The 57671-nt window shown below is 38.6% G+C and carries 47 protein-coding genes; 27 read left to right on the top strand and 20 right to left on the bottom strand.

Annotation, left to right across the window (positions count from 1 at the left end):
* Positions 1-100 precede the first annotated feature (100 nt).
* Positions 101-439: a bacillithiol system redox-active protein YtxJ gene (ytxJ, locus tag ACEW8U_RS07625; protein ID WP_373521441.1), complete on the top strand. Its 339-nt coding sequence runs from the start codon at positions 101-103 to the stop codon at positions 437-439.
* 206 nt (positions 440-645) lie between these two features.
* Here ytxJ and ACEW8U_RS07620 read toward each other — a convergent pair whose 3' ends face one another.
* From ACEW8U_RS07620 to ACEW8U_RS07595, 6 genes are all read right to left on the bottom strand, one after another.
* The gene (locus tag ACEW8U_RS07620) at positions 646-2052 is read right to left on the bottom strand and encodes a peptidylprolyl isomerase (protein WP_373521440.1); all 1407 of its coding nucleotides are present in this window, start codon (positions 2050-2052) and stop codon (positions 646-648) included.
* A complete protein-coding gene (locus ACEW8U_RS07615; RefSeq protein WP_373521439.1) occupies positions 2027-2905 on the bottom strand; it encodes a peptidyl-prolyl cis-trans isomerase in 879 nt (292 codons plus the stop codon). The genes ACEW8U_RS07620 and ACEW8U_RS07615 overlap by 26 nt, the downstream gene beginning before the upstream one ends.
* Entirely contained in the window at positions 2886-4895 is a 2010-nt protein-coding gene (locus ACEW8U_RS07610; RefSeq protein WP_373521438.1) for a peptidylprolyl isomerase, read from the bottom strand. The genes ACEW8U_RS07615 and ACEW8U_RS07610 overlap by 20 nt, the downstream gene beginning before the upstream one ends.
* Positions 4896-4983: 88 nt before the next feature.
* Positions 4984-5400 carry an ATP-binding protein gene (locus tag ACEW8U_RS07605; RefSeq protein WP_373521437.1) on the bottom strand — a complete coding sequence of 139 codons (417 nt, stop codon included), beginning with the start codon at positions 5398-5400 and terminating at the stop codon, positions 4984-4986.
* Positions 5397-5735 (bottom strand): STAS domain-containing protein, encoded by a 339-nt coding sequence (locus tag ACEW8U_RS07600; RefSeq protein WP_373521455.1) that lies wholly within the window; start codon positions 5733-5735, stop codon positions 5397-5399. Before ACEW8U_RS07600 ends, ACEW8U_RS07605 begins: the two co-directional genes overlap by 4 nt.
* 30 nt (positions 5736-5765) lie before the next feature.
* Positions 5766-7829: a SpoIIE family protein phosphatase gene (locus ACEW8U_RS07595; protein WP_373521436.1), complete on the bottom strand. Its 2064-nt coding sequence runs from the start codon at positions 7827-7829 to the stop codon at positions 5766-5768.
* A gap of 93 nt (positions 7830-7922) precedes the next feature.
* Between ACEW8U_RS07595 and ACEW8U_RS07590 the strand changes: the two genes are divergently transcribed.
* On the top strand, positions 7923-8636 hold the full coding sequence (locus tag ACEW8U_RS07590; protein WP_373521435.1) for a DUF4197 domain-containing protein: 714 nt from the start codon (positions 7923-7925) through the stop codon (positions 8634-8636).
* A gap of 2 nt (positions 8637-8638) precedes the next feature.
* On the opposite strand, the gene ACEW8U_RS07585 is transcribed toward ACEW8U_RS07590, so the two are convergent.
* Together ACEW8U_RS07585 and hemW are read right to left on the bottom strand one after the other, a co-directional pair.
* Positions 8639-8953 carry a DUF721 domain-containing protein gene (locus ACEW8U_RS07585; protein ID WP_373521434.1) on the bottom strand — a complete coding sequence of 105 codons (315 nt, stop codon included), beginning with the start codon at positions 8951-8953 and terminating at the stop codon, positions 8639-8641.
* Between the two features lie 21 nt (positions 8954-8974).
* On the bottom strand, positions 8975-10102 hold the full coding sequence (hemW, locus tag ACEW8U_RS07580) for a radical SAM family heme chaperone HemW (protein WP_373521433.1): 1128 nt from the start codon (positions 10100-10102) through the stop codon (positions 8975-8977).
* A gap of 131 nt (positions 10103-10233) precedes the next feature.
* Here hemW and ACEW8U_RS07575 point away from each other — a divergent pair, with 131 nt between their 5' ends.
* From ACEW8U_RS07575 to gldN, 8 genes are all read left to right on the top strand, one after another.
* Positions 10234-11874: a POTRA domain-containing protein gene (locus tag ACEW8U_RS07575; protein ID WP_373521432.1), complete on the top strand. Its 1641-nt coding sequence runs from the start codon at positions 10234-10236 to the stop codon at positions 11872-11874.
* A 3-nt stretch (positions 11875-11877) separates the two neighbouring features.
* Entirely contained in the window at positions 11878-12996 is a 1119-nt protein-coding gene (locus ACEW8U_RS07570; protein WP_373521431.1) for a DUF4271 domain-containing protein, read from the top strand.
* A gap of 40 nt (positions 12997-13036) precedes the next feature.
* A complete protein-coding gene (locus ACEW8U_RS07565; RefSeq protein ID WP_373521430.1) occupies positions 13037-13810 on the top strand; it encodes a uroporphyrinogen-III synthase in 774 nt (257 codons plus the stop codon).
* Positions 13811-13884: 74 nt separating this feature from the next.
* A complete protein-coding gene (locus ACEW8U_RS07560; protein ID WP_373521429.1) occupies positions 13885-14856 on the top strand; it encodes a type IX secretion system membrane protein PorP/SprF in 972 nt (323 codons plus the stop codon).
* A 119-nt stretch (positions 14857-14975) separates the two neighbouring features.
* Positions 14976-16070 carry a gliding motility lipoprotein GldK gene (gene gldK, locus ACEW8U_RS07555; protein WP_373521428.1) on the top strand — a complete coding sequence of 365 codons (1095 nt, stop codon included), beginning with the start codon at positions 14976-14978 and terminating at the stop codon, positions 16068-16070.
* Between the two features lie 50 nt (positions 16071-16120).
* Entirely contained in the window at positions 16121-16921 is an 801-nt protein-coding gene (gene gldL, locus ACEW8U_RS07550) for a gliding motility protein GldL (protein ID WP_373521427.1), read from the top strand.
* A 39-nt stretch (positions 16922-16960) separates the two neighbouring features.
* Complete coding sequence (gene gldM, locus ACEW8U_RS07545; RefSeq protein WP_373521426.1) at positions 16961-18568, top strand: gliding motility protein GldM; 1608 nt, start codon at positions 16961-16963, stop codon at positions 18566-18568.
* A gap of 41 nt (positions 18569-18609) precedes the next feature.
* Complete coding sequence (gldN, locus tag ACEW8U_RS07540; RefSeq protein ID WP_373521425.1) at positions 18610-19422, top strand: gliding motility protein GldN; 813 nt, start codon at positions 18610-18612, stop codon at positions 19420-19422.
* Positions 19423-19439: 17 nt separating this feature from the next.
* On the opposite strand, the gene uvrC is transcribed toward gldN, so the two are convergent.
* The 3 genes from uvrC to ACEW8U_RS07525 all read right to left on the bottom strand — a co-directional run bounded on the left by uvrC (position 19440) and on the right by ACEW8U_RS07525 (position 26320).
* Entirely contained in the window at positions 19440-21245 is a 1806-nt protein-coding gene (gene uvrC, locus ACEW8U_RS07535) for an excinuclease ABC subunit UvrC (protein WP_373521454.1), read from the bottom strand.
* A gap of 125 nt (positions 21246-21370) precedes the next feature.
* Positions 21371-23647 carry a penicillin-binding protein 1A gene (locus ACEW8U_RS07530; RefSeq protein ID WP_373521424.1) on the bottom strand — a complete coding sequence of 759 codons (2277 nt, stop codon included), beginning with the start codon at positions 23645-23647 and terminating at the stop codon, positions 21371-21373.
* Between the two features lie 30 nt (positions 23648-23677).
* The gene (locus ACEW8U_RS07525; RefSeq protein ID WP_373521423.1) at positions 23678-26320 is read right to left on the bottom strand and encodes a gliding motility protein; all 2643 of its coding nucleotides are present in this window, start codon (positions 26318-26320) and stop codon (positions 23678-23680) included.
* Positions 26321-26427: 107 nt separating this feature from the next.
* Between ACEW8U_RS07525 and ACEW8U_RS07520 the strand changes: the two genes are divergently transcribed.
* The 10 genes from ACEW8U_RS07520 (at position 26428) to atpG (ending at position 33389) form a co-directional block, all read left to right on the top strand.
* Entirely contained in the window at positions 26428-27291 is an 864-nt protein-coding gene (locus tag ACEW8U_RS07520; protein WP_373521422.1) for a M23 family metallopeptidase, read from the top strand.
* 2 nt (positions 27292-27293) lie between these two features.
* Complete coding sequence (locus ACEW8U_RS07515) at positions 27294-27728, top strand: polymer-forming cytoskeletal protein (RefSeq protein ID WP_373521421.1); 435 nt, start codon at positions 27294-27296, stop codon at positions 27726-27728.
* A complete protein-coding gene (locus ACEW8U_RS07510; RefSeq protein ID WP_373521420.1) occupies positions 27691-27942 on the top strand; it encodes an AtpZ/AtpI family protein in 252 nt (83 codons plus the stop codon). The genes ACEW8U_RS07515 and ACEW8U_RS07510 overlap by 38 nt, the downstream gene beginning before the upstream one ends.
* 24 nt (positions 27943-27966) lie before the next feature.
* The gene (locus tag ACEW8U_RS07505; protein WP_373521419.1) at positions 27967-28353 is read left to right on the top strand and encodes a hypothetical protein; all 387 of its coding nucleotides are present in this window, start codon (positions 27967-27969) and stop codon (positions 28351-28353) included.
* 18 nt (positions 28354-28371) lie between these two features.
* On the top strand, positions 28372-29397 hold the full coding sequence (gene atpB / locus ACEW8U_RS07500) for a F0F1 ATP synthase subunit A (RefSeq protein ID WP_373521418.1): 1026 nt from the start codon (positions 28372-28374) through the stop codon (positions 29395-29397).
* 39 nt (positions 29398-29436) lie between these two features.
* On the top strand, positions 29437-29691 hold the full coding sequence (atpE, locus tag ACEW8U_RS07495) for an ATP synthase F0 subunit C (RefSeq protein ID WP_373521417.1): 255 nt from the start codon (positions 29437-29439) through the stop codon (positions 29689-29691).
* 75 nt (positions 29692-29766) lie between these two features.
* A complete protein-coding gene (atpF, locus tag ACEW8U_RS07490; protein WP_373521416.1) occupies positions 29767-30261 on the top strand; it encodes a F0F1 ATP synthase subunit B in 495 nt (164 codons plus the stop codon).
* Positions 30262-30263: 2 nt separating this feature from the next.
* Positions 30264-30824 carry an ATP synthase F1 subunit delta gene (gene atpH / locus ACEW8U_RS07485; protein WP_373521415.1) on the top strand — a complete coding sequence of 187 codons (561 nt, stop codon included), beginning with the start codon at positions 30264-30266 and terminating at the stop codon, positions 30822-30824.
* Positions 30825-30855: 31 nt separating this feature from the next.
* On the top strand, positions 30856-32436 hold the full coding sequence (gene atpA, locus ACEW8U_RS07480) for a F0F1 ATP synthase subunit alpha (protein ID WP_373521414.1): 1581 nt from the start codon (positions 30856-30858) through the stop codon (positions 32434-32436).
* An 80-nt stretch (positions 32437-32516) separates the two neighbouring features.
* Positions 32517-33389, top strand: coding sequence for an ATP synthase F1 subunit gamma (gene atpG / locus ACEW8U_RS07475; RefSeq protein ID WP_373521413.1), 873 nt, complete (start codon positions 32517-32519; stop codon positions 33387-33389).
* 48 nt (positions 33390-33437) lie between these two features.
* Here the strand turns inward: atpG and ACEW8U_RS07470 are convergent, their stop codons facing one another.
* Positions 33438-34073, bottom strand: a complete 636-nt coding sequence (locus tag ACEW8U_RS07470) for a GDSL-type esterase/lipase family protein (protein WP_373521412.1) — start codon at positions 34071-34073, stop codon at positions 33438-33440.
* 91 nt (positions 34074-34164) lie between these two features.
* Here ACEW8U_RS07470 and ACEW8U_RS07465 point away from each other — a divergent pair, with 91 nt between their 5' ends.
* Positions 34165-35004, top strand: coding sequence for a hypothetical protein (locus ACEW8U_RS07465; protein ID WP_373521411.1), 840 nt, complete (start codon positions 34165-34167; stop codon positions 35002-35004).
* Positions 35005-35015: 11 nt separating this feature from the next.
* Here the strand turns inward: ACEW8U_RS07465 and ACEW8U_RS07460 are convergent, their stop codons facing one another.
* From ACEW8U_RS07460 to ACEW8U_RS07450, 3 genes are all read right to left on the bottom strand, one after another.
* Positions 35016-36359: an alkaline ceramidase gene (locus tag ACEW8U_RS07460; RefSeq protein WP_373521410.1), complete on the bottom strand. Its 1344-nt coding sequence runs from the start codon at positions 36357-36359 to the stop codon at positions 35016-35018.
* A gap of 136 nt (positions 36360-36495) precedes the next feature.
* Positions 36496-37665, bottom strand: a complete 1170-nt coding sequence (locus ACEW8U_RS07455) for an AIR synthase related protein (RefSeq protein ID WP_373521409.1) — start codon at positions 37663-37665, stop codon at positions 36496-36498.
* A 41-nt stretch (positions 37666-37706) separates the two neighbouring features.
* On the bottom strand, positions 37707-39155 hold the full coding sequence (locus ACEW8U_RS07450; protein ID WP_373521408.1) for a TlpA family protein disulfide reductase: 1449 nt from the start codon (positions 39153-39155) through the stop codon (positions 37707-37709).
* Between the two features lie 152 nt (positions 39156-39307).
* On the opposite strand from ACEW8U_RS07450, the gene metK reads away from it, so the two are divergent.
* Entirely contained in the window at positions 39308-40561 is a 1254-nt protein-coding gene (gene metK, locus ACEW8U_RS07445; RefSeq protein ID WP_373521407.1) for a methionine adenosyltransferase, read from the top strand.
* Between the two features lie 203 nt (positions 40562-40764).
* On the opposite strand, the gene ACEW8U_RS07440 is transcribed toward metK, so the two are convergent.
* Both ACEW8U_RS07440 and ACEW8U_RS07435 read right to left on the bottom strand, forming a co-directional pair.
* Positions 40765-45129 carry a hypothetical protein gene (locus ACEW8U_RS07440; RefSeq protein ID WP_373521406.1) on the bottom strand — a complete coding sequence of 1455 codons (4365 nt, stop codon included), beginning with the start codon at positions 45127-45129 and terminating at the stop codon, positions 40765-40767.
* A 967-nt stretch (positions 45130-46096) separates the two neighbouring features.
* Positions 46097-47140 carry an RluA family pseudouridine synthase gene (locus ACEW8U_RS07435; protein ID WP_373521405.1) on the bottom strand — a complete coding sequence of 348 codons (1044 nt, stop codon included), beginning with the start codon at positions 47138-47140 and terminating at the stop codon, positions 46097-46099.
* Between the two features lie 38 nt (positions 47141-47178).
* Here ACEW8U_RS07435 and ACEW8U_RS07430 point away from each other — a divergent pair, with 38 nt between their 5' ends.
* On the top strand, positions 47179-48117 hold the full coding sequence (locus tag ACEW8U_RS07430) for a 1-aminocyclopropane-1-carboxylate deaminase/D-cysteine desulfhydrase (protein WP_373521404.1): 939 nt from the start codon (positions 47179-47181) through the stop codon (positions 48115-48117).
* On the opposite strand, the gene ACEW8U_RS07425 is transcribed toward ACEW8U_RS07430, so the two are convergent.
* The 3 genes from ACEW8U_RS07425 to ACEW8U_RS07415 form a co-directional block, all read right to left on the bottom strand.
* Entirely contained in the window at positions 48112-48750 is a 639-nt protein-coding gene (locus tag ACEW8U_RS07425; protein ID WP_373521403.1) for a helix-turn-helix domain-containing protein, read from the bottom strand. The genes ACEW8U_RS07430 and ACEW8U_RS07425 overlap by 6 nt on opposite strands.
* A gap of 532 nt (positions 48751-49282) precedes the next feature.
* The gene (gene uvrB, locus ACEW8U_RS07420) at positions 49283-51319 is read right to left on the bottom strand and encodes an excinuclease ABC subunit UvrB (RefSeq protein ID WP_373521402.1); all 2037 of its coding nucleotides are present in this window, start codon (positions 51317-51319) and stop codon (positions 49283-49285) included.
* 64 nt (positions 51320-51383) lie between these two features.
* The gene (locus tag ACEW8U_RS07415; protein WP_373521401.1) at positions 51384-52574 is read right to left on the bottom strand and encodes a DUF4105 domain-containing protein; all 1191 of its coding nucleotides are present in this window, start codon (positions 52572-52574) and stop codon (positions 51384-51386) included.
* A 38-nt stretch (positions 52575-52612) separates the two neighbouring features.
* Here ACEW8U_RS07415 and ACEW8U_RS07410 point away from each other — a divergent pair, with 38 nt between their 5' ends.
* The 4 genes from ACEW8U_RS07410 to ACEW8U_RS07395 all read left to right on the top strand — a co-directional run bounded on the left by ACEW8U_RS07410 (position 52613) and on the right by ACEW8U_RS07395 (position 57608).
* On the top strand, positions 52613-54952 hold the full coding sequence (locus ACEW8U_RS07410) for a T9SS type A sorting domain-containing protein (protein ID WP_373521400.1): 2340 nt from the start codon (positions 52613-52615) through the stop codon (positions 54950-54952).
* 19 nt (positions 54953-54971) lie between these two features.
* On the top strand, positions 54972-55283 hold the full coding sequence (locus ACEW8U_RS07405; protein ID WP_373521399.1) for a hypothetical protein: 312 nt from the start codon (positions 54972-54974) through the stop codon (positions 55281-55283).
* 147 nt (positions 55284-55430) lie between these two features.
* Complete coding sequence (locus ACEW8U_RS07400; RefSeq protein ID WP_373521398.1) at positions 55431-56744, top strand: gluconate:H+ symporter; 1314 nt, start codon at positions 55431-55433, stop codon at positions 56742-56744.
* A gap of 399 nt (positions 56745-57143) precedes the next feature.
* Entirely contained in the window at positions 57144-57608 is a 465-nt protein-coding gene (locus ACEW8U_RS07395) for a RidA family protein (RefSeq protein ID WP_373521397.1), read from the top strand.
* The last annotated feature ends 63 nt before the right edge of the window (positions 57609-57671 follow it).

Genomic DNA, 57671 nt, shown 5'->3' with positions numbered 1-57671 from the left:
AAAAGGAACGTCGTATTTCAAACAGCAAAATTACATGAAAGGAACTATTTTTGATTCAAAATTATTGAATGACTGATCTAGATTAAGAAAATTTAAGAATATGAATTGGCAAAGAATAGAAAATGTAGGACAACTAGAAGCTCTAAAGAAGCAAAGTCAAGAGAAGCCTGTGCTGATTTTTAAACATTCAAGTAGGTGTTCCATCAGCAGTATGGCATTTGACAGACTGAACAGAAATTGGAAGGATACGGATTTCGAAAAGGTTTCTCCTTATTTTTTAGATCTGATCAGTTATCGGGATATTTCCAATAAAATTGCCCAGGAATTCGGCGTATACCATCAATCCCCGCAAGTTATTCTGATTAAAAATGGAATTGCCGTCTATGACAACAGCCATATGGGGATCACCTATGGAGAGATTATGAGCAAGGTCGGTTGAGATCATGCGAAGTAATGAGCATTATCTGATATTATTTGGGATATTTCCCAAGCCCTCGAAAAAGTTGTCGCGGTGGAAAAAGAAGCAATAGTAGCGTAAGCAAATCTTCAATAAACTGAATCAATGAAAAAGTCGGAAGGCCAATTGCCAACATTTGATTAGTTGGCTTTCTTAGTCTTCCGACTTTCTTTTTTTACTTCCCAAAATTATTTACCCTTCAATACTTCACATCTATCATAGGAAGGATCAATATCTATGAAGACATCCTCCTTGGCCAAAACGAACCATCGGCCCAAAATCCCCTCTTCTTTTTTTCTCCGGGTTGCCGCTTTTAATTTTTCATAATCATCATCCAAATTGGCGCGATGTGCCGGGAATTTTTCTCTGTAATAAAGAATCCTTACCTGTGGTCCATTTCGTTCATCTTCATATCGCAATGGCTTGGTGACTGTACCCACCTGCATACTATCCAATGTGAAATAGAGAATGGGATCTTCTAGGGTCCTTAAAGTCAACCTGTTTGATTGTGTATTGGGGTCCGTGAAAAAACCGCCGTTGTCAGAAGTATTTCTGTCATCCGAATTATCCTTAGCTGCCTTTGCAAATTCTATTTTTTTATCGACAATCAGATTTCTTAAACTATCCAAAAAACGTTCTGCCTTTTGGATGTCGATTTCGGAAGGTTCAGGCCTGAGTAGAATATGACGGGTATTGAATGTATTTCCCCTCCTTTCCAATAGCTGAATCATGTGAAATCCAAACATGGTTTCTACAGGATCACTGATTTCCCCAGGTCTTAGTCCTAAGGCAGTAGCTTCATATTCAGGGGCCAATTCACCCCTTCTGAAAAATCCCAGTTCACCTCCCTGAACAGCGGATCCAGGATCTTGTGAATATTGGGTTGCTAGGGTTTTAAAATCAGAGGTGCCTTCATTGATCATTTCTTTGAAGATGCTGAGTTGGTTTGCCACACTGTCTTTAGTGGCGCGGTTGACTTCAGGGCGTTTGACGATCTGACCAACAATTACCTCAGCGGAGAAAAAGGGGAGCGAATCTCTGGGAATGGCTGTATAAAATTTTCTTACTTCAGCAGGTGAGATGGTAAGGCCTTCCGTAATTTTTCCCTGCATTTTCTGGACTATCATCTGTTCCTTGAGCAAGTCTTCAATCTCAGCCTTCAACTGGTCGGATGTTTTACCATAAACTTCAATAAACATCTCTTCATCTCCACCAAACTGTGCCATCACCATACTGAATCTTTGGTCAGCTTGAAACATGACCTCTGCATCGGATACCATGACAGAATCGAGCTCTGCTTTGGCCACCATCAGTTTGTTGATCATAAGGGATTCAAAAACTTCACACCTACTTGGGGCTTCAAATCCCTGCTGGGATTGAGAAATAGCTTCCATATATGCCTTCTGCACTTCAGATTCCAACAGGATATAATTATTGACTTTTGCCACAATTTTGTCCAAAACCTGACCGGTTGGTCTAGCTGCCTCTTGGGCAGTTTCGGTTTGGGAAAATCCCACAGTAACCAATAGTTGAACAAGGGAAATGACAATTAAATACTTCAAACTAAACCTATTCATATATTGTAAACGCTTCATTTTCTAATGCTCTGTTGTAAATTTCTTTTTGCAGTTGTTCCACCAAGACAATTCTTTTTCTATTGGTCAGAATCTTGGTGATTTCATCCCTGACAAATTCGAGCGGGGGAAACTGGTCCTGCAATTTGTATTCCAGTATTTTGAAATAGTACCGGTACCTTTCATCATCGGTAATGATCAGTTTATTATTTCTGAGAAGTTCCACTTTATTGGCATGGTTGGCCAATGGCGTATTGATGATTATATCCTCAAATCTGACCCAAGTAGAATCTTCAAGAAAGTAATTACTGGCCTGTTTGGAAGCCAAATCCCTTAAGGCACTTCCATCTGCTGGATTGTTTGACCTCAGGAGTTTTTCCAAGTTTCGGTTCTGAGCAGTGGCAGCGATATCAGTTTTCAGAAAATTGGTCCGGACAATGATTTCCTTGAGGCTGAAATTGGCCTGATTGGCCTGATAATAATCTTCAATCTCTTTTTGAGTAATTTCTCGGGAAAGATTATCCTCTACATATTTCTTTTCAAACTCATATACCATCAGGGCATATTTGTAGTCTAAGAGTTTTCTGTTGATCTCGGCTTCATCAAATGACATTGATTTGCCGGCTTCTATGATCATTAATTGCTTTCTTATCCAAGATTGAACATATCGCCCTGCAATATTTGTACTGTCTTCAGCTGTATTGGTTTCACCTTTGATGAAGGCAAGTTCTGATTTCCTTAAGTTATGGTTGCCAACACTGGCGATGATGGGGTCTTCCTCAGCATCTTCCAAGGATTTGAACTTAAATAAATCACAAGATGAAATGCTTATCATCAATGCTAGAAACAAATATTTATTTGTTGACTGTAGCATCGAATATTTTTTGTTTCTCATCCTCATCAACTTGAATGATGTAATTTTCTTTCAAAGTGGCAATGAGTTTTTTATCGAGATATTCCTGATAATCCTGAATGACTTTTCCCCTTGTTTCTTCATATTTTTTCGGTCCAGGACCGGGTTTTTCTCCAACGACAACAAAATGCGTTTTGTTGTCGACTTTGATCTCTTGGAAGGTTTTGTTAATATCTGCCCGCATCAATACAGGATGAGATTCTATTTCGAATATGCCATCTGTAAAGGTAAAGGCGAGCGGATTGTTCAAAAGAAATGTGTTCTCAAGACGGTCACCTAGGTTTGACATGTATTTTTTGTCGGAAAGGAACCTACGAACAGCAGGGGTACTTTCCTCTTTCCCCATTGTGATTATAAGGGCCTCAACCCTGTTCTTCCATTGGTACCGATCCAAATTTTCTTCATAGAATTTCACTTGACCTAAACTGTCCTCAATTGCTTTTTGCCACACCTGATCATTCATTAGCGAAAACAGCAGGATACCGTCACGGTATTCTTGTATCAGTAACCTGTATTCATGATTATTTTCAGAAAGGTCTCGTATCTCTGCTTCGTATAAATTGACTTCTATAAATTTCTCATACCAATTGGAAAAGTAATTCTGGGGATTGGTACGAATCACCTGTTTTTCTGAATTCATAAAATCCAAAAGATCACCAACAGTTTTGGAATGATCAGGAATGCTAAATAGCACTGAGTCAATTAGGTTTCTTTCCAGCAGGATATCAGGCACATCCTTTCTTTGATTTTGAGTAAAGGTCTCTTCAAGGAGGGCAGCCAGTTTTTCATTTTCTTCAAAACCATACCTTGATTTTTGAATAGCTACAACCTGGGACTGTATCAGGGACGACCTGCTGTCCCTTAATATCCTGGATTTGATCATCTCCTCCAACTCTTCATACGAATCGAGGGGTTTCTTTTCTTCCAACCTGATAATGTGGTATCCGTAGGGTGTTTTGACCGGTGGGGATATTTCCCCTTCTTCCGAAAGAGCAAACGCAACCCTTTCAAATTCGGGAATCACTGAACCAAAACCTATCCAAGGCAATGCCCCCCCGGTATTTTTGGTGCCGGGATCCTCAGAATACGATTGGCAGATTTCTTCCCAAATACTCTCAGGTTTTTGAAGTTCAGCATATATTTCCCCCACTTTTCTCAAGGCCCGCTCTTCGCTGACAGGGTCATTGGCTGGGGTTCGGACAAGAATGTGGGATACCCTTATTTCACCTGGATTAGGCTTTCTGTCTTCCAACCTTATTATATGATATCCAAAGTTGGTCAGGACAGGGTCAGATATCTGACCTACTTCAAGGCCAAATGCAGCATCTTCAAAAGGGGACACCATCTGAAGTGCGGTGAAATAACCCAAACTTCCTTTGTTATCCTTGGCAGATGGATCGTCGGAATGTTCAAATGCAAGTTCATTGAAGTCAGCTCCGTTTTCGGCATCATTTTTTAATTTCTGGGCCATCCGGAGTACAGAAATGGTATCAGCCTGACTGGCATTGGGCGGAAATTGTAACAAAACGTGGCTGGCTTTGACCACCTCTTTCATCCTGCTGTAAGCTTTCATCAATTCACCCTCCTGCAGGGAATTTTTGATTAAAAAAGGTTGGGTAAGGTCCTCTTTAAATACTTCATATTCCTGAAAAAACTCGTCTGTCTTGTCAAGCCCAAGATTTTCGGCCTCTTTGACTTTAAGTTTATAATTTACAAAAAGCCTAAAGTTTTCATCAAACTCAGCTGCGCTTAATTTTTCATCAGGACTATCAAAATTCCTGTTTTTAGAAAGCATGTATAAAAATTCCTCGGCAAAGATTTCTTCGTTTCCAATAGTAACTAGAGGACTTTTGATATCAGGCTCCTCATCCACTGTTTTTATTGTGGATTTTGGGCTACATGAAAATACCAAAGCGAGTAATAAAAGCTTGATTTGATTTGAATTCATCATAAATGGCAGTCCGGAATATCAGTGCAATGTTACAAATTTAATTGAAAAATTTCGGTGCCTTTGGGTTTAATGATGGCTTAATTAACAATTATTTGGATTTCAAGATCTTGTGTAAGCGGCAGATATTGATGTTGGCTTTGGTTTCGAATTCAATTTTATCCATAATCCTTTTGACAAGAATGATACCAAGACCTCCTTTTCTCTTGGTTTTCTTGACAAAAGAAATTTCGGGTTCCTGATATTCCAGGATGTTGAAACCTTGGCCAAAATCCATGATTTCAAAAATCATAACATCATCACTTTCCTTTACTGTCAGGTTAATGTATTCTTTGGGATTGCAATCATGGGAATGGATAATCAGATTTGCACAGACTTCTTCCACGGCCAGGATCACCTGATGCTGATCCACTTCTGTCAAAGGTGTAGCCTCAAGGATACTTCCCAAGAAATGTCTCAGGTCTGATAAGCGTGTGGTATCACAATATAGTTTCAGTTCATGATTCATATTATTTCATCAAGGGCATCCTGTTTGGTGGACTTGATTTTCATCAATTGATCCAAGCCTAGGATATTAAATACCTGAAACACCTTCTCCTTTAGTCCAAAAATGACAAGACGGATTTCTTTCTCCTGAAATTCTTCCAAATAAGACATGAATACACCGAGACCGGCAGAGGAAATATATTCCAGGTTTTCGCAATCCACCAATAGGTTTCGGACTCCGCCTTGTACCATTTCTAATATCACCTCATCAAGTTCCACTGAATTGCTGGCATCGATTTCGCCGATAAGGCTGAGTACCGAATGGTCATTTTCAATGTTTTTCTCTATTTGTAGCATCATTTTCTATACGCGTTATGTAGGTATTGGTTATGGGTTAAATTTGATGACCAATAATGAAAAATCATCATCAGGCATATTGCTTTGCCCCACAAATCCGTAAATATGTTCTAGTATTTTTTTTTGAATTTCCTCGGCGCCGAAATGATGCAAGCCCATCAATGTTTTTTTCAGCCTTTCGTATCCAAATTCTACTCCTGATTCATTTTTTGCTTCTATGATTCCATCTGTGAACAGGACAACAACATCATCGTTTTCAAATTCAAATTCTGACTCATGGATGTAATTTTCATAAAGGGCACTGCGGACAATTCCAAGTCCAAGACCGTCTGAACTTAGGTAATCACAGCTTTCAACGCTTGCATCATAAAATAGTGTCGGACAATGCCCCGCCCTACTGTACCTGATTTTTTTGATTTTGGTGTTCACCAAATAATATGCGGTGGTGATAAAATGATTTCTCTCAAGGCATTGGCTCAGGGCAACATTAGCTTTTGCAAGAAATTCTCCCGGACTGGGATTTAATTGGACCAAGCTGTGAAATATGCCTTTCATTTGGGACATATTAAAGGCTGCTGAGGTGCCCTTGCCGGAGACATCACCGATAATGATGGCAAAGAGGTTGCTGCTTATTTCCTTCGTTTCATAATAATCTCCCCCAACTTCGTCCGCAGCTTCGGAAAAACCACTGATCTCAAAACATTCATTATGGTGCAATTCGGTGGGGAGGAGACTACGCTGTACCCTTTGGGCAATTTTGAGTTCCTCTTTATACCGTTCATTTTTGATGGCTTCGTTCAGTAGTCTGTAATTTTCGACGGAAATACAGGCTTGTCCCACAAAGGTGTTGATGATGTTGATCATCTCTTTATTAAACCCATCTTTGACCTCTTTGATCAAAAATAGCCTCCCAATGGTTTTGGAATTGACCATGAGAGGCATCATTATAGCTGATTTGAAAATATTGTGGGGGATTTTTCCTTGGTATTTTCTGGTGTCATTGTCTGAAGCCTTCCAATTAAACTCTGAAAATGGCCTAGTGTTGGACATAAGTTCATAGAGTTCTTCCCTAATATCTTCATCGATAAATCTTTCCTGAATGATCACCTTTTTATCATCACTGTCCAGCAATTCCAGCCAACCAGCATCTGCATAAGCGGCACTCATACTGGAATCTATCAGGATATCTAACACCTGTGTTTCATCTTGTCCAGGTTTGATGGACTGGCTTAATCGCTGAAAATTAATGGCTTCGACAAGCTTCTGTTCGAATACCGATGAGGTAGGCAAATTGAAAAGCGTGACCAAAAAACTGAAAAGCGAGTAAATAAATACAAAAGCAAACAGGCCCATCAAAAACAGGTTGTCCGTCAGATTGACAAATGTGAGGTTGCTGCCACTATAGGACAAGAGTTCAAAGAAAAGATAGGCGGTGGAGACCAGTATAATTACAAAAAACAGAATCGATTTCCATTTTTCCTTGAAAGTGAGGTATGGTATCCATTTGAGATTGACCGATAGAGAAGCTGAGAAAAATGCCAAAAAGACAAATCCAAACAGAAAACTGTAATCGAGGTTGTTTTCATTGAAGAATATGAAAAACATACTGATCAGCATCAGGATCTCAAAAGCCTGCCATTGTTGTACAACTCTTTTGGATTTTTGATATAGAATTAGATGTTTCCAAAGCAAGGAACAGGAAATAAGGAAGAGCGTAATCATGGCAAAATTGACATGATAAAAGAAGTTTCTTAACAAAGGGTCTGCTGCAAGCCTACCTTCACCCAGCATCTGATAAAAAAAGTTGATGAACAATGCTATAGAAGTTGCCAGAAGTCCTGTCGATGCACCCCTCCAGATCAGATCCAGAAAATCGAGGTCGTCATTTTTATTGATGGAATAATTGTAAAAGAGGTAAACGGTGATGAAAAAAAGTATTTCCAATACATAGGAAACCTGTGGTGCCATATTGGGCTCCAATCGGTTTACTGTCTCAAAAATCCTGGTGATATCGACAAAAAGTAAAGCCAACCAAGCTAATATGGCCACCAAAACACTTATTTTACCGATATTTGGTCTTGGGATGTTAAGCATTTTAGATAGTCAAGCACAATATTACAGAAACAAACTTAAATATCCTGATCACGTTAACCGCCATAGTTGCAAAATATTGTTAAAAACCATTTTATGAAATACATTCAAATTTACAGCATTATTATATTGTTGATTGCCAGTGCATGTTCGTCCGCAGATATCAATAGAATCTTACAGGCTGCAGGCCAAGGAGCTTTGACCGAACAGGAAGTTGGTTCAGGGCTTAAGGAGGCTTTGGTCCAAGGAATAAGTAAAGGTGCAGATCAGGCTTCCCAGACTGATGGGTTTTTCAAAAATGACCTGATCAGAATATTATTGCCCGAAGATGCCCGAAGGGTGGAAAATACCCTAAGACAAATTGGACTTGGAAGTGAAGTGGACAGGGCAATGCTCGCCATCAACAGAGGTGCCGAGAAGGCAGCCATAGAAGCAAAGCCTATTTTTATAGGTGCGATCAGGCAGATGACCATTCAGGATGCATTCCAGATTCTCAAAGGAGAACCAAACGCCGCTACGGACTATCTGAGAAGAACAACTGAAAGCCAATTGGTAGCCTTGTTCCAGCCCAAAATCCAAGAATCCCTCAATGAAGTCGGGGCTACAAAATATTATGGGGATTTGGCCAATGCCTATAATACGATTCCGCTGACCACCAGAAAAATCGATCCCGACCTGAATGCTTATGTGACCAACAGGGCAATAGATGGATTGTTTACCCTAATTGCAGAGGAAGAGAAAAACATTCGTGAAAACCCTTTGCAAAGAACTTCTGCTTTGATGAAAAAGGTTTTTGCTGCCCAAGATTAGATTCAAAGTATAACTATATCTTCGATAATACCCTTACCGAATTTAGAAGCTATCAAATCCAATACTTTGGTCCTGTTCATGTTCAGCTCGGACTTGACAGGACCGGAGGTTATTTTTACAAAAAGTTTCTTATCCTTGATATACAGCCCCGAGGTCCTGGAGGCGACTGTTTTGCCCATCAGTTCGGGCCAGGCATTCATCAATACCTTCTCATCAAATTTATCTTTTAACCTGTAAGCCTTCAAGAGTTCTTCAAAAGCCTCCTGAAGTGGGGCGGCATCTTTTTTTCTTCCTGAGTTGTATCTATTGTGTTCCATGGATGATCAAAGTTAGGCCATTTAATCCAAAAATAAGGAAACGGCAACACTATCTGCCAAAAGTTTACCCTTAGTGGTCAAGGTCAGGTGATTGTTTTCCAATCTGAGTAGTTGTTCACTAAGTAAGAAATTAATTTGTTTGTTTTTTAAATCAAGCAGGTCAAACCCAAAATCAGTTTTAAACGAGATCAGGTCCAACCCCCAAATAGTCCTTAAAGCCGTTAGGATTTGGTCATTCGCAATATCTAGGTTTGTGGCTTTTTCTTCCGTAAAGGCAAGATCGTCGTTTTTCAAGCTATCGATGTATTTTGAATTGTTGGAAATATTGAAGCCCCGGACATTGCCGTCAAATGAATGTGCGCTCGGCCCAATCCCCAAGTAAGGAATTCCTGACCAATAATTAGTATTGTGAATCGCAAACTGTCCGAATTTTCCAAAATTGGAGATTTCGTATTGGATATAGCCGACTTTATCCAAAGACTCCATCAGCATTTCAAACTGCACTGCGGCAAAGTCTTCTGTTGAATGGGAGTACAATCCTCTTTTTTCCCAGTTTCCCAAAGCTGTTTTTGGTTCTACAGTCAGACAATAACTGCTGATATGTCCAGGGTCTTGGTCCAAAGCTATTTGGAGGTCATTTTTCCAAATGTTATGGTTATCTGAGGGGAAACCATAAATCAGGTCAATGGAAAGTTTTTGGAAACCCACTGCTTTTGCCATTAGGATCGCGTTAAGAGATTCTTTTGAATTGTGCGCCCGATTATAGAATCGAAGAATTTCTGCATCGAAGGTCTGAATTCCTATACTTAATCTATCAAGACCAAGCGCTTTCCAGTCTTGCAGGTTTTTTGCGTTCAGGTCATCAGGATTGGCTTCAAGCGTGAGTTCCTTCAAGTCCAGTTGGTAATAGAGTTGGATTTGGTCCAGAATTTTTCCGATCTGGGCAGCGCTGAGTAATGACGGAGTTCCTCCGCCAAAATAAATGGTATTGACAGGTTTGCCTTTGGGGAGGTAATCACTTCTCAATTCCAGTTCCCTGCAGATCATATCCACCATTTCATTAGTGCGATTGGTGTTGGTACTGAAATGAAAATCACAGTAATGGCAAGCCTGCTTGCAAAAAGGAATATGGATGTAGATACCGGACAATTTGTTTACTTTTAGCCTTCAAAGATAGTTAAACCAATTGCTCCAAATTGAAAAGCACCCTACTATTCCTCCTTCTTTTATTTTTTTTGGTTTGCTTCCAATCTTTTTCCCAAGAGAGAAATTGGTTGAAGTTGGAAACCAAAGGGGGCATTAACTTGGTGGATGAGCAGGTTTTCAGCGATTCTTTGGCAAAAGCCGCATTTATCAGGACACGTTTTCAGGAATTGTACCAATTGGGATATCTAGATCCAATTCAAAGTGTCTTGCTCAAATCTAAAGATTCCTTGTGGCTAAGTGTGGATACAGGCAAAAAGTTTGAATGGGTTACATTGAGGCAGGGGAATGTTGAATCTGTGGTCTTAGTCAAAGCGGGTGCAGACATGAAAAGATTTAACCAAAAATCATTTGATTACAGGCAGGTGTACAGGTTGTTTGAATCCATCATCAAAGAATCAGAAAATAAAGGTTATCCTTTTGCTTCTGTAAAATTGGATAGCCTCGAAAGGGATGGAAATAAATTTTCGGCAGCGCTGAACTTGGACCTTGGACCTTTTATCACTTTTGATACATTAAAAGTCACCGGTGATTCAAAAACAAAACCTAAGTTTCTTTCAAACTTTTTACAGATTAGACCTGGTGAACCTTTTTCACAAAGAAAAGTACAGAATGGAATTCAGCAGATCAGAAACCTGCCTTATCTAAGATGGTCAGAAGAACCTGAACTGAGTTTTCAGAATGAGGAGGCAACACTTTATTTGCCTATCAATGACCGAAAAATCAACTCTATCGATGGAATTATTGGCTTTTTGCCTAATGAACTTGAAGGAGGAAGGTTATTGGTTACAGGTCAGTTTGATGTTATGCTCCACAATTTGGGTGGAAGTGGCAGGAACTATGAACTCCATTGGCAAAGGTTCAATCAATTTTCCCAGAATTTGAAGGTAGCGGCATTTGAACCCATGTTATTGGGGTCAATGATTGATATGGGCGTTTCATTTTCATTGTTGAAAGAAGATACTACTTTTTTGAATAGGGATTTCCGTTTAAGTTTTGGTTACAGGTTCAATTCAGATGGCTATCTGAAATTCTTCACCCGTAGACAGGCAGGTGATTTGTTAACATCAACTGGACTGAGTGAAATTACAGCTTTACCAGTGGCGGGTGATTTTCGGTTCAACAACTATGGGGTAAATTATGCTCATTTTTGGCTTGATGATGTATTTTTCCCCAGAAGGGGAGCATTTGCAGAAATGGAATTTGCCATAGGAAACAAGAACCTGATCGAGAATACAGCCATACCTCCATCTTTATATGAAGGGGTTGACCTAAGAACTTTACAATATTATTTACAGGGTAGATTTGAAAAGTATTTCTATTTTAACCAACAGTGGGGTTTGTTTACAAGATTATCGGGAGGAATTGTTCAAAACGAAAATCTTTTGCTCAACGACTTGTTCAGGTTGGGTGGGCTTCAAAGTATCAGGGGCTTCAATGAAAATTTCTTTTTTGCCAATAATTATATTTATCTCAATGTGGAGCCAAGATTTTATTTTGATACCTACTCATATTTTATGATTTTTGCCGACATGGGAAGGTTAGAGAATAATATACAGGGATTGCCCGTTGACAACACCTTTTCGGCAGGAATGGGATTCAGTTTAGAAACTGGCAACGGGATATTCAATTTTGTTTATGGTTTGGGTGGATCTAATGTTCAGGACTTTGCTATTAATCTTTCAAAAATCCATTTTGGATACACAGGTAGATTCTAAAAGATGAAGGGAAATTTTTATAAGTTGGTCTTAGGTTTTTGTCTTCTTTTCTGTTCTGTGGATGGATTTTCCCAAATATTGGAAAATTACAACTCCAAAATTCAAGAACTTTACCCCCAAAGAAAAGCACGGTCCTATTCAGCTCTTGATATAAAAGTTGACCTTCAATCATTTCCTAAAAGCAGTTTTAGATTTAGTTTTCCCAAAGAATCAACCATGTTTTTGGATGGGAGACTTTGGTTTTATGCAGCAGTGGATACCACCCTGATTGTTCCTTCATCTGAACTTGAAAAAATCTTAGAGGGTACACCCGAGGGAGAAGTAGTTTTGAGCATCATCAAAAATGGTATAGACCCTGAAGCAGTCTCGATTCAAAAGGGGTTTTTTGAAAAATTGGTCAAACCTATTAGTGGGGATAGCCTGAAAAGTCAATTGCCCGAGAAAAGGGAGAAAAATGATTTTAATGATTTTTTCTTTTTTGCCCTTTTGACAATACTGTTTCTTTTGGCTATTTATAAAATGATTTATCCGCTTGTCCTCAAGCTGATCATCATGCCCGCGGCGGTGTTTTCAGCAGAGGATTTTTCAGAATCCAACTCACTCCAGAAATTTTTTGCATTGGATGTAATATTCTACCTTTTGATTGTCAATATGCTGGCATTTCTATTGGGAATGATGTTTATCAAATTTCTGGATAGGGAAAATCTGATAGTTCTTGTGAATGGAGATCTTAATCAGTTGTTTCTTAATTGGTTGTTCGGATCTGGATTTTTGATCTTGTTGGCAGTACTAAAATTTGCATTTCTGAGGGTGTTGGCATTTTTCTTTGAGCTTGGGAAAATTGTCAATGCCCATTTTTTTTACCTGTTCAGGATCATTTCAATATCTACCTTCAGCATTGCATTTATGGTGAGTTTTGTACTGTTAAATGACTTTTTTGAACTTGAAATGATCATCAAATATCTTTTGTATGGATTCTTTTGGATTTATTTAATTGGAGTAGTAATGCTATTTATAATTATGTCGAATAGGCTCAACTTTAAAAATTACCATTTATTTGTTTACATTTGCACCGCGGAAATTGTCCCCTTTCTGATACTTAGCAAAGTTATCATTGGGTGAATGAATAGAGAACAGTAATCAAAAGGAGAAGCGTAAAACGATGACTAAATCTACAAAAGACAGATTCAATCCGGTAAGGAGTATTTTAGTTTCACAGCCAAAGCCGACAGATGAAAAATCACCCTATTTTCAGTTGGCCGGAAAATATAATTTGAAAATAGATTTTAGGCCTTTCATCCAGGTGGAACCTGTTAAAGTAAAAGATTTCAGGAGGCAGAAAATAGATATCTTAAAACATACTGCGGTCATTTTTACCAGTAGGAATGCAATTGATCACTTTTTTACCATTTGTAAAGAACTGAAAATAGAGATGCCGGCGGACATGAAGTATTTTTGTATTTCCGATCAAACAGCCCATTACCTACAAAAATATATTGTCATCAGGAAGAGAAAGCTTTTTGTAGGTCAGAAGACAGCCACAGATTTGTTTGATTATTTCAAAAAACATAAATCCGAAAAATATCTTTTTCCTTGCTCTGATATTAGAAAAGCGGAGATACCGGATTATATGACCAAAATGAATATTGCATTCACTGAGGCCATAATATATCATACAGTTGCAGCAGATTTGAATGATTTGAGAGATATTAAATATGATATTCTTGCTTTTTTTAGCCCATCGGGTATTAAATCACTCAAACACAACTTCCCTGACTTTCAACAGAATAATACCAGAATAGCTGCTTTTGGTCCGACCACGGCACAGGAAGTAAGGGATCAAGGTCTAATTTTAGATATCGAAGCACCCATGCCAAATGCACCTAGTATGACCGGGGCTTTGGAGCTTTATATAAAAAAGGCAAATAATTTGTAATTCTTACAATCTTTTATGGTGAAAATCAGTTTAATTGTGTAGAATAGGGTTTTAAAAGATTATTTTATTTATGCATGGTTAAGCTTGAGTTCAATTTCCTGAAGTATCTCTTGGTATTCATATCAAGTTGTTTTTTGTTTTTGGAGGCAGACGGGCAGCAAGATGCCCAATTCACACAGTATATGTATAATAGCACATATTTTAATCCAGCCTTTGCCGGAAAAGATGGGGGCTATAGGTTTTCTGCTCTTCACAGATCACAATGGTTGAATTACTCGGGCAACAATGGTAATCCCCCGATAACCCAATTAGTTTCCGCTCAGGCTGCAATAGAAAAGTTAAAATTGGGAGTTGGCCTTAATTTTGTTAATGATAACATAGGACCTACCACCAATCAGGAAGTGAATCTTTCTTTGGCATATCACAAAAGGTTAAGGATGGGAACATTAAGCTTCGGTGCCATGGGTGGTATTTATTCAAGTACATTAAATTATGAAGACCTAAGAACTGTAAATGAAGACCCAAGACTTCCTCAATCAGGTTCCGAGACTCAGATGAACATCAATTATGGTGCAGGAGTTATTTATGATAGAGGAAAGTATTATATGGCCTTGAGCAGCCGCCATATCAATGAACCGGGCTTTGATTTTGGGGAGGGTGCATTGGAAAACCAATTAAAGAATCATTCTTACCTGATGTTAGGTTATAGGATAAGAACATTTGCGCTTTGGGATTTTGAGCCAAGTATTTTATTGAAAACTGTCTCTTTTAATAATTTTTCCTACGATGTCAGCGTTATAGCGACATACAATCAAAAAGTAAGTGCGGGTTTGGCGTTTAGAGGAGAAGAATCGGTTTCCTTGATTACAGGATATAGCCTTCTTAAAGACAATTCACTTAGAATAGGATATGCATTTGACTTGGTAGTAAGTGGTATAGAAGCCAAATCTCCAACCAGTCATGAGTTCATGTTATCTTATGTATTGCCGGACGTAACAAAAGAGTTCCAAAGGACAATTCAAAGGACTCCAAGATTCAGGTTTTAAAAAAAAAATATAGAAATTGGTAAATTAAATTTGTGTATTTCTAAGAATTTACTTTACTTTTCGCTCTTGTTCCTATTGAAAAATGGACAAGTTATTTAACAACTCATTATATGTAATTTATGTCTAGAAAAATGAATTCACGCATTTTCACCTTGATTTTAGCCCTTTTGGTAGTAGCAGTTCTGCCAAGTTGTGGACTTTTAGGCAAGAAGGGTTCAGCCAGTGAAAAAGACAACAGACGGGGAGAAGTAACTGGTGTTCCGAAGAGAGTCATTTGGCAGCAAGTTTTGCCTAAGGACATGGTGCCCGTAAAGGCAGGGACTTTTTGGATGGGTCAGGCTGATGAGGATATTGCATTCACGCAGTCTTCTTTAAACAAACAGATTACCATCTCGGAATTTTACATGGATAAGTACGAGGTGTCCAACAACAAGTACAGGCAATTTGTAGAAGCCGTAAGGTTAGGTGAATATACCTACAGTACTCCGACTACATTGAAAGATCCTCCCCAGTTCAATCTGGATGAGGTACTTCCTGACTCTACCGTTTGGAACACCAGTTTTACTTTCCATTATGGAGATCCTTTGATGGAGTTCTATTTTGACCATCCAGCTTTTGACAACTATCCCGTAGTTGGTGTAAGCTGGGAGCAGGCACACATGTATTGCCAGTGGAGAACTTATCATCTAAATGCCAATGACAAATCTGATTTCGATTATCCTCAATTCAGGTTACCAACAGAGGCAGAATGGGAGTACGCTGCAAAAGGCGGTAAGGAAGTGGCCAAGTATCCTTGGGGCGGTCCTTATCTGAAAAACAAAAGAGGATGCCTCATGGCCAATTTCAAACCAGGTAGAGGAAATTACATTGATGACGGATTCGCTTACACTGCGCCGGTTGATGTATTTGCTCCGAATGGATTTGGATTGTACAACATGTCAGGCAACGTAGCCGAATGGGTATTGGACGCTTACAGTCCAGTTGGAGGTGCATTGACTTGGGATTTGGATCCTAAGTATGATAACCCGAATGAAAAAAGAAAAGTAGTAAGAGGTGGATCTTGGAAAGACATCGCTCACTACTTGGAAACAAGTACAAGAACTTATGAATTCCAGGATGTAAAAACTGCACATATTGGATTCAGAACAACAATGACCTATTTAGGAAGATCCGGCTCTATGAATGTGAACAACAATAGAAGAAGGAAAAGGTAAAAAAAACAACTCTAAACTTAATCACTCTAAACTCTTTACTTTTATTTATTATGGCAAAGAACAAAAATTCCTTTAAACACAAATTCTACGGTGATATCATGCCCATGATATACGGTATCGGTGCATCAATTGTAATCCTTGGTGCAATGTTTAAAATTCTAGACTGGCAAGGAGCTAGTTTAATGATCGGTGTCGGTCTTACGACAGAAGCACTGATATTTTTCTTATCTGCATTTGAACCAAAACACGAAGAAATAGACTGGTCAAAGGTCTATCCTGAATTGGCAGGTGAAGAACTTGAAGCGGCTAAATCATCCAAAAAAGAGCCAAAAGAAAACATCACCCAGAAATTTGATGATATGCTTTCCAATGCTAAAATTGGTCCTGATTTGTTGGATAGCTTGGGCAAAGGAATGCAGAATCTCGCAACCTCTGCTGAAAGAATGGGCTCGCTTGCAGATGCAGCAGTAGCTACCAATGAATATGCGACAAATGTAAAAACTGCTTCCAAGACTTTGGTGGATATTAACCAATCTTACGGTAAAACAGCAATGGCACTTACTGAGCTTTCAAATGCCTCTACTGATGCTAAGGAATACCACAGTCAAGTGGTAACGGTGACTAAAAACCTCTCAGCACTCAATAATGTCTACGAAATGGAATTATTGGATGCACAGACCCACTTGAAAACATTGAATAAGTTCTATGCCAATATTTCCACGGCTATGGAAGGCCTCAATGAAGCAGGTAAAGAAACTGATCAGTTCAAAAACGAATTGGCCAAACTCAACCAAAACGTGAGCTCACTCAATAAAATATATGGTGGAATGCTAACAGCCATGAAAGGTTAAGCCTAGTTAAAACAATGTTTAATCTTTTTGTGAAATAATATGGCTGGAGGAAAAGAAACACCAAGGCAACGGATGATAGGAATGATGTACCTTGTATTGACAGCTTTGCTGGCTTTGCAGGTAAGTAATCAGATCCTTCAAAAGTTTGTGCTATTGAATGACGGTTTGGAGAGAACCTCAAAAAACTACGTCAATAAGAATATGTTCATGGTATCTACTATAGAGAATACCGTTGAACAACAAGGAAATAATCCCCGTGATGTTCCTAAGGTTGCTGCTTCGCAAGAAGTCAGAAGTAAAACTGCTGATATCTTCAATTACCTGGAAAGTTTAAAACAGGAATTGATTGAAACTTCCAATGCCAGAGACGAAAAAGGTCAGTTCAGGAGTTCATCTTTAAAGAATACCGATGTTCCTGGTAATATCTTCAACAACAACAGGAAAGGGTTTGAAATGCAGGAAAGGCTCAATACTTACCCTGTTGAAATTTCGAAAATATTGAATGACCTTGGAATTGATATGTCTTTTGGGGATATCGCTAAGGATGCTAAGGATATTGAGATTTTCCAGAATGATTCAGAAGCAAGGAATAAAAACTTTGTGAATCTTAATTTCGTGAAATCTCCTGTTGGTGCAGTAATGGCATTGATTTCACAATATCAAAATGAAGTTTTGAACATTGAAAGTGAGGCATTGTCTGCCATAACTACTTCAATTGGTTCATTTTATTTTAAAGCTGATATTGTTGAAGCACGAGTTGCAGCCCTATCCAATGTAGTAGCAGCAGGCACTAAATTCCAAGGAGACATGTTTATTGCCTCATCATCTTCTTCGGATGCTCCGGAGATGACGATTGATGGAAGAGCAGTTCCTGTCGAAAACGGTTTTGGTAAAATAGAATTCACAGCACAACCTGCTAGTCAATATGACGATAGAGGTTTGGCCAAAAGAATCCTTAAAGGTGAAATTACCACCAATGTTGGAGGAGAAACTAAAGTGCTTCCTGTTGAGTATGAATACTACGTTGCCCAGCCGATAATCAAGGTTACTTCAGAAGTAGTCAACCAACTGTATGCTGATTGCGCCAATGATCTTTTGATTGATGTGCCCGCATTGGGTAATTCATATGCTCCAAGTTTCACGGTATCTAACGGTACCTCTATTCAAGGTAGTAGACCCGGGCAGCTGACTGTGATTCCGGGAAGTTCTGGGAAAGTAAACATCGGCGTTAGCAGTGGAGGCAATAAAATCGGAGATGTTTCGTATGATATTAAGCCAGTTCCTGCTCCTACAATCCGTTTGTTTGATGGAAGAGGCGCAATTGACTTAAGTGTTCCATATCCAGCTCCAGGACCTTCAACTTTGATTGTAGAAGCTATTCCTGAACCAACTTTCGGTAGGACGATGGCTAGGGATGCAAATTTCGAAATTACAGGCGGAGAGGTGATTCTCTTAAGAAATGATGTGCCACGTGAAAGGGTAAATATTTCAGGGAAAAATGTAGCTATCAGAAATCTATTGGCTGCAGCTAGAACTGGAGATAACCTGATTGTGAGGGTGACGGAAGTAACAAGAACCAATTTCCGTCAAAATAAGATTAAGACTAACTTGGCGAGTCCTGAAATCTACAGGATAGTAATTAAATAATTGGACAATGCCTTCGGGTATTGCCCCTAAATAAAATGAATATGAAACTTCATACTAAATTCATTGGTCTATTATCGCTTTGTGTGATAATCCTAGGCTTAGATGCAAGAGGACAAGGCGCCACCAGTGTCAATCCATCTTCTTACGGAGACAGACAGTTTAAAAAAGACACCATTTTTTCGGCACATCCTATCAGGGAAGACGATAAGATGTATCAATTGGCTGTCTGGAGAAGGATCGACCTTAGAGAAAAGTACAATCAACCGCTTTACGGATCAGGTGATACCAAAAATGATGGTATAGTCAACCATATCTATAAAGCCATAGTTGAGGACAATGCTTTGGAAGTATTCGGAGACGATAAATTTACAAGACCTTTGTCCATTGCGGAGTTTCAGGAGAATTTCTGGATCGCAGCTAATGGGGATAGTATCTTTGTAAAGCAATTGTATTACTTGGATTTCATGGAAGATTTTGTGTTTGACAAGCACCATTCACAGATCAAATTCGATGTGAAATACATTGAGCTGGTGATGCCTTCGCAGACCAATGCAAATGCAGGACAAAAGACGATAGGATATATCAGATTTAAGGATTTTTACAATCATTTCATGGATCATCCTGAAGCCAAATGGTTGATTTTCCAAAATACTGCAAAAGTACTTACTTATGATCAGGTATTCGATCAAAGGTTATTTAGATCAATTGTCAGAAGATATACAAATCCCGACAATGCTTATATTGCGGATTTGGTTAAATCTGACCATCCCAATCCTGAATTGCAAGCATTTTTAAATTCTCTTGAATTTGAATATAAACTTCTCGATTTCGAAAACGGACTTTGGGAATGGTAAAAAATTAAAGAGCGGTTTCAACCGCTCTTTTTTTCCTTTAATGCATCGTAAACCTTTTCTGCCTTATCTTTTCCCACGATGCTTGATATTTCCTCAAGCGTGGATTCACGTATTTTCTTGAGAGATTTGAATTTGCTCAGCAGTTTTCCTGCAGTGTTCTCACCTATTCCTTCAATATCAGTCAGTTTAGAACCAATAGCATTTTTGCTCCTGACCTGCCTGTGGAAAGTGATAGCAAATCTGTGGGCTTCATCTCTTATCCTTTGTATCAATCTCAGGGATTCTGATTTTTTGTCTATATGGATGGGGAACTGATCTTCAGGAAAATATATTTCCTCCAAGCGCTTGGCAATGCCTATGATAGGAATCTTTCCATAAATGTTTAATTCTTTAAGCGCCTCTACAGAAGAAGAGAGTTGCCCTTTTCCTCCATCGATTACGATTAGTTTTGGTAGTGGTTTTTCTTCTTCAATCAATCGCTGATACCTTCTTCCAACTACTTCTGTCATACTGGCGAAGTCATTGGCACCTATGACCGTTTTGATATGGTAATGTCTATACTCTTTGACGGCCGGCTTTCCGTTTAAGAAGCAGACCATACTTGCAACTGAATTTGTACCCTGAATATTGGAATTGTCAAAGCATTCTATATGGTCTGGCATCTCCTTGAGTGAAAGGTCAGACTGAAGCTGTTTCAATACCCTGAATTTTTTGTCACTTACATCACCTGATGCCAGTAATTTTTCCTTTTTGTAGTATTTGGCATTTTTCAACGAGAGCTCTAACAATTTCTTTTTGTCACCGATTTTTGGAACAGAAAAATTGAAACCTTCAAATTCCTCATCTAATGGTATATTGGCAATGATTTCTTGGGCATCACTATTGAACTGATCTCTAAGTCTTACAATCGCCGTCAGCAATAACTTTGCTTCTGTTTCATCCAATTTTTTCCGTAACTCTACAGTTTTGGTAATGATCACAGCACCATTTATAATTTTCAGGTAGTTTACATAAGCTGTTTTATCATCTGTTTCAATACCAAAAACATCCAAGTTACTGATAGATGGATTGGTAATGAGCGATTTGGCATGGTATTTTTCCAATAATTCCAATTTGTTTTTGAAGTACTGTGCACGTTCGAATGCCAGATTTTCGGCAGCATCTTGCATGTTTTTTTTGAAATAAGTCTTGGCAACACCCATATTTCCTTTCAATATGTTTTTGGCCTGCTCAATTTCATTGAGATAATCAGGTTCTGATTGGAGACCTTCACAAGGCCCTAGACAGTTGCCAAGATGGTATTCCAGACATACTTTATATTTCTGATCACGGATTTTCGTGGGGCTGAGGTCCAACCTGCATGTGCGTATAGTAAATATGCTTCTGATAAGCTCCAGCACATTGTTCATGGCCTTCACACTGGCGAAGGGACCATAAAAAGAGCCTCTCCCAGGAATCATTTTTCTAGTAGGGTAGATTCTTGGAAAAGGCTCATTGGTCAGCAATAAATAAGGATAAGTCTTGTCATCCTTCAGCAGTATATTGTATCTTGGCTGTGTTTTTTTGATCAGGTTGTTTTCTAGCAGCAGCGCATCAAATTCGTTGTCTACAATGGTTATTTCAATCTTTCGGATTTCCCTGACCATTCTTTTGGTCTTATAGTTGACTCCTGTATTTTTCAAAAAATAACTGCTGACTCTTTTTTTGAGGCTCTTGGCCTTTCCTACGTAGATCAGTTCATTTTCTAGATTGTAATATTTATAAACTCCAGGTAAATCAGGGAGATTGTGGTGCTCTTCAACAGCATAAGACGAGGCTTGCATCATGTACAAATATAAAAAAGAGTTTATTTTCTGTAAAAATACCAATGCCTGTATCATTACAGGCATTGGTATTATTTTAAGCTTAGGTACAGTTCAAACATTTGATAATAAGACCGGAACCTTAATTAGAAATCGTTCCTTTTGGCGTCATAATCAAAATCAGAAAACCTGCTGTTTTCAAGCTGATATTTTCCACAATCGATTTCAATGCTCAATGGCCTTTCAGGCCTAGGGAATGCGCCTTTGGTGATTCCCAAGGAAGTGTCAGCATAAACCTTAGACATATATTTGACCCATATTGGTCTTGCTGTCTGTCCGCCCTGTCCACTGACCCAACTTCTGAAGTGAATGGCACGGTCATCTCCGCCTACCCAAGCACCAGAAACCAAGTCTTTGCTTAAGCCCATATACCAACCATCTGAGGCATTTTGCGTGGTTCCTGTTTTCCCACCTAATTGGTTACCTTCATCTCTCAATGACCAAGGGACACCTTGACTTGTTCCCCTTGTTTCTTCAAAACCTCCTCTTAGCATATGTAACATCAAGTAAGCATGTTCCTCACTCATGGCCGGTTTTTTCTTTGGGGTGAATTGCTGCAATAAATTACCGTTTTTATCTTCTATCCTATCAATATAGAATGGGACGATATGTTCTCCTTGATTGACAAAAGTTCCCATCGCACCCACCATTTCCATCACAGAGACATCACTTGTACCTAAAGCCAAAGCCGGAACCTCTTCCAAATCGCTAGTGATTCCTAGTCGGTGGGCAGTTTCAACAACTATTCTTGGCCCCAGTTTTTTCATCATGTATGCAGATACAGAGTTAACCGATTGTGCCATTGCCAATCGGATAGACATCTTCTCATAGGAAAATTTGCCGTCAGCATTTTTTGGGGTCCAGGTAGGCTGTCCAGGAATATTGATTTCTATAGGTTGGTCAACAACGGTGTAACAAGGGCTATAACCATTCTCAATAGCAGCGGCATAAACAAATGCTTTGAAAGTGGAACCAGGCTGCCTTTTACTCTGACGCACATGGTCAAACTTGAAATGTTTGTAATTGATACCCCCAACCCAAGCTTTGATATGACCTGATTTTGGATCCATGGAAACAAATCCGGTTTGAAGGAATTTTTTATAATGCCTCAAGGAATCCATGGTACTCAAAAGTGTATCAATTTCATCCCGATCCCACGAGAAAACTTTCATTCTTTTTTTCTCATTGAGCTTGATATTGACCGAATCTGAATTGGCACCATATCTTTTTACCAAATTCCTGTATGCTTCTGTTCGTTTTACCTGAGTTTCTATAAAGTTGGCTATGACCTGTCCGTTGTTGTCAATCCATGGTTCTCTATTGCCCATTTCTTTTTCAAACTTTCTCTGCAACTCCCTCATATGTTCCTGCACGGCTTCTTCCGCATAGCGTTGCATCCTACTATCGATGGTAGTGTATATTTTGAGTCCATCTCCGAAAAGATCATAAGGTGTTCCATCAGGCTTCAGGTTCTCTTTTGTCCATTTGATCAGATCCGATTTGATTACTTCACGGAAATAGGTGGCCATTCCCTGATTTTGATTTTCCACTTTATAATCAAGTTCAATCGGCATTTTCGTCAATGAGTCATATTCCAACTCACTCAGCATACCGTATTTCTCCATTTGATACAACACGGTATTCCTTCTTCTAAGAGAATTGTCAGGATTAAAGACCGGGCTGTAATAAGATGGTGCTTTGAATAAACCCACAAGCACTGCAGATTCCTGAACATTCAGTTCTGAGGGTTCCTTATTGAAGAAAGTCTTAGATGCAGTTTTTATTCCATAAGCATTACTTCCAAATTCGGAAGTGTTGAGGTAAAGTGTGAGAATCTCATCCTTGGTATAAGATTTTTCCAGCTTAGCAGCCACTATCCATTCCTTGGTTTTGATGATCAGCATTCTAAGTCCCGGCACCCGGCTCAATATGCCCTGAGACTCTAGGTTGCGGGTTTTGAAAAGGTTTTTAGCAGTTTGCTGACTTAAGGTACTTCCACCACCCGCGCCTTGTCTGAGAATTAGGGATTTGAACAAAACTCTTCCCATACTATGTAAATCAATACCTGAATGTTTTTCAAAACGAACATCTTCTGTTGCGATCAGGGCATTGACAAGATTGGGCGAAAGCTCAAAATAGGAAACAGGACTTCGGTTTTCTCTAAAGTAATTCCCCATAAGCATGCCATCAGAGGAATATAATTCGGAGGCAACCTCACTTTGAGGATTTTCCAATTCTTTGAAATCAGGCAACTCACCAAAGAGTCCTAAAAAATTTCCACTGACTGCCCAGACAAATAAAACAAACCCTATCAGTCCCGCTGCGAAGGTTATCCAAATTACTCTAATTATTTTTTGGGTCATTTAAATTCTGAAATTAAGGATGTGGGGATTTTATTGGTATGCTTTCTTATAGAATGATCTGTATTCATCCAGGTTTTTTCTTTTGTTCAATTCTTGGAAATTTTCGATTGAAATCAGGAAAGTATTTGCTTTGTTTTCATCAGAAATGGCTGCAGTTTGGAAATTGTTTAAGAATTTTTCTCTGTAGTCTAGGCCTTTTTCAGCATTGTTAAAAGGACTTACTATGAAAATTACATTTTCACGGCTAAGGTTCATATTGCCGGTACGGAGTCTTGAACTGGCGAAATTCTGAGAATGGAATACTTCAAGGTCAGCCAAAAGATTTTTGGATTCTTTGGATTGGTCTGCAGGAAGGACAATCACAAATATATGGGTTTGATTAGGATTTTCATTGTAAGGACTTTCCTCAACCTCATTATCTTCTTCACTATCTTCCACTATCTGATCTTCATCTTCAAGACTTTCATCCAATTCCTCATCAAGATCATCTCCATTTAAACCATCACTTTCACCAGTCAATACAGCAAGCATAATTCTTGCCATATTTGTCAAATCTTCGTTCTCCGTGGTTTGGATGTAATTTTCGAGCCTTTGTCTATACCGATCAGATTCATCGATTTTACCTGAAACCATTATATCCAAAAGCAATAATCTGTCGGTATTTCTGGTTAGTGGATAAGCTTCTAAAGTTGTACGTATTAGTTGTCTTGAAGTCTGATACTGCCTATTATAATACATTTCATAAGCTTGCTTATAATTTTTGGATGATTCCAAATAAGCCAAATTCCCAACACTTCCATCTGGATTATTTACCGAAAATGTGTATGGAGATTCAGGAAATTCCATGTTTAATCGCTGTGCATAAGCCTGAAAATCTCTGCCGATTTCTTTTTTTGCCAAATAGAGAATGTAGTAGGCTTCAGGTTTTTTGATGGTATTAGGATATTTGGTTATCAAGCTTTCAAGGTATTCTATACTGATCTCGGGAACTCTTAAATCAAAAAACAAAATCTTACCCAATTCAAAATAAGATTTTTCCAAGTCCAATTTCATGGCTTGTATTTGAGCAGGATCGCTTGGTATTTGGGCCAATAGCGTTTCAACATCGGGAATTTGGGAAATAGCGGAATTTTCCTCCAGATCAGCTTCTGCATCTGAATCAGCTAGATCATCAAGATCGGAAGTATTGGTACTTGTAGCAGTGGATTGCAAACTTTGCACATTTCTCCTCCAGTTGTCCTGCAAAGGTCTGTTTCCCCAATTTCTATTAAAATCAATGGAACCTTGCTGCAAGGCTACAGCATTATCAAAGTAAAATGATTCCCCGCCACCTCTGCCACCGAAAGCAAGTAGATTGTCAAAAATTCCGGCAGACTTGGGTTGGTCTTTTATTTCGGCTTGACGAATCAATCGTTCTTCTTCACTTTTAATAAATGCCTCAGCAATCAACTCCTGTTCTTCCCGGCTCAATCCACTGAGTTGGATGAGACTGTCATATTTTTCTACTGTATCATAGTTGGTAACATATCGATCAAGGATTTCTTTTCTTGCCACTATAAAATCATAGGAAGAATCAGTCGGTCTGAAATGTGTCAGGGCACTGTCGAGATAATACTTTGCTGCCCTGAAGTCATTTTTGATATCAAAACTAATTTCGGCCAGTTTTTCATAAATATAACCTTTTTGAATTGGGTTACTTCCCTCTTCCTTTGCAGCTCTCCGGAGGAGAATTTCAGCTTCTTCCAATTCATCCTGTTTCAACTCAAATAGTGCCTTTTCATAAAGAATGACATCTTTCAAATCCCTGTTTTTACTGTCCTTGTATAGGTCATCAAAGTAAGTCCTTACTTTTTTGATATCTTTACTTTTATTGAGTTCGGCCACCTGCTGAGCATACAATAGTGCAAAGAAGCTTCTTTCATAAGGAGGATTCCCCTTGACAGCTTTGAGATAATAGTCATACGCCAATGCATCAAGCCCCTCTCTCTGATAAAGTTGTGCAAGGATAAAGTTGATCCGTGATTTTTCCTTTTTGTCCTTAGTAAAACCGAGCGCTCTATCGAGTGAACCTACTTTTCCGTTTATATCCTCCCTGCTGTCATAATAATAGGCCAGTGTTTTGTAAAGGTGAAATTTATTCTCTTTGCTTATACCGGATTCTTTTGTTAAGAAGTCAATGACATATGTGGCATCCTCAAATTTTTTCTGATCAGTATAAAGTCTCATTAATTGGACAAGACTTTGATGCCTGATTTTTTTCTTTTTGCTGTTGACATTTAAATACCTGAAAGTATTGGCTGCATCATCAAACTCTGCATTGTAATAATCTGCCATTCCTATCAAAAAATAACTTGGATCTTTCCACTTTGAGATCCTATGCCAATCCACAGCACGGGAAGCAAACTCCCGTACCTCTTTTAACAGCTCCTCATTTTGTTCAATAAAAGCACTGTCAATGGTATAGAAAACAGGAAGTACTTGACTGAAGTCCTCCCTATGGTTATTTTGAATACCAGTCTCCAACTCTTCAATTTTAGCATTGGCATAAAAATATGCATTATATTTTGCCGTTGTATTGTGATACATCCTATTAGTAAACGTGTTACGTTCTGAGGAACAGGACAGTACCAGAAGGGTGATGATAAATAGAAATAAATATTTGAATCGGTTCATGCTAACGCCTTTGCCATAATTTTCCTAAATTACTGTAAATGATGTAATTTAGTAAACGCTTCGAATTATTATTATATTTTTGAATCCCCAAATCAAATAGCAAAAGATTGAGTCTTAAGAAAAAAATAGCAAACTGGCTGACCTCAAAATACCTGTTTGTCATCAGAAAAGAACATGATTTTTCTGTTTTAGGATCATTTAATATCTCCTTTGGCAGGATTATCATTCTGTTTTCCTTTTTGTTTATATTATTATTTGCTTTTTCCCTTTTAATGACCAAGACCATCCTAAGACAGTGGTTTGATCCGGTATACATGGAGTCCGAAAACACAGCAAAGATAATTGCCTTATCTGATTTGGTGGACTCCTTGTCTAATACTGTACGGCAAAAAGACAATTATTTGTCAAATATTCAAAGGGTAATCGACGGGGAAAGTGATTTTGACCCATTAATGTCGGAGGATACGTCCACACTTGGAGAAGCAAGACGACCTGAATCCTTTGAGCCTAGTGAAGCAACCAAAAGTATTTTGGAAGAATTCAAAGGGATGCCATTAGATTTCACGGGTCAGATAGAAGTATCTAAAAATACTTTTATAGAAACATTTTTCTTTTCACCTATCAAAGGAGTAATCACCTCAGTGTTTGCGCCACAGAATGACCACTTCGGTGTTGATATTGTAGCCAAAGAAAATGAACCTGTCAAAACCATTGCAGATGGAACAGTCATTCTTTCCACATGGACCTTGGATACAGGTTATATAATCGGCATCCAACATTCTAACGAATTGATTTCTATTTATAAACATAATTCGGTATTATTGAAGAAGATTGGAGATGTAGTTAGAGGAGGAGAAATTATTTCCATTATTGGAAATACAGGTGAGCTTACTTCAGGACAACATCTCCATTTTGAACTTTGGTACAAAGGTACCCCACTTAATCCCCAAGAATTCATCACATTTGATTAGCTATGTTCAACAACAACACAACAGAAAAGAAATCGGCTGTGGAGATGGTCAACTCCACAAATGTAATTTCGAAGGAAACCAAGATTGTAGGTGATATCGATGCCTCAGGTAACATCCGCATAGAAGGACACTTGGAAGGTTTAGTCCAATCCAAGACTAAGATCGTGATTGGAGATTCCGCCATCATTATTGGCAATATTTCATCACCCGATGCAGAAATTTCAGGTAAGGTAGAAGGAGAGGTACACTGTTCGGGAACCCTCTACCTCAACAAAACCGCAATTGTGACTGGAAACATCACTACCCAAAAACTTGTGGTAGAAAACGGTGCGGTTTTCAATGGAAAATGTCAGATGACATCTTCAAGCCAATCCTTGGTAATTTCCAAGTCAAACCAAAGTGAAGAGCAGCCAAAAAAACAAATCGCCTCACTCTAATACCTATCTCAAATATATAGGTCTTTCTTTTCAGCTATTCACCATTATTGGACTGGGCACTTGGCTAGGATGGTATGTTCAACAAAAAAGCCTGATGAGGTTTCCTGTTTGGCTTTTGCTGTTTTGTTTCCTATCTATCTTGGTTGCTTTTTATCAATTGTTCATCAGTATGAAAAATGATGAAAAATCAGAGGATGACAAGAAAAAATTATAGTTTTGAGGCCTACATGTCTTAAAAATGAAGGCCATAAAAAAACTGACCATTAAATTATTGTTTTTTTCACTGATAATCGCAGGTATCATCTTCCTTTTGCAGGAATATATCAAGGTTGATTGGGTGCATGAAACTATGTGGATGATTCTGTCATTCTTTGTTCTTCTAACATGGTTGACGGGAATGTTCTCACATTATCTTTTGGAGCTGAGCAAAGAAAATTCCGTCAATATTCTTTTAGGTGCAATGGCCATTCGTTTTTTGGCAAGTATTGGTTTTGTTGCTATCCTACTTTTCATCGGCACTGAAAATTTAATTTTGTTTGTGGTCAATTTCTTTGCGATTTATTTCTTTTACTTATTGTTTGATATATACACCTTAATAAGTAATTTGCGCCCAAATTCAAATTAGGTACTAAAAAATCATTTGATGGTCCGTAAATTTCTTTGCCTAAGTATTTTATTTTCAGTATTTTGGCTAAGCTTTTCAAATTCTGTCCAAGCAGCCGGAGACGATGAGAGTAAGACGGGGTTTCTAATCCCTCACGTAATGGACAATTACGAATGGCATTTCGCTACAATTGGCCACACTCACGTCACTTTACCACTTCCGGTGATCATTTATTCTCCTGATCAAGGACTGGAGTTCTTTTTGTCTTCTAATTTCCAAAATCATGACACTCACAAATTCGGTAAAAATTATGGTGTAAGTGGATATTACATAGATGAAGATCATGCCCTTCATGCCGAGGATGAGTCAAGGACATTTTATGATATTTCTATCACCAAAAACGTAATGATGATGTTTATTATCATTGCTCTTTTGCTTTATTTGATGTTGTCAACTGCCAAGCATTATAGAAATAATCCTGGAACCGCACCGAAAGGAATTGCCTCCTTTATAGAGCCATTGGTGATTTTTGTAAGGGATGAGATAGCATTGACGCAGATCGGACCCAAGCACTATAGAAGATTTACTCCATACTTATTGACCCTTTTCTTTTTTATATGGATAGGTAACCTCATTGGTTTATTCCCAGAAGCGGGCAATCTTACAGGAAATATTGCATTTACCTTGGTATTGGGTGTATTTACCTTGTTATTGACAGTTTTCAATGGGAATAAAGGATATTGGAAACATATATTTATGCCACCAGGTGTACCAATTGCGCTTTTACCGATAATTGTTCCTGTGGAAATCATCGGTATTTTCACCAAACCAGCGTCTCTTGTTGTCAGGCTATTTGTGGCAATTACAGCAGGCCACATCGTGATCTTGAGTTTTGTTGCCTTAATATTCGTTTTTGAATCCATGGTAGTTGGTGTTGCAAGTACTTTGATGGTTGTATTTATCAACTTGATCGAACTCTTGGTTGCGACTATTCAGGCTTATGTATTTACCCTGTTTACAGCCATGTATGTTGGAACGGCTGTAGCAGACCATGATCATCATTAATTTAGAATTTCTTTGTTCAATTTATAAAACTAAACAAGTATGTTAACTTCAATCTTATTAACTGCCGGATTTGCACTGATGGGTGCTGGTATCGGTGCTGGAATTGTTGCAATAGGCGCAGGTCTAGGTATTGGTAGAATCGGTGGTCAAGCGATGGAGGGCATTGCCCGTCAACCTGAAGCAGCTGGAAAAATCCAAACTGCCATGTTGATTATCGCTGCACTTATTGAAGTGGTTTCCCTGTTTGCAGTAGTAGTTTGTCTACTTATTGCTTTGGGTGATTACACTTTGTAAAAAGAATCAAGAGGTTGGCGATAGGCCAACCTCTTTCTTTAATTGGACAAGTATTAAAAAAAAAAATAATTCAATATGGGACTTATTACTCCAGGTTTAGGTTTGATCTTTTGGTCCGCTCTTGGATTTCTGATCGTTCTGTTTATCCTTTCCAAGTATGCTTGGAAGCCAATACTTTCGGCATTGGATGATAGAGAAAGAAGCATTGAAGAAGCTCTGAAATCAGCAGAGATTGCCAGAAATGAAATGGCTAACCTAAAAGCTGAAAATGAAAAAATCATTCATGAAGCAAAAATAGAAAGAGATGAGATGTTGCATAGAGCAAGTGAGACTTCTAAGCAGATGATTGAAGAGGCCAAAAACGCGGCTTCTCTTGAAGGTGCTAAAATGATTGAGAATGCAAAAGCAGCCATTGAAACCGAAAAGCTTGCTGCTTTGGAAGAGGTTAAGGTTCAGGTTGGTGTTTTATCCCTGGAAATAGCTGAAAAATTATTAAAGGAAAACTTAACTAAGGATGCTGCACAACAGGCATTGATAGAGCAATTTGTAAATGATCTTAAGCTGAACTAAATATGTCAGATTTTAAAGTCGCATCCCGGTATGCAAAAGCATTGTTAGAGCTTTCCGTCGAAAAAAATCAGCTTGAAGAAGTCATAGGGGATGTTAATCGGTTGTTGTCTATTGCATTAGAGAACAGAGATTTTGTACTCATGTTGGAAAGTCCAATTGTATCCACAGATAAGAAGTTGAATATCCTCAAGGCACTTTTTGAAAAGACAGCCAATAAAATTACAATTACCTTTTTTGAAATAGTAACGAGGAAGAATAGATCCGCTGTCCTTTTGGCTACAGCAAAGGAATTTCAAAGACAGTACAATCTTCATATGGGAATACAAGTGGCAGAGGTAACGACTACCTTACCGCTTAATGAAGGCCTAAAGAAAAGTTTTGTAGAAATTGTCAAAGAAATTTCAGGACTTGAAAAGGTAGAATTGGTTGAAAAAATAAACAAAGATATAATCGGTGGATTTGTCCTAAAAGTAAACGATAAGCTTCTTGACGACTCAATTAGCGGAAAATTGAGGACATTGAGACTCAGATTTGCCCAGAGATATTTCGTCAAAACATTCTAAAATCATTGAAAAACATTTTAATATAAATATAATGGCACAAGTTAGACCTGATGAAGTTTCAGCGATATTGAGAGAACAACTTTCCAATGTCAAAACTGAGGCTGAACTTGAAGAAGTGGGAACTGTACTCCAAGTGGGTGACGGTGTAGCCCGTATATATGGACTTACCAAAGCCCAAGCCGGTGAATTGTTGGAATTTGACAACGGTCTTAAAGCGATGGTTCTCAACTTGGAAGAAGACAATGTAGGTGCTGTACTATTTGGAGATTCCAAACTGGTAAAGGAAGGCGACAATGTCAAGAGAACCAAGAAGATTGCTTCTATCAAAGTAGGCGATGGTATGCTTGGAAGGGTGGTAGATACTCTTGGTAACCCAATTGACGGAAAAGGTCCATTAGAGGGACAACTATATGAAATGCCTTTGGAGCGTAAAGCACCTGGGGTAATTTACCGACAGCCGGTTACTGAACCACTTCAAACTGGTATCAAAGCAATTGACTCTATGATTCCAATTGGTAGGGGCCAGCGTGAATTGATCATTGGTGACCGTCAGACAGGTAAAACTGCAGTTGCCATAGATACAATCCTAAACCAAAAAGAATTTTACGAAAGAGGAGAACCTGTATTTTGTATATATGTAGCCATAGGTCAAAAAGCTTCTACTGTTGCGAGTATTGTAGCGGCACTTGAAAAAGGTGGTGCGCTTCCATATTCTGTTGTAGTATCAGCTTCTGCTTCAGATCCGGCCCCAATGCAATTTTTTGCGCCATTTACAGGTGCTTGTATCGGTGAATTTGTACGGGATACCGGTCGTCCAGCTTTGATTATTTTTGATGACCTTTCCAAGCAGGCAGTTGCATATAGAGAGGTGTCTTTGTTATTGAGAAGACCACCGGGACGTGAGGCTTATCCAGGTGACGTGTTTTATCTTCACTCCAGATTATTGGAAAGAGCTGCTAAAATCAACGATTCTGATGAGATTGCGAGGCAAATGAATGATTTGCCGGAATCAATCAGGCATTTGGTGAAAGGCGGCGGATCTTTGACAGCTTTACCAATTATTGAAACCCAAGGCGGTGACGTTTCTGCTTATATTCCTACCAATGTAATCTCTATTACTGATGGACAGATTTTCCTAGAGACCAACCTATTTAACGCAGGTATCCGTCCTGCGATCAATGTGGGTATCTCGGTATCCAGGGTTGGAGGTAATGCACAGATCAAAGCCATGAAAAAGGTTGCAGGTACGCTAAAACTTGATCAGGCGCAGTTCCGTGAACTGGAGGCTTTCTCCAAATTCGGATCTGATTTAGATCCTACCACTAAAAGAACTATCGATAGAGGTAGGAGAAACCAAGAAATTTTGAAACAACCTCAATATTCACCTGTTCCGGTGGAATACCAGGTGGCAATAATCTATGTTTCCACTAAAGGATTCATGGATAGCATCCCTGTTGATAAAGCGAGACAATTCGAAAAAGAGTTTTTCAATCTTTTGAAGAGCAGTTATCCTGACGCATTAAAGTTGATTCTTAAAGGCGATATAGATGCAGCGGGAAAAATTCTTGAACAGGCAGCTAAGGATTTGTCTATAAAATATGCCAAACAATAATTCAACAATTAACAGGTCTTGAGAAACCGAAACTTTTCAGGACCTGTTCCAAAATATTTATTTTCTGACTATAGCATCTTATGGCAAACCTTAAGGAAGTAAAACAAAGAATCACTTCGGTGACCTCTACCCAGCAGATTACCCGTGCCATGAAAATGGTAGCGGCAGCAAAGCTTCGTAGAGCCCAAGATAGGATTCTTAAAATGCGTCCCTATTCCCAAAAACTCACTGTTATCCTTAATGATGTGATATCAGGTATGGGTGATGAATTGGAGGTGGTTTATGCTGAACAAAGGCCTGTTCAAAATGTCCTAGTGGTTGTAATGACTTCTGACAAAGGACTATGTGGTGCTTTTAATTCAAATGCCATCAAGGCTGGAGTTAATTTGATTGAAAAAAAATTCAAGGATTCAAACGTGACCATACTTCCTTTAGGGAAAAAAGCCTTTGAGTTTTTCTCAAAAAAGGGATATCAGGTAAATGCCGATTATTACGGGATTTTTGCTGACGTGGCTTATGATGATGTCCGTAAAATTGCACTTTATGCCATGGAAGGTTTTGCTTCCAAGAAGTTTGACCGTGTGATGATGGTTTATAATCATTTCAGAAATGTGGCGATACAGGATTTGACAGTTGAGCAGTTTCTTCCTATGGGGGTGAATCCAGCAGAAGCTACTTCTGTAAGTAATACGGATTATATCCTATCACCTTCCAAAGAATACGTGGTTCAGGATTTAGTGCCTACTGCATTGAAGACACAATTCTTCAAAGCAGTTTTGGAAAGTAATGCCTCTGAACATGGTGCAAGGATGACCTCTATGGACAAGGCTACAGAAAATGCAGGAGATTTATTGAAAGAATTGAAGTTGCTTTACAACAGATCTCGTCAGGCTGCCATTACAAATGAAATCCTAGAGATTGTTGCTGGTGCAAATGCCCTTGAAGGGAGTTAAAATATAGCTAACAATTAAACCCTAAAAGCTGCCGAATAGGCAGCTTTTTTACTTTATGGCTTTTGAAATCTCGGTAGCCATAATGGTCAATCCTTCAGTATTTGGATGAATGCCATCTGGTAATAAGTCGGAGTGTTCCAATAAAGGATTATAAAGGTTGATGACCTTTGATTTAGACTTTTTAGCTATTTCCAATAGCATTGGTCTCATCTCATTTACCAAAATATCTTCAGTGATTCCATAGTTAGTTTTGAAAACTGGAACAGGAATACAGATGTAGACTTTACCCTTTTTGGGCATATGTTTTTTGTATGTGTTTATCAGGTCAATATAATCCTGAACAAACTCATCTTTGAATTGCCAATTTTGTGATTTTGAATCATTCGTCCCTAATTTGATGATTAGGATATCAGGCTGAAAACCCTTTACCTCTTCAAATTGAGGTTCATTCCAGTACGGATAGTCCCCTTTTCTTAATAATGTTCTACCACTTACTCCAAAATTTCTCACCTCATAAGTTTCTCCAAGTATCTCCTGAAGTTGAAGCGGGTAACTTTCAGGGTGTTCCCGTCCAGGTCCTTGGGTTATACTGTTTCCCACACAGGCGACTTTGATTTTGGTTTGTGGAAATGCAAAAGAAATTAATGTTAGAACCAATAATGGTGTCAATAGGAGTTTTTTCATAGGATCAGATTTTTACGATGTCAATATATAAATTATCATAAGTCAAAAACCATTTCAGCTTTTAAATTTATTGGCTATATATTTATGCTTGATGAAAGCATTTACTAGAACCTTGTATTTTTTCAACCTACTGTCAATAGATGTGGTATTCGGTTCGATGGCGGGGATGTATTTCTTTTCAGAGATTCTTGAAACTTCCTGTCCCCTTCTGTCTTATTTCCTATTGGGATTCGCTGTTTGGGGAATCTATACTTTGGATCATTTGGTTGATGCTAAGTTGGCCAAAGAAAAAGCTACTTCGCCAAGACATCAATTTCATCAGAAATATTTTAGATTAATATCAATATCTTGGTTACTTGTTATGCTGATTGGGTTTTTACTTTTGATTTTCTTTTCAGAAATCTACTTTACGATTATCCCTGGAATTATTTTAGCCCTTTCGATGGCGCTTTGGATGGGTTGCCTGAAATGGTTTGGAGAAAAAGCGTCATGGCTAAAAGAAATTTCTACGGCTGGATTTTATGTTTCAGGGATTACTTTGGTTCCATGGATATTAAAAAGTCCTGATTTTGATCCAAAGATTTATTTTCTATTGGTGTTAGCTTATTTGATTATTGCTTTTTTAAATCTTCTAATACTCTCATTTATCGATCAAAAGGGTGATGAAAGGGACAAATTTGGATCAATATTAGTTTTATTTACAAAAACCCAGATATCTAGTTTGATTTGGTATTTGGGAGTTTTTTGTCTTATATTTTTGATAATAATCCTATTTTGGCAACCATCTTTTTTCAGAATTCATACCAGCCTGCTTTTGTTGATGCTATTGTTCCACCTTATTCAGTTTGCTTCAATTGGCAAAGATGTAGCAGTTGTCCGGCAAAAATTGGAAGCTGTTTTTATCTTACCATTGGTTTTGCTGCTGATTTAACAATCTTAACTTCAGTCTGCTTTTTGAATCAGTCTATTAATGATTTCATCAAAATAGGCTCCATTATAAGGTCCAAACCAGTTCATATCCCTAACCTCATAGAGTTTATAATTGTAGTATTGGTCGGGTGTAATGTATCCTATATATCCTCCGTTGAAGCAAGTGATGATCAGATTAAGACCTTTTTCATTGGCAATGGATTCCCATTGGGACATAAATACTCCTGAAATTTCCCCACTGGAACTTATAAATAAAGTGTTTCCGATTTGGACCCAATCAAAATGAGGATTGGTATCACCAAATACCAAGTTGAATATCCAAGGGCGAATACGGGTTTTTTCCCTTATCCGATAATGGGCTTTTCGAAGTGCTAGTGGAATGAGAGCCATTTTTAGATTATTTTGGCTATTTTTTTCAGTCAAAACGATGTTGCCATCTATATTTTCGTGAAGGACCTTTGCATATTCCAAAACATTTTCTGCCAAGTTTCCATTGGCCACGGGTCTATGACTGCCGACAGTGCCAGCTGCAAAAAGTGAAAAATCATAGCCTGAATCTTCCATAAATTTTGTTAGGTAATGTGGATAATCACCTGACAAACCCATAAACTTTGAATTGAGAATAGTAGGATGGGCGCTAAAGGTAAGGATGGTTGCCTTCTGACCGTTCTTTTTTTCAAATATCATTTGTCGGACAAAAGGATCTATCGGATCTTCTGCTACCAGTCGATTTGCGACCAATGAATCTGCCCGGGACTTTTGAAAAAATATGTTTACTGAATCTTGACTGCTGAGAGCATGTTTTAGGCTTTCTATGGTTTTTGATGTCAGTAAGTTCATTATTTTTTCATCTTTTCCTCCCAATGCAAGCTTACCGACAATTCCGGGAATATAGCCTCCCATGCCACTATGCGTATGAGTAGCTGTAAAATAAATGTAATCAAGGGGTAAATTTTCTTTTTCTATAGCTTCATTGACCTTTTGATGAAGGTAAGGATGAACAATCATCAGTTCATAATTTAAAAAAGCGATATTGGATATACCGTTACCTAAAACCAAAGTTTTAATAAAGCTGCTGTCCTGTACAAATTGGTATTTTCCACGAGGTTTGTATCCTACTAGTTTTGCTGGACTATTTGGGGTTGCATTTACAGATGACCAACCGGCCAGCCATGCTGCACCTTCAGAAGAGTGCATAGGGAGGGTATCCAAATGGGCCATGGTTTCATGGTAATAATCCATTTCTTTATAGTCCATCCAATCGACTCTTGTCAAAGTAGCCAAAGCCAAAAAAACAATGATACCCACTATCCATGCAAATACCTTAAAAATTCTATGAGCAATGGATTTGGGCATTACTATTTTGAGTTTATGAAAGTTACAAAAACCAAAGAAAGAGGAAAAAAAGTAAGCACGAATTTTCCATTCAACTTATGATGCTTAAACTGGGTTAAAATCAATGATTCTATTTTTAATTTAAAATACTTTTACTTCAAGATTCATATTCAAATGTGCCGTGTTTTCCCTGCACGGTTACTTTTTTACCTTCATGAGGGAGGACTCTTCCGATGATTTTAGCTTCAACACCCAAAGTTTCGGCTATATCAATGATTTCTTCAGCATATCGTTCTTCCAGGTATATTTCCATGCGGTGTCCCATATTGAATACTTTATACATTTCCTTCCAGTCGGTTTTACTTTCTTCCTGAATGGTTCGGAAAAGCACAGGAGTTTCAAAAAGGTTGTCTTTTACGACATGGACATTGTCTACAAAATGGAGCACTTTTGTCTGCGCTCCACCACTACAATGCACAATCCCATTGATTTTAGGACGTAGGTATTTCAAAACATCTACCATTATTGGTGCATAAGTCCTAGTTGGGGATAATACCAGTTTACCCATATCGACGGGTAGACCTGGAGCTGGGTCGGTCAAATTGTACTTACCAGAATATACCAACTCATCAGGTACCGCTGGGTCGTAGCTTTCAGGATATTTTGTTTTCAGTAATTTGCTGAATATGTCATGTCTGGCTGAGGTAAGACCGTTGCTGCCCATTCCTCCATTGAAAAAATCCTCATAGGTGGCCTGGCCTGATGAGGATAGACCAACAACCACATCACCGGCCCTGATCTTTTCATTGGAGATCACATCATCCCTTCTCATGCGACATGTGACTGTACTGTCCACAATCACCGTCCTGACAAGGTCACCGACATCGGCTGTTTCCCCACCTGTTAGGACTACATTTACCCCATGGTCTCTCAGCATTTGCAGGACTTCTTCTGTGCCGTTGATAATAGCTGAGATCACCTCACCGGGGATCAGGTTTTTATTTCTCCCAATCGTGGATGAGACAAGTATATTGTTGATGGCACCGACACAAAGCAGGTCATCGATATTCATGATAATGGCATCCTGAGCGATACCTTTCCATACACTTAAATCACCTGTTTCTTTCCAATACATGTAAGCCAATGACGACTTTGTGCCTGCCCCATCTGCATGCATGATATTGCAGAATTCCGGGTCATTTCCCAAAGTATCTTCAACTATTTTGCAGAATGCCTTAGGAAAAAGTCCTTTATCTAATTTCGAAATTGCTTGGTGTACATCTTCTTTGGAGGCAGAAACACCCCTTCGCATATACCTTTCGTTCATGAGGGTTTTGGGATTGGTTATATGGAAGACAAAGGTAAGGATTAAAAGGGTGATTTCATTTCCTCTAACAACTCATCAATCAATTTATCTATTCCCCTACTAGCAGTTCTTGTCTTATTTTCCACAATATTTCCATTCCAGTCGATAAGGACTGAATGCGGAATCCCAAGAATGCCATAATCATTTTTTAGCTTTCGGGTCCAATTCTCCTCAGCAAAGAGATTGTCCATTTTAAGATCATATTTGCGGATATATTCCTTCCACCTTTCCGGTTTGGATTCAATGCAGATGTTCAGGAATTTTACAGGCTTTCCTTTATATTTTTCCACAAGAGCATTTTCATGGGGAAATTCCTCAATACAGGGCTTGCACCAATCTGCCCAAAAATTTATCAGCAAAATGTTGCCGAGATAGTCTTTGGATTCTACATCTTCTCCCATTTGATTTTCAAGAAAGAAATAGGGCATTTGTGTCCCAGGCTTCAATGTCACACTTGATTCATAGAACTCCCTGATTAAATCCCGTAATTCCTCATCAGTGAAATAATTTAAAACCAAAGAATCATATTCCGATCTGACATTCTTAATCAACATGCTTGAAAGTTCGGCTAAGTAGGCATCTTTAACTTTACCAGCAAACAATTTATCAATTTCTTGCGCTTTCAATATTATAAATGATTGCTTGGTATCGCTACTATCAGTTTTATAAGCCGATAATTTTTGGCTGTGAAAATTGGCGTATTCATGTAAAAAAAGCATATAATTTGACTCCCCGATAAATTTCTCATTTTCCAATTGTACGGATTGTGCCAATTCTTCCATAAACCCCTCAGGAATCTCATCTTCGATTTTGAGCATGCTTTTTCTGTAGGATATGCTGTTCATTTTATTTGCCACATTTCTATATGCCAATCTTTCCTTTTCCAGCTTTACATACCAATCAGGCAAATATGACTTGTTGGATTCGAGGTTTTTCAATTGGACCTGATGAACCGAGTCACTTAATTGGATGAATCGCTTAAATTCTTTTTCTCCATGAGTTGCCATGGCACTGACATGATTAAGCTTGTTAAAGCCCAAGTCTTTTTTAGAGTTTTGATAAAGAAATTGGTTGATACTTTCCAAAGAACCAGAGAAATCAATCGAATCATTTTTATAAATAGTAATGGTTTCATTAGAACCGGGTAGCATAAAAACATTGAAGTCTACTTTGTTTAAGTCCAAATAGATATAATCCATGCTATGGTTTTTCAAGTTTACCGAATAACTTTCTCCTTGGTCCACTACAGCATTAATATCAACAAAGTCCACCGGAATGCTGGACCACTTTTCAAATTTGACCTGAACAGGTGAATTGCTTAAATTTTTGAAAGTGAGTTTACTTTCACCTTTTAAGTCAAATTTTATTTCAGGAGCTTTTTGCTTTTCCCTGCATTCCTGAAAAAGCGCGAGAAATGCAATTAGAATAAATATTAGAGTTTTTTTTACCATAGGAGATTCCATCAATTAAAAATATAGTATTAGTAATCAAGTTCCAAATTTGGAAAGAATCGAATTTACCGTTTATGAATTAAATTTTTTCTTTCCCCTTGAAACCTTATTTTTACGCACCGTTAGAACATGCGTTAAAATCGATTATTTATATGCCATATTTATTTACTTCAGAGTCAGTATCTGAAGGTCATCCCGATAAAATCGCCGACCAGATTTCAGATGCGTTGATTGACAATTTTTTGGCCTTTGATCCCAGTTCAAAAGTTGCTTGTGAAACGCTTGTTACCACAGGACAGGTTATTCTTGCCGGTGAGGTAAAATCCGAGACCTATCTGGATGTACAGAAAATCGCCAGGGATGTGATCAACCGTATTGGTTATACGAAAGGTGACTATATGTTTGATGGGAACTCCTGTGGAATTCTTTCTGCCATCCATGAACAATCCCCTGATATCAATCAAGGGGTGGACAGGTCCAATCCAGAAGAACAAGGTGCCGGAGACCAAGGAATGATGTTCGGTTATGCCACAAAGGAAACTGATAATTATATGCCTTTGGCTTTGGACCTTTCACACAGGATATTGAGAGAATTAGCTCTACTCAGAAGAGAAAATAAGGAAATAACCTATCTCAGGCCGGATGCGAAGTCTCAGGTTACTATTGAGTATTCAGATGATAACGTCCCCCAAAGAATTGATGCGGTTGTTGTATCTACACAACATGATGATTTTGACGATGAACCTGAAATGTTGGCTAAGATCAAAAGTGACATGATCAATTTTTTGATTCCGAGGGTGGTTGCTCAATTGAAGCCTGAAATCCAAGCATTATTTACGGATAAAATCACTTACCATATTAATCCGACCGGAAAATTTGTAATTGGGGGTCCTCATGGTGATACTGGTTTAACTGGTAGAAAAATTATTGTAGATACTTATGGAGGAAAAGGCGCTCACGGGGGAGGTGCATTCTCCGGGAAAGACCCCTCAAAAGTAGACCGTTCAGCTGCTTATGCTACGAGGCATATCGCCAAGAATATGGTGGCGGCAGGCATCGCCGATGAAATATTGGTACAGGTTTCTTATGCCATTGGTGTGGCCAAGCCTATGGGTATTTATGTCAATACTTATGGAACATCCAAAGTACAGTTAAGTGATGGGGAGATTGCCAAAAAAGTGGAAAAACTCTTTGATATGCGACCCTACGCCATAGAGCAGAGGTTGAAACTTAGAAGTCCAATTTATGAGGAAACTGCCGCCTATGGTCACATGGGAAGGAAAAATGAAGTGGTCACCAAAACTTTCAAAACTCCTGATGGCAAGACCTTGACTTTTGATGTAGAACTGTTTACCTGGGAAAAGTTAGATTATGTGGATTCCATAAAGAGAACTTTCAATCTTTAAATCAAGCGGCTTTTATGCCGCTTTTTTTGTAAAATCTAAATTTGGCACATGTTATTGTATTCCCAACTCTTTCTTGTCTTTCATCACTCGCGCGGGCATTCAGAACTATAAGCACTCGCTTCCTGGTTCTCTAATTTTCGGGACAGGCTTTGTTTCTTGTTTCTAACCCTTTCATATCTTGTTAGTCTACCTCCGAGGTATCTCTATTTTTTCTCTTTTTTCCGCCTTCTCACCTCTTCAGCTTCCATTTTCCTTCTTTTAGGAACCTTTGGTTGACCTAGTCCAAGGCTACCTTTTAGCCCACTAAGGGTTGTGCTCCACAAGTAATTAAAAATGAACCGTTCGGTATCTCGAAGTTCATATATGTTGGAGCTGATGGGTTTTCTGAGATATCTTCTTGGGTTATTGCTTCGGACAGCAAAGGTATTGAGAACGAAAGTGAGTATGGCTGTTCTACCGGTACCTCTTTCGAGAGTCCTTTCATCCAATAATTCCAGTTTTAAATCCGAATACAACAAAATCATTCTACCCACGGCTTCTTTCTCATCCGCCGTAAATGACCAATCAGCACCATTGATTTTTCCCTCCGTGACACGCAAAAATGCATTGGATTGAAGAATTGAATTCAAATATTCCAGATCAAACTCACCCATTTGAGCACTGATTTTCATTGGAAAAGGTTTTTCAAAAAACAATTGTCCCTGAAGATTCAGATCAGCCTGACCATTGAGTTTGGCATTGGCCAAAAGAAAAATTTCTTCAACAGGAAATGGTTCATTTTCTTTGGTCAGATGGAATGGGTAAAAAGCCACATTCATATTGCTGAAAGAAATATTTCCTGGGACCATACCATTCTCAGGAAATTCAAGATAATTTATGGTGGCATTTTCAATAAATAATGAATCTAGGGATAACTGAACTCCTGCCTTTTTCATTAATTCCTGCGGCATAGCCTTGAAAACATCCTGCTTTTTAGGGAATCTTTTATCTCTGAAAAGATCAGCCTTGATATCGCTAATTCTGATTGATTTGGCAACAATGGTTTCATTTTCCAAAAAACCATCAAGGTCAGCTCCATCTATTATGATGACTGGAATGTGGATATTGGCTACATCAGTCTGCATTCCTACCATCCTGCTATACTGATACCTACCATACCTGGGTATAAATTCAACATTGGTGAGTTTTATTTCATTATTAGTTAATGAAATCAGACCGATTTTTACTTTGTTCAAACTGTCTTTAAGGAGGATTTCATAGTTTGGGAGAGTCAGTTGAAAATCTTTTTTGAGTAATTCTTTTCTGTTCAATCTACTGAGATCTATAAGGTCAAATTGTAACTTCTCAAGTCCAAAATTGATTGATTTAAATTCTTGAGGTGCTTTTGATGAGTTTTTATCAAAAATAGCAAAGTCCCCTTCAACAATTTCAAATTCATCAATTCTTAAACTTTCTAGAATTCCTTTTTCAGTTGATTTTTCTTCTTTCCTTACATTTACAGGTTTTTCTTGGTCAATAAAAAATTCGAGGTCTGGTCTAAAAAGCCTGAGTTCTTTTATCCAAAGATCTTTACTGGTCTGCAATTCAGCCAGTGAATTTGTTTTGATCAGGGCTGTAGGAATATGTCCTGAAAAAACAGGTACTCCTGGTTTTCCGGAAAGGTTTTTGGGAATAATCCTGAAATTATTGACCAATATTCCTTCATACCTTGTGTCAAGTTCTACTTTGGAAAATGTCACCTGATGAATACTGTCATTTAAGGTTAACCAAAATTCATCAATACCCAAAGACATACCGCCAAAAAAGCCTGCAATTTCACCTTTTGCAATTTTTGCGGAATCCAGAAGAAAGTCAAAAACACTTAAATTTATCCCTGTATTGATCAAGTCCCGCTGAATTCCCTTGTCTCTGAAAGAAAGACTGAACTGGGCATTGCTGGCTTCAATCGTGTCAATCATAACGATTTCAATGTTTTTTGGAAGGGTTCTGTCCCTTGCCCTCCTTCTAGTGGATTGTGCTTCGGTGTCTCTCCAGTCATTGTTGACTAATATTTCAACCGCCGAACCTGTAAGATTGACCATTTCAAGGTTCAATGTATTGTCAAATAAAAATGCTTCAAGATCCACTCCTCTAAACGAGAGAGAGGGTATTACTGCTGTAATTCTGGTTTTATCAGAAAATCCTACGCTTGGAGTAAGTCTGACATTTCGAGTTATAATTTCTTCTTTTGCAGTGTTGAAATTGATCCTGTCTGCTAGGATATTATATTTGCCACCTGCTATATTAAATATATAATTGTTGAGACTAAGGTCCACTTCATCAGAAAAAAGCGAATTGATGGCATCTGGATTGATTCCTTCATAAATATGAAAGTTTTTGACCGCAACAGAAACATTATCCTCCGAAAATGTCCTGGTCCTGTCTCCAAATAAGTTTTCATAATTCAAGGTTGCACGTTGAATGATAAGGGAATCTACCTGAACTTCTGAAAAGTAATTGGTCAATAAATTCAGCATTTCCCCACTGTCCATTTTTTCCGAATCGTCTCCAACCTTAGGACGATATCTATAGAGATTTATCTTGGGAGACGGGATTCGGATTTGCTGGACTTTGAGTATGCCATCAAAGTAGGCCTTCCTAACATCCACTCCTGTAGCTTGAAATTGGGGAACAAAGATGTCCAATGTTGTACTGACACCATATCTGTCCACAGATGTCTGAATCTGGCTTTTGTTGAATGGTTGGAGGGCAAAGCCATTGATCCTTATCTGACCGTTTTTTGTATCAATAAATACCCTATCGGCCTTAAAGACATGAAGGTTATCCGCTAATTTTAGGGCGTAGTCTTCTAATTCAAGCTGTAAGTGGTCTGCCCAGAATATTCCCTTACTATCGGACTCCTCCGTTTCCTGGTCAAGGGCAAAGTTTTCCAATACCACACTTACTTTGCCAAATGAAAGACTATCCTGTCTGATTCTGATGTTATTGTCCACTACGAGCGATCCTTCCTTAATGACCAAACGGTTTACGTAGATGCCTTCAAGGTAATCCCTCGATATTTTTTTTAAGTCAAAAGCTCCTTCCTGATTTTTACCACCCTGAACGTCCCTGAGCAAAATATTAGGATTGTTGATAACAATTTCATTGATATCAATGATGCCCTGATTATAAGTTTTCTTGAGATTGGCATTGTTGATCATCAATTCGGGAACTTCAATTTCCAAAAGGGTTTTACCCTCAGGCTGTTGATTTTCATTTATCGGGAAAAGTTTGAATCCGGAAATTTTGATTTCATCATCAAAAGAGGAAAGTCTTACATATTCCCCCTGAATCCAATGAAGACTATCTCCCAGTGCTAAATCAACCTGAAATAGTTCGACCGAAGCCTGATTGGCATAAAAGAACTGATTGGTTTTTTTGGATTCATTAGGTCCCACATAAAAATCCTCCATGTTGAAATCTATCCGCTCTGCTTTAATCCTGTAATTGTCAGGATCGGATGTAGCCCTTTGGGTGAATTTCCCTTCCTCAATTTTTAAATGATTGATATTGATGGATTGCAAAATCCCTTCAATCAAATTATAAAGGTCAAATGTTTCCAGTTTGATTTCTTTTCTTTCAGGTCTTATACCGGAAAATAAATTGAATGATGGTTTTTGTAATTTGAGTTCACCGACTTCTATTTCTGATGTGTAAAAAACCTTGTTGATATCAGCATCACTTAGGAGTAAATCCTCCAGCTCAACTTGAAAGTAGGTAGCTGAAGCTTTGCTAAAATCCGGAGTAATATTCACCCTTTTTGCCTCGATGTACTGATCAATTGAGGAGACTTTGATTTCGGATGATTGGATGGTGTGAACACTATCCGATAGCAGGATTTCAAAATTCTGAAGCTCAAAAGAAAAGCCTTCTGCATTAAAAGGTGTTTCAGGAGATCTCATTTGTAGCAACTGAATGTCCTTTAGATAGATGCTTGTGTGATCTGCCTTGATGGCCTTTTGTGCGATGAAATTTTTTAGTAGAACATCCGCCTCTTTAATATTGATGTTTTTTATCCTGATTTCTTTTAACCTGGTTGTCAAAAAGGATTTTTTGATTTCCTCCTGAAGTATAAGGAGGGCCGATTCGTCAGTGGAAGGTTCAAATGAATCCCCTTTTTTCAGTCTGAAGTCAACAGCAGGATTAACCAAATCTATATTGCCTATGACAAATTCTTTTTTCCTGAAAAGGTAATTCAGTCGGGTCAAAGAAATGTCAGGAATGGAAATTTTGTAATAGGGTGCATCAACAAGTTCAATGAATTTATCTTCAACAGGATTGATTTTTAGACCTTTGAAAGAGATACCTCTCTGAAGAAGAAGGATATAAAATCTGTCAAAATCAATCTCATATTTGTTATCTGAGGCTTGATTTACCCTCTCCTTGAGGTAATTTCTCAATAATAAATCTGAACCGAAATAAAAGACCGTTTGCAGGAAAACCAATACGAAAACTAGAATACCACCTATTCGAAGGTATTTTCTGTATCTCCTATTTTTTGCTACGCTATCTTTCTTTTTGTTTTCCATATTACAAACTACGCAAGTAAAAGTAATACAAATGCTTTGGAAAAATAGCGATAGGGTTTTTGAATTTGTAATGCAAAAAAACAGGCAACCTGTTAAATGTTTCTTAAAACAAGAAGTTTGCCTAATAATTGAAAAGAACTAAACATTTTTGCTGTAGGAGAAGGATTCGAACCTCCACGGGGTAGTTAGGCTACATCAGAGCTCTTGATGCACTTTATCCGAACCGAAAAATCGGAATCCCCACCCCCGAGACAGGAGGGCTTGTCTGCCAGTTTCAACATCCTACATTATGATTTTAATGGAATTAATTCACTGCACTTTTGCAGATATTTACTTTTTAGACAAACATTCTTTATCAAGTAATGATAAGTCCATTGGCTTAATAATGAGTCAAAATTAACAAAGGGATCTATTTATTAAAATTAAATTAAATAAAAGATATATTTTTTATATTATTTTTAAAAATAAGCTATAATAAATGTAAATAAAATAATTACGCCTTGAAAAAGAGTATTTAATTAGGGTATTATCAATGAAGGATATTCAATAAAACTATACTTTCAATGATTTGCCACTTTAATGTTCGCTATTATGGATTAAAAACAAAAAGCTGTGAAACAAAATCTCACAGCTTTAGTCAATTAACAATAAACCCAAAATAACCGGATGTAGGAGAAGGTTTCGAACCTCCAAAGTCTTCTATGAAAACTTTTGCCTTTTATTAATCCTACACTGCAATGAATTTAATTTCAGTGCTGTTATTAACATTACAAATTTAACAAGAAAACTTAACTTTTTATAATTATGTAAAAATATTAGCTAAAATTTACAGTTTTTGTAAAAAAACAAGAATTTTTTAAAAAGTAATTATTTTAAATCGATTTCGAAGCCTTCGGTTTTGAAAACTCAGCAATGGTAATTAAGTTTTTATTTGATCGAATATCCAACTTTAAAATCCCAAATTCCCTCAATTTTCATATTTGACATAGTTTTCCCATTTTTCAAGGACCCCCTCAAAATCAGTTGGTAGGGGTGTTTCAAAGTACATTCTTTCCTTCGTGATGGGGTGAACAAAGCCAAGGGATTTAGCATGAAGTGCTTGTCTTGGCATCAGGTCAAAACAGTTTTGTATAAAAGTCTTGTACTTGGCAAATTGGGTTCCCTTTCTGATTTTGTCTCCTCCGTACATGGAATCATTGAATAAGGGATGTCCAATATGTTTCATGTGGGCCCGTATTTGATGGGTTCTGCCTGTTTCCAAGTTACATTGAACCAAAGTGACATAGCGTAGTCTTTTGATGACTTTCCAATGGGTAATGGCATGCTTTCCTTGTGAACCATCAGGGTAGGACTCCATGACTTTTCTGTTTTTGGGACTTCTACCAACATGGGCAATGATTGTGCCTTCATCCTCATTAGGTTCTCCCCACACCAAAGCCAGATAAGTTCTATCTATGTTGTGGTGAAAAAACTGATTTGCCAGATCTGTCATGGCTATTTCTGACTTGGCAATTACCAAAAGTCCTGAGGTGTCTTTATCTATCCTATGTACAAGCCCGGGCCTACCGCTATTTCCCGGTAAGGTAGGAAGCTGATTGAAATAATATACCAATCCATTGACGAGTGTTCCGGTCCAATTGCCATGGGCAGGATGGACAACCATTCCCGGTGGTTTATTGATAATCAAAAGGTAGTCATCCTCAAAAATGATATCTAGCGGAATGGGTTCTGCAAGTACTTCAGAATGCATCACCGGTTTTTCCATAAACACTTTGATTTCATCCAAAGGCTTGATTTTATAATTGGGTTTTACCTGTTTTCCGTTCACCAGAACATTGCCTGCTTCTATGGCATTCTGAACCCTATTTCGAGTTGAATTGGCTACTTTGTCAGTAAGGAATTTATCTATCCTCAGCAAACTTTGTCCTTTGTCTATCACAAAACTGTGGTGTTCAAATAGTTCAACTTCTTCGTCCTCTTCAAAATTTTCAGGTTCAATTTGATTTCTCATGATGCAAAATTAAGGGCTTTTGATAAAGTTTTTGCTATTTGGAGTTTTATTACTTGAGAGCGTTGTTAATCCCCAACCAAATAGAGACCCAAGAACTTGATTTTCCTTTGTTGAAGGAAAAAGGCATTCGTCTGTCCATCAAAAGACTGGATCAAGTACATCCATTGGCCTCAGGTAATAAATTTTTTAAATTGAAATACAATCTGATTGAAGCACAAAGACTACGAAAATCAGTTCTTTTGACTTTTGGAGGAGCCTATTCCAATCATATTTTTGCTGTGGCAGCCGCCGCTAAAAAATTGGGTTTTGATGCTATCGGCGTGATCCGTGGGGATGAACACCATCCCCTAAATCCAACGCTCTCTTTTGCGCAGTCATGTGGTATGCAATTGCATTATATGAATCGGGAAGATTATAGAAGAAAAAATGATGTGGAAATAATAAATAAGCTGGAAGGAGAATTCGGAGATTTTTACGTGATTCCCGAAGGAGGAACTAATCAATTGGCCATTCAGGGGACAAAGGAAATATTAAATAAATTGACATCTGACTTTTCGCATATAACTACCTCAATCGGAACAGGAGGTACTTTTGCAGGGTTGATGGATAGTATTGCTCCACATCAAAAGCTTTTGGGATTTTCGGCCTTAAAAGGGGATTTCATATTTGATGAAATAAGTAAGCTATTGTCGAAATTCAACATCAATCCTTCAGGTGATTATCAGATTTTCAATCAATTCCATTTTGGAGGCTATGGAAAAACAAATCTGGAATTGATTGATTTTATACGTTGGTTTTACAGCCAATTCCAAATTCCTTTGGATCAAGTTTATACTGGAAAAATGATGTTTGGGATCATGGAGCTTATAAGGGAGGACTTTTTTCCGATAGGATCCCATTTATTGGCCCTTCATACAGGAGGGTTACAGGGGATAGCCGGATTCAACCAAAAATTCGGGACAGCTTTACCTTTATGATTCTTTGAGAATATAAAAATCCTCAAGCTCCTGGGGAACTATTCGTATGACATTGGCCAAAACAAGGCGGACCAAGGTTTTTGAGGCTAAAAATCTCGGGAGTTTGGCCAAATTCTGAAATTCTTTGAGGGTAATCTTACCTTTATCACTCAGCGTTTTGATCAAAATATTTTCTTTTTCGCCATAGGTGAAAACCATGTCTTTTTGAATTTTTCCTCTTCTAAGAATTTCCCACATTTCCCTACTTGCCTGAATACTCCTATCCTTTACCCTAACAAATGCTTTCTTTCTATTTTCTTCCATTAAAAAATGTGGTCTGTTATTGGATCTGCTGATGGTAAATACCGCAACTCCCTTTTTTTGGTTCAATTTAATTACTTGTAGTTGATATTCTAGTTTGGGTTTGATGAATTCTGTTATCGCTTTTTCCATCACAAAAACCTCCTCTTCAATAAATCGCTGACCGCTTACAGTACCGTCATCATCCACCCCGATCAGCAGATACCCGCCGTCAGTATTGGCCAATGCAATCATTTCCTTTACGATTTTTTCAGGAAATGCAGCTTTCTTTTTGAATTCCACTCTCAATCCCTCTCCCTGTTGTGCGATTTTATGTATCTCTTGTAAGGTCATTTTTGGATTTTTTAACCGTCATCCTGAGTCCCCAACATTTTTTATAATGTTCAGAAAAGGAATGACATCAAGTTCCCAGCTAGGCAGCCGTCATCCCGAGTCCTCAACATTTTACAAATGTTCAGAAAAGGAATGACATCAGATTATCTACTAGGCAGTCGTCATTCTGAGGTACGAAGAATCTCCAGAGGTCCTATTTATGTTTATTTAAATCATTTTCGGATCCTCATGAGACACTTCCTACGGGGTGACGGGCCGGTCCAATTACGTCATTGGTAGGTACGAGGGATCTCAAGAGGTTCTTTTTAAGTTTAAATCTATCATTTACTGATCCTCATGAGACCCTCCGAATCTAAGGTAGCTATTGGGACGGGGCAGGCTTTCCTCCGTCTGGGTGACGGCTGCTCCGATTTATGTCATTGGTTTTTTCTGGGCAGGCTTTGTCTCTTTATTCCCCGATTTGCATCGGGACAAGCTTTGATTCTAACAACTCTTCTCTGTAATCTCGAATCTAGTCTCTCGCATCTCCCTTTCAAACCCCTCTCTTCATCTGCTCCAATCTATTTTTCAATCCCTGCCATTCGTCCCTTAACCTTGCTGCTTCCATAAAGTTAAGTTCTTTGGCTGCTTTTTCCATCATTTTTTGAGTCTGGACGATTAGTTTTTCCAGTTTTTCTTTGCTTAGGTATTGTACCAGTGGATCTGCAGCTACCAAAGTTTCTGCATTGACCATGTCCTCGTAAGTTTTGGCATTTTTCTTACTATCAGCAACTTTTGTCTGTCCCATGATCTTCTCCTTGGATTTGATAATGGTGGTTGGGGTTATTCCATGCGCTTCATTATAAGCAATTTGGAGACTTCGCCTTCTACTTGTTTCATCAATGGCCAACTTCATGGATGCTGTAACCTTGTCAGCATACATGATGACCATTCCGTTTTCGTTTCTAGCCGCACGCCCGATAGTCTGTACTAAACTTCGCTCATTTCTAAGGAAACCCTCTTTATCCGCATCCAATATAGCAACTAGCGAGACTTCCGGTAAATCCAAACCTTCCCGCAAAAGGTTGACACCAACGAGCACATCAAATACTCCTAAGCGAAGTTCCCGTAGGATTTCAACCCTGTCCAAAGGCTTTACTTCTGAGTGGATATAACGGCTTTTTACTCCTGTTTTCTCCAAATATTTTTGCAATTCCTCTGCCATTCTTTTGGTAAGGGTTGTTATCAATACCCTGTCACCGGATTTTATTCTTTCATCTATTTCCTCCAAAAGGTCGTCAATCTGATTGGCACTGGGTCTCACAGCAATGATCGGGTCCAAAAGACCTGTGGGTCTGATAATCTGTTCTACAACCACGCCTTCGGTTTTTGCCAGTTCAAAATCTGCTGGGGTAGCACTGACATATATGGCTTGATTGATCAGGCTCTCAAATTCATCAAAATTCAGTGGTCTGTTGTCAAGAGCTGATGGTAAACGGAAGCCGTAATCCACCAAATTGATTTTACGTGATCGGTCTCCACCCCACATCCCCCTTACCTGAGGAAGTGTAACGTGGCTTTCATCCACCACCAAAAGAAAATCATCCGGAAAATAATCAATCAAACAGAATGGCCTGGTTCCAGGTTGTCTCCTGTCAAAATACCTAGAGTAGTTTTCCACACCCGAACAGTAACCCAATTCCCTGATCATCTCTAGGTCAAATTCCGTCCTTTCCCTCAATCTTTTTGCTTCAATGAGTTTCATGTCTTTTTCAAAAAAAGCCACTTGCCCCATCAGGTCATCCTGAATCTCATGAATAGCCGTATCAATGACATCTCTCCCGGTTACAAATAGGTTCGCTGGGAAAATGGAAATGATTTTTTCATCTGACAGTTTTTTTCCTGTCGCAGGATCAATTCGTTGGATTGCCTCAATTTCATCCCCCCAAAAGAAAATACGGAATGCAAAATCCGCATAGGCAACAAAAATATCAACTGTATCACCTTTTACCCGAAATGTTCCATGCGTCATTTCATTGTTGGTTCGGCTATACAGGATATCCACCAATTTGAAAAGCAATTGATTTCTTGGGACCCGGTCACCTTCCTGAAGTCGGATGACATTTTTCCCAAATTCCTCCGGATTTCCAATACCATATATACAGGAAACTGAAGCGACCACGATTACATCCCTTCTTCCTGACAAAAGCGCCGAAGTTGCACTTAGCCTAAGTTTTTCAATTTCTTCATTGATCGAAAGGTCTTTTTCAATATAAGTTCCGCTGGTTGGAATAAATGCCTCTGGCTGGTAGTAATCATAATAGGAAATAAAATACTCTACAGCATTTTCTGGGAAAAACTGTTTGAATTCCCCATAAAGCTGTGCTGCCAATGTTTTGTTATGACTCAGTACCAAGGTGGGTTTTTGAACCTGCTGGATCACATTCGCCACAGTGAAGGTTTTCCCTGAACCTGTTACCCCTAGAAGCACTTGGGCAGGGTCGCCATTATTAACTCCTTCCACCAACTCCTTGATAGCTGTTGGCTGATCTCCGGTTGGTTTATAATCCGATACTAATTTGAAGTCCATGCTTTATGTCTGATAAAAAAGGTATAACATTGTCCACACGGCAAATAGTTTAAACAATAAGAGATTAAGTAGCGATCTTAACATTAAATTTCTCAAAGTTATAGTAGAGGAAATTGGTTCTAAGAAGAATCACTAACAGTAAAGGAATAATACTGGGATGAAATGACTGCCAACCAAAAATCCAGAATACCAATGTGACATTGGCCATGATCATGGCAAATAAGAAATATTTTTTAACCCAAGCTTTGGTATTATTTTTCAAAAGTGCAACAGCCAGAATTAAGTGGCCCGGAAATGCCCAAAGGATATTCCAATTGTATTTGGTCTGGGAATGAAAGGTAAAGAACCATAATAAAACAATCAGGAGCCCCAATAGGCCAAGCACAGAAAAGAAAGCTATATCAAAGCCTTTAAATAGTTTTTTTCTTTTGAAGCCAATGTAAGTCAACACCATGCTGATGATTGCAAATAGCCACCAAAGGGCATAGGGGTTGAATAAATCCAATTCAGAAGACCTTTCCGGAAACTCCATGACCACATTATTTTCTTTCACCAAAGGTCTTGTTGGACCATCACCTACAATCATTGCCCTTCCAAATGCGGCCTCCATATAATCCGGCAAAAACTGTTTTTCCCTTTCTTTTGCGTCAATATCAATGACCGAACCCAAGGCAAGGTCTATCCCAAAATCAGCCCAAGCCAACCGATAGACATATTCATCGATCAGGTTTCGGAAAGTTTTTTCTTCAGCAAGTAAGTCTTCATTCCAGTCCAATTGATCTCCCAAGACTTCCTCCATAGCATCCCGGATACGGGTAGCACAATTGTCATAAAAGAAATCATAGCGATAAAAACGGTTGGCAGGGAGGTAATTGATTTGGAGAAATTCAACCATTTTATTTATCTGGTTAGGGCTTAGGTCAAGAACCTGTTCCCTCACTCCCCGCTGATTGTAATTGTATTCAACCAAAAAACGGTCATAGGTTGTCAGACTGAGCATGTAATCCAGTGTTCTTTGAGTGAATTTGACATAGAAGAAGGGCACATTAAAATCAAATGTCCCATAGTTGAATACCAAGTCCTGACCGTTTGATCTGTCAAATACCCTGATCGCACTATGTCCAAAAGCGGAGTACAGTTCATCCCCAGGATCACAGGTCAGCAGGCTAATTTGATAATCCTGTGCCTGGGCGAAAAAAATAACCGAATAAATAAACGGATAAATGAGTAGTAACTTTTTCAAATAAGCTGTCATAAAATTAAATTCATGTAGGGTTCTAAACTTTTTTAAAGATGGATTTTTTCAAAGACAAATATTTCAGCTTTTGCACAAATTCGGTACGAATTTATAGGAATTATATTGTCTTTTTTGTTTTCGCCATTTTCATCCATCAGCAGGTGGGTGCACAGATTGCTTTAGAGGTTGGAGATTTCAGGACAATCGCCTCAGGGGATTACGATGACATTTCTGTTTGGGAAAGGTGGGATGGGGTCAATTGGGTTGCGGCTACTGAAAAACCTGAGATGGGTAATAATATTTTTATTGATTTCCAAAATGAAATCCGGTTGACCACCAATGAGTCTGCAAACAATGTTTATTTGAATGCTGAGGGTTCAACAGGCGAAAAGCTTAATTTGCAAACCTTTTCATTAGAAGTATTTGGTTCGCTCCGTTTAATGAGAAGATCAGGAACTGATTACGAAACAATTGGAGATACTCCATCAATTTCTGTAACAGATTGGATTTACCCGGTAACTGGTGAGATCATTTTTAAAGGAAATTCTAGGAATGTAGTGGACAGGAATTCCTGGAGTGCTCAAAACACCCGAAGCAAGTTTACTGTTGTCTTCGATCCTGGTCCGGGCGAGATATTAACTGTAAATGCCACTTTTAAATCAACAGCATTCATTATTAAATCTGGCACAGTCTTTCAAACCCTAAATACAACAGGTTCTCCGGCATGTTCTACTTTTTCATTCAATGATCAAGCATTGTTCAATGGAACTGGACCATTTGGTGATTTAATAATTGAACCGGGAGCAAGTCTAATTTCGGAATGTAGTGGTTCACCAAATCAGCAAATTTTAAGAAGGACAATGACTATCCCAGCGAACCTATTCCACCTAAAACCCGGAGCCAATTTGGTTCTATTGGGAAATGAACCTCTTATGGATGCTTCCAATTTTCTCTTTGAAGGGAATGTCTATTACAGATCCAATATTGGTAATCAGCGATTGGTCAGGACCTCAATGGCAACTTCAGGAAATCCCAAAACCTATCACAACATCCTTTTTGAAAATGCCTCCAATAAGCTTCTTCCCGATTCGATTTTTTTAGGAGGAGATTTCGCCAGGTTGTCAGGGGGAAATATTGTGGAGGCACCGACTTATTTGAGGTTTGAAGGTACCGGAATCCAACAGGTGGTCAATTGGCAAATGGACCTTCAGCAGATTGAAGTTAATAAACCATCAGGAAGGGTGGTTCTTTCTTCTGACCTTCGTACGAAATCCAATTTTATCATGAGGCAAGGTCAGGTTGATTTTAGTGGTTTTGACTTACATATCAATACAAATGGAGGAGGAAGCCATAATTTTTCTGGCGGGAAGTGGCTTAATCTTCATCAATTTCACTATAACCAAATCCCAACAAATTTAACTGCTGTAAATGCCACATTTCCTTTTGAAGATTCCTACAATGGAGGGATTAGAAAAATAAGACTATTAGGCAATACCCCCGGAGGAAATCTTTCGGTAAGATTAATGGAAATCCCTGGAGCCAATTGGGATCCCATGTTTAATGATTCGGACGGGACACCTATATTGTACCAATTGAATAGTTACTTTGAATTTTCGGGTTTGTTTCCAAGCACCGATAACATTGAAATGAGAATTTCTGCGGAGAATTTGATTGTAGATGACGTGGATGATCTCAGAATCGTTAGCAACGGTCTGGCTGCACCGGGAATCCATTTGCCCGGTGTAGAACCCGACACGCTTTGGGCGAGAAGGGATTTGCAGTTTGGGGACCTTAATGGGGTGACATTTACTGTGGGAAGTTATCGTGAACTTTCAATCCTTCCAGTAACTTGGCTTGAAACCCGTGCCCAATGGAAGGATGGAGAAATACAAATTTCCTGGTCCACAGCCAAAGAATCCGATAATGAAAGATTTTTGGTCTACAGATCTGTGGGTGGTCTTGAGAATTATCATTTGATCGGGGAAGTCCCTTCATTGGGCAATAGTGAAACTATTCAGCAGTATAATTTTACTTACAAAGAAAAGCTCACTTCCACCAATGTTTTTTATCAGATCAAACAGGTGGATCAGAATGCAGAAAGCAGTTACAGTAAAGTGTTTCGGTTGGAAGGTATCAAAAATTCCGATCTCAAAACCAAATTACTGCTTTGGCCAAATCCATATACATCAGGACAAATCCAGATTTCAATACCACAGGAGTTAGATAAGAATCGCGTTAGCTTAAAGATTTTTGATGTCATTGGTCATGTTTATTATGCAGGCACTTTTGAAGAAGATCAATTGGAGCAAATTGTGGAGCGTTTACTTCCAGGGCTTTATTTATTCGAGTTAAGTGATAATAGTCAAAGGTATCTTTTGAGGTTCAGGAAGAAATAATGTAATAAACTCCTTTTTGATGATTGATGACAATGTTGAAGACAGAAGACGGAAGACGGAAGATACGTCATTCCGAGTCCCTAACATTATTAAAATGTTCAGAAAAGGAATGACATCAAGTTACCCCCTAGGCAGCCGTCATTCTGAGGTACGAAGAATCTCCAGAGGTTCTATTTATGTTTATAATACATTTCCTGATCCTCGAGAGACCCTTCTCCCGATAGCCATCGGGATCAGGGTGACGGCCGCTAAGAAATCTGTCATTGGTAGGCACGAGGGATCTCCAGAGGTTCTATATATGTTAATTCTATCATTTACTGATCCACAATGAACTATCTAGCATTTCCCGCTACAGAGAGAATTCCTTACATCCTTAAAATATAAACAAAAGTATGACCGTCCAAAAAATATTGAGGGGACTTCGATAAGTCAATCCCGATTAATTTTTTAACTTGTTTCGTTAACCTAGACCCAACCTATGGCATTTGTATTTGTCTTCATAAGCATCTTGGTACTCATTCTTTTGATCACCTGGCTTAAGTTCAATCCATTTATAGCATTTTTGATTTCATCCATTCTTGCAGGCTTTCTTTTGGGAATTCCCCCCGAACAGATTGCTGGTTCTGTCCAAAAAGGCATTGGTGGAATCCTTGGTGATTTGGTTATTGTCATAGTAATGGGTGCAATGCTGGGCAAGCTGGTGGCAGAAAGTGGAGCAGCCCAAAGGATATCAGATACACTCATGTCTATATTTGGAGTAAAGAATGTGACTTGGGCCATGATGGTAACTGGCTTGGTGGTAGGTATCCCGTTATTTTATAATGTAGGATTTGTTTTGTTGGTCCCATTGGTTTTCACAGTTTCCTATCAATATAAGCTTCCTGCGGTTTATGTCGGTATTCCATTACTCGCAGCACTTTCGGTGACCCATGGTTTTTTACCACCTCATCCTTCACCGGCGGCTTTGGTGGCACAGTTTGGGGCAAATATGGGTTTGACTTTGGCATATGGCTTGATCATCGTTATTCCCACCATTATCATTGCAGGCCCTGTATTTGCCAGGTTCCTTAAGAATATTGATGCCAAACCATTGGAGACTTTTCAGGCCAAAACCAGACCAGAAGAAGAACTTCCCGGGACTTTCAACAGCTTTTTCTCAGCCTTATTTCCGGTTTTCTTGCTGATAGGGACTACAATCATCACTTTGAACATGTCAAATGAGCATTGGCTTTTCCCCTATATCAAATTTGTCGGAGACCCGGGAATGGTCATGTTGATTTCTTTATTGATAGCCACCTTTACGATTGGAGTCAGGATGAAATTTTCCATTCCTACCTTGATGGATATTTATGTGGTTGCTTCCAAAGATGTCGCGATGATTTTGTTGATTATTGCTGGGGCAGGTGCACTGAAGCAGGTATTGATGGATTCGGGGGTAAGTCAAACCATAGCAGATTCCCTGCAAGGATGGGATGTCCACCCCTTAATTTTGGCTTGGACCATTACGGCTATTATCAGAGTTTGTGTGGGTTCGGCCACAGTTGCCGGCCTGACGACTGCAGGGATTATTGCCCCTTTGGTTTCCGGCGGTTCAGTTGATCCTAACTTGTTGGTCTTGGCCATTGGTGCAGGAAGCCTGATGTTTTCCCACTTCAATGATGCAGGTTTCTGGCTATTCAAAGAATATTTCAATGTCAGTGTCAAAGACACCATCAAGTCCTGGTCATTGATGGAAACCATTGTGGCCGTAGTTGGGCTTGGCGGAGTTATGATTTTGGATGCTTTTATTTGATGGATTAAAACTGAAAAATGACCGATGTCGGATGACCGATGTTGAGGGAAGTATGTGAACCTTAGATTTGCCGAGGAAAATTGAAGGTTTTACCTGTAACCAAACAAATAAAATGTAAAGAAGAATCAGGACGTTGTTATATGAAATTTGACAAAGTGTCAATTGGTTATGACAATTACTTGTATCATTGCGGATAAACATATTTAAAAATCCTGTTAAGATTAACTCCAAAAATAAATCTAATTTGAAGCGATCTGAACCCAACTCAATCTCCGCCACCAAACTATCACATCGCAACACTGATAGTGCAGGCACGGTGGACAATTCGTCTTCTCTTTCTCACCTACCAACTGGTAATCAGGACCCAAATCTCACATCTCACCTCTCACGTCTTAAAAAATGAAAACACCAGAAGAAAATTTCTCAGATCTCGGTCTACAACTTCCACCACCTCCAAAGCCACTAGGCGTTTATAAGCCTTGTTTGGTAGATGGCAAATACCTGTACCTCTCAGGCCATGGGACAGTTCAGAAGGATGGAACCCTAATAATTGGAAGAATAGGTGAAGACCTGGATCCTGAAGCAGGAAAACTTGCAGCAAGACAAGTAGGCTTGGCCATGCTGTCCACCATACGGGCAAATATTGGTAGTCTCAACAATGTAAAAAGAGTAATCAAGGTTTTGGGTATGGTAAATTGTACCTCAGACTTCGAAAAACATCCTTATGTAATCAATGGATGCAGTGAATTATTCGCTTCAATCTGGGGAAAGGAAAACGGAATCGGTGTCAGAAGTGCAGTAGGCTTTGGGTCATTACCCGATAATATCCCAGTGGAGATTGAAGCTTTATTTGAATTGAAGTAATTTTAATGATATAAATTGAAATACGTTGATATATGCTTCGCAATATAAATGGATATAGGTCCG

The organism is Aquiflexum sp. (assembly GCF_041751335.1).
Lineage (GTDB): Bacteria > Bacteroidota > Bacteroidia > Cytophagales > Cyclobacteriaceae > Aquiflexum.
The sequence above is the reverse complement of the archived record's forward strand: the minus strand, read 5'-3'. Positions and strand labels throughout refer to the sequence as shown.

Excerpts from the sequence above, each read along its gene's own strand:
- ACEW8U_RS07615 (WP_373521439.1), bottom strand. The coding sequence starts at position 2,905 with ATGCTACAGTCAACAAATAAATATTTGTTTCTAGCATTGATGATAAGC.
- ACEW8U_RS07505 (WP_373521419.1), top strand. The coding sequence starts at position 27,967 with ATGAAGGCCATAAAAAAACTGACCATTAAATTATTGTTTTTTTCACTG.
- uvrC (WP_373521454.1), bottom strand. The coding sequence starts at position 21,245 with ATGCAAGCCTCGTCTTATGCTGTTGAAGAGCACCACAATCTCCCTGAT.
- atpB (WP_373521418.1), top strand. The coding sequence starts at position 28,372 with ATGGTCCGTAAATTTCTTTGCCTAAGTATTTTATTTTCAGTATTTTGG.
- ACEW8U_RS07525 (WP_373521423.1), bottom strand. The coding sequence starts at position 26,320 with ATGAACCGATTCAAATATTTATTTCTATTTATCATCACCCTTCTGGTA.
- ACEW8U_RS07590 (WP_373521435.1), top strand. The coding sequence starts at position 7,923 with ATGAAATACATTCAAATTTACAGCATTATTATATTGTTGATTGCCAGT.
- ACEW8U_RS07620 (WP_373521440.1), bottom strand. The coding sequence starts at position 2,052 with ATGAAGCGTTTACAATATATGAATAGGTTTAGTTTGAAGTATTTAATT.
- ACEW8U_RS07410 (WP_373521400.1), top strand. The coding sequence starts at position 52,613 with ATGGATTTTTTCAAAGACAAATATTTCAGCTTTTGCACAAATTCGGTA.
- ACEW8U_RS07440 (WP_373521406.1), bottom strand. The coding sequence starts at position 45,129 with ATGGAAAACAAAAAGAAAGATAGCGTAGCAAAAAATAGGAGATACAGA.
- gldK (WP_373521428.1), top strand. The coding sequence starts at position 14,976 with ATGTCTAGAAAAATGAATTCACGCATTTTCACCTTGATTTTAGCCCTT.
- ACEW8U_RS07470 (WP_373521412.1), bottom strand. The coding sequence starts at position 34,073 with ATGAAAAAACTCCTATTGACACCATTATTGGTTCTAACATTAATTTCT.
- gldN (WP_373521425.1), top strand. The coding sequence starts at position 18,610 with ATGAAACTTCATACTAAATTCATTGGTCTATTATCGCTTTGTGTGATA.
- atpE (WP_373521417.1), top strand. The coding sequence starts at position 29,437 with ATGTTAACTTCAATCTTATTAACTGCCGGATTTGCACTGATGGGTGCT.
- ACEW8U_RS07600 (WP_373521455.1), bottom strand. The coding sequence starts at position 5,735 with ATGCTACAAATAGAGAAAAACATTGAAAATGACCATTCGGTACTCAGC.
- ACEW8U_RS07560 (WP_373521429.1), top strand. The coding sequence starts at position 13,885 with ATGGTTAAGCTTGAGTTCAATTTCCTGAAGTATCTCTTGGTATTCATA.
- gldM (WP_373521426.1), top strand. The coding sequence starts at position 16,961 with ATGGCTGGAGGAAAAGAAACACCAAGGCAACGGATGATAGGAATGATG.
- ACEW8U_RS07585 (WP_373521434.1), bottom strand. The coding sequence starts at position 8,953 with ATGGAACACAATAGATACAACTCAGGAAGAAAAAAAGATGCCGCCCCA.
- uvrB (WP_373521402.1), bottom strand. The coding sequence starts at position 51,319 with ATGGACTTCAAATTAGTATCGGATTATAAACCAACCGGAGATCAGCCA.
- ytxJ (WP_373521441.1), top strand. The coding sequence starts at position 101 with ATGAATTGGCAAAGAATAGAAAATGTAGGACAACTAGAAGCTCTAAAG.
- ACEW8U_RS07565 (WP_373521430.1), top strand. The coding sequence starts at position 13,037 with ATGACTAAATCTACAAAAGACAGATTCAATCCGGTAAGGAGTATTTTA.
- ACEW8U_RS07530 (WP_373521424.1), bottom strand. The coding sequence starts at position 23,647 with ATGACCCAAAAAATAATTAGAGTAATTTGGATAACCTTCGCAGCGGGA.
- ACEW8U_RS07415 (WP_373521401.1), bottom strand. The coding sequence starts at position 52,574 with ATGACAGCTTATTTGAAAAAGTTACTACTCATTTATCCGTTTATTTAT.
- ACEW8U_RS07455 (WP_373521409.1), bottom strand. The coding sequence starts at position 37,665 with ATGAACGAAAGGTATATGCGAAGGGGTGTTTCTGCCTCCAAAGAAGAT.
- ACEW8U_RS07460 (WP_373521410.1), bottom strand. The coding sequence starts at position 36,359 with ATGCCCAAATCCATTGCTCATAGAATTTTTAAGGTATTTGCATGGATA.
- metK (WP_373521407.1), top strand. The coding sequence starts at position 39,308 with ATGCCATATTTATTTACTTCAGAGTCAGTATCTGAAGGTCATCCCGAT.
- atpF (WP_373521416.1), top strand. The coding sequence starts at position 29,767 with ATGGGACTTATTACTCCAGGTTTAGGTTTGATCTTTTGGTCCGCTCTT.
- ACEW8U_RS07450 (WP_373521408.1), bottom strand. The coding sequence starts at position 39,155 with ATGGTAAAAAAAACTCTAATATTTATTCTAATTGCATTTCTCGCGCTT.
- ACEW8U_RS07400 (WP_373521398.1), top strand. The coding sequence starts at position 55,431 with ATGGCATTTGTATTTGTCTTCATAAGCATCTTGGTACTCATTCTTTTG.
- ACEW8U_RS07570 (WP_373521431.1), top strand. The coding sequence starts at position 11,878 with ATGAAGGGAAATTTTTATAAGTTGGTCTTAGGTTTTTGTCTTCTTTTC.
- ACEW8U_RS07435 (WP_373521405.1), bottom strand. The coding sequence starts at position 47,140 with ATGAGAAATCAAATTGAACCTGAAAATTTTGAAGAGGACGAAGAAGTT.
- gldL (WP_373521427.1), top strand. The coding sequence starts at position 16,121 with ATGGCAAAGAACAAAAATTCCTTTAAACACAAATTCTACGGTGATATC.
- ACEW8U_RS07595 (WP_373521436.1), bottom strand. The coding sequence starts at position 7,829 with ATGCTTAACATCCCAAGACCAAATATCGGTAAAATAAGTGTTTTGGTG.
- atpH (WP_373521415.1), top strand. The coding sequence starts at position 30,264 with ATGTCAGATTTTAAAGTCGCATCCCGGTATGCAAAAGCATTGTTAGAG.
- ACEW8U_RS07395 (WP_373521397.1), top strand. The coding sequence starts at position 57,144 with ATGAAAACACCAGAAGAAAATTTCTCAGATCTCGGTCTACAACTTCCA.
- ACEW8U_RS07605 (WP_373521437.1), bottom strand. The coding sequence starts at position 5,400 with ATGAATCATGAACTGAAACTATATTGTGATACCACACGCTTATCAGAC.
- ACEW8U_RS07465 (WP_373521411.1), top strand. The coding sequence starts at position 34,165 with ATGAAAGCATTTACTAGAACCTTGTATTTTTTCAACCTACTGTCAATA.
- atpG (WP_373521413.1), top strand. The coding sequence starts at position 32,517 with ATGGCAAACCTTAAGGAAGTAAAACAAAGAATCACTTCGGTGACCTCT.
- atpA (WP_373521414.1), top strand. The coding sequence starts at position 30,856 with ATGGCACAAGTTAGACCTGATGAAGTTTCAGCGATATTGAGAGAACAA.
- ACEW8U_RS07425 (WP_373521403.1), bottom strand. The coding sequence starts at position 48,750 with ATGACCTTACAAGAGATACATAAAATCGCACAACAGGGAGAGGGATTG.
- ACEW8U_RS07405 (WP_373521399.1), top strand. The coding sequence starts at position 54,972 with ATGATTGATGACAATGTTGAAGACAGAAGACGGAAGACGGAAGATACG.
- ACEW8U_RS07515 (WP_373521421.1), top strand. The coding sequence starts at position 27,294 with ATGTTCAACAACAACACAACAGAAAAGAAATCGGCTGTGGAGATGGTC.
- ACEW8U_RS07610 (WP_373521438.1), bottom strand. The coding sequence starts at position 4,895 with ATGATGAATTCAAATCAAATCAAGCTTTTATTACTCGCTTTGGTATTT.